The organism is Oliverpabstia intestinalis, from assembly GCF_009696065.1.
Taxonomy (GTDB): Bacteria; Bacillota; Clostridia; order Lachnospirales; family Lachnospiraceae; genus Oliverpabstia; species Oliverpabstia intestinalis.
The window spans coordinates 1-57671 of the sequence record NZ_VUMS01000014.1; the positions used below are offsets into that span (position 1 = coordinate 1).

A 57671-nucleotide genomic window follows, 5' to 3' on the forward strand; every position below is an offset into this window, starting at 1 on the left:
TGTTATCTACAGCATTGCTGAAACGGCAAAAGCAAACGGGCTGAAGCCATTCGAATACTTTGAACATCTGTTACACGAGATACCGGAGCATATGGATGACCACAACCTTTCATTTTTAGATGATCTGCTGCCATGGTCACCAGCACTCCCGGAACGTATCCGAAAAAACAAGTAACATTTATCCGGGCTGCAAGAGCAGCCCGTTACATGTAAAGGTACACGCTATGGAGCGTTTACGCTTTAACTAAGCATCCTTAACACATACAGATTCGTAATTTCTTTATGTTATACTTTCTTTAGAAAACTTTTAGAACATATTTACTCATTTTATTAGTATTTCAAAGGGTCTGACCCCAATGTCTGTTATCCTTCTCTTTATGTCCATTATAATTGGTTTTTCTTTGTACACCCAATCTGCTGCAATTGCAACAGCTTACTCTTTATATGATATATCATAGGTATCAATCACCCTCGCTCCCCCCCATTTTATTTTACTAAATTTCCACTTTAGGCGACGTATATAGTACATTTTAGGATGACATCTTGCAATTGCTTTGGCAAATCCTCTATTAATATTCGCAAAAAAGATTTTTCTTTCCTCGGGCATCTTTGACGGATATTGCAGTTGGTGATTAGCTTCGATTGCTTTCTCTAGGTCTACACTTTTCAACTCAAAGTCTGTTGCATTTATAAGGTTTACCCCTTTTTCAGACTGACATAGTATAAGCGAAATGCCTTTTTTTTGTTCTTCATCGCTTAATTCGCTTCCCCATGAATCTCCCAACGTAATATCAGAAACTCGCTCTATCGTTGCATAGCTACATGAATAACAGTTTTCAGTATAGTCAAGAGAAGTAAGAAATGCAAATGTATACAGATCTGAACCATTATCAAAAGATATTCTTTTATATCCCGACCTTAGCCCAAACCCATCTTTATTCCTAAAATTCAAATCTTTAATTTTTCTTATGTCAACATAATTCTCAGCTAGATATTTTTCCAAAATAATTGGAGATGGGGAGCCATGACAGATAAGATCAACAGTATACAGATTTTTCTTATCTTTTATGTAGTTATTCAGTGCTGCCACTTGACAAGGCAGACCAATAAACAACACCCTATCTCCCTGTTTTAATCTCTCCTGGATTTTTGAATAAATATTTTTGGGGTTGCTTTTAACATATTTTGATCCTGCAAACTTCCTTGCATAATCCAAATCATTCGTTATATCAAATACAAATTCACCATCTTTGAAAAGACAGGCCGCAACATAACCACCGTTTTGTATGAAGTTCTGCGTCAAACCAGCCGCCGCCCCACCAGAAGAAGATTGTTCTCTTGTTTTACATACCCAACCCTGATACCATTTTTGAGGCTGCACCTTATCAACAGGATTATTATTTGGACATACTTTCTCACACATTTTGCAGTTAACACATTTAACTTCATCAATCACTGCATTCATTGCAGAAAGTGAATCCTTGATAAAAATCGCGTCTTTTTTACATACATTAACGCAGACCCTGCATCCAGTACATCGCCCTCTATCACATACCGTTCTCATTTATAGCATTCCTCCCTGTAAGCACGTATCTGAATTCATCATTAAAAATCATTCAGTTCATTTTTTTAGTAATTTTTCAAGATGGAACATCCTTGCAATAAGATATAACGCATCAGAAAACTCTTTCATCCTGCAAAGCAGAATAACCATAACGAAAACAGATGAAGCAACACACACAATTGCCTTGATTATTAAACCGATCCACCCATTAATAGAAATCAGGCTTGTCAAAACATATGCGACTGTTGATGCTAAGACTGTTGAAAAAACGTAATAAACTATTTTCACAACATAGATAATTGGATTCTTTTTAAATATTAATTTGAAAATATTTGAGGTTATCCATGGTGCGCTAACGATTGCCATACTAACTATAGTTGATAGGACAATGCCATATAATCCAATAAATCTTACTGTCGCCAAATTCAAGGCGAGATTTACAACACCTGATATCAATGGTCTAAATCGGTCTTGATGCCAAATTCCTCCAGCATCCTTATAAACACTGGCCATCATAATGTATTCATATATCCAGAAATACACACACAATAAAACCACAAGTGAAAAAGGCAGAAGCAGATTTTCTCCCATCCACAATGTCATAAAGGGCTGATAGAGACATAAAAAACAAGCACCGCAAATTCCACTCACAACGGAAACGAGTAAAGAAAAAACACAATACTCTCTGTAGTTCTGGTCAACTGACTTCGTAATCATACTGTTTCCAACTCCGGCAGTAATGGAAGCATATATGATTGACATAAACCCGATGATAGAACTCATAATGTAATAATAATTCTGGTACTGTGCCAGTACTGTCAATCCTAAAAATGCTGAGATAACAATGGTATCTGCCGAACTGACAATCGTATATCCCAATTTAGAAGTAAACAAATCCCGGATTTTTCCATTGATCTGTTTAATTTCATTCTGAGCCAGTTTGCCTTCTGGATTATACTGAGGAAATACTCTTTTTGCTATTATCGCTGTTAATACATTGTTTAATGCCTGTGTCAGCAGGAGTACTATTACATAGCAATAATAATCATGAAGTACTACAAGTGCAGCAATCTGCAGAAGATATTTTACTGTGTCCGTGACAAGTGTGACCTTACTAATCAGATCGTTTCTTTGATGAGCCTGCAGAACACTGTTTCTGTAAGCAAAAAGCCAATAAGTTAATACCGTTGCCAATAAATTGAGCAGATACAGGAAATATATATTCATGTCCTCGGGTATTGTCCCCGATATCAATTTAGGCATAAATGGGGTTAATAGAAGACCCACTACAAGAATGATACCTCCAATCACTCTGTAGTATGTTCTATATAGCTTCATCAACGCACAAATAGTAATAGAATTATCTTCCGCAATTGGCTTGTACATACTAAATACCATTGCACTTCCAACACCTAATTCGGCCAGATTTAACACCTGAAGTACGGAAGTGAACAAGCTATTTAACCCAAGATATTCTACCCCTATTGTGTACATCATAACTGTACGCATAATAAACGGGAGAAGAATCTGGTACACTTTCAAGCTGACGCCAAAGACAATATTTCTTGAAGCATTTTGGGTCTTTTCCATTTTCATGATTTAGCTTCACCCCCAATTGCTTTATAGAGGAGTTTTATGCATTCCCCTGCTCTTTTCTCCTTCTTTTCAGTAACGATCTCGTAATCGATCTCTTGTTTCAGGTCAAAAGTCTGCAATTCACCCAACTTCATATAGCGATCTTTAAGCCCAACAAGCGTTAGAATACTATTCAATCGTTCATCATTTGTGCGGTTGCTGACACAAACAAAAGGCTTCTCAAATATTAAGGAGAAGGCGGTTCCATGAAATGATTCCGTTACAATATAAGATGCATATTTAAAGAAATTTAGGAAATCAGATGGCGATGTTCTGACTGTATCTACCAATATTCCACTTTTCTTCAGTAGGTTTATCTCCTTTACATTTGATGCTGTCATAATAGTATAAACAGGCATATTCAACTTTTCGGATAGAAACTTTGCAGCCTGAATACCCGCTTCACTCGTCCAGACGTTGTATAAGAAAATATATTTTCCATCTACAATTCGGTCATTTAACAAACTGTCATACTCTGAGCTATTACACAGGAGCGTCGGATCTAATAATGTGTAAACTTTTTTCTGTTTTGCAATGAATTGTTCAAGTTTATTTTTTCCTGATTCCTCTCTTATGGAAATAAAATCAAAATCACAAATTTCACTTGCCAGGTTTGATGGAAGATTCTTTTCGGTATAGTCTGTATCATTTATGCTACAGGCATAAGAAACTTTGTTTCCCGAATAATTGAATGGGAGAAAAAAGATAGGATCGCAATCTTTGGCACGAATATTCCATACCTGATCACTTCCTACAACGATTCCCTTATATTCTTCTTTTATATCACAACCGTTGTTATAATTATACTTCTTTCTGCTTAACGGTAGTTGCTTGTATCTGAATTTTTTGAACAGTTGCTGTTGATTATTTAATGCTGAAGATAATGGCATTCTTTTTAGATTGTATTTTATGTTATTCCAGCTTTTCCATTGCCGGTAATTTGCATAGAGAAATTCGTAATTCTGAGGTTCATAATCAATAATTTCTACAACAAATCTCTTCGAAATAACTCTTGAAAGAGCCCACGATTGCAAGACGGAGCCATAATTAATTGATTTATGAAATGTTAATATGCCAATCTTTTCGTTCATCTTATTATTCCTACCATTCTAATTCTCAACTCTTATGCTTTCTGTAAGCAATTTTATACATCTTCGGTGTTTTTAATATCAAATACATTTCTATCTTAGCCTTCTGTGACGAATTTAGCTTCAGATAGGAATCTTTATTCTTCAATATCATATTTCGGAAAAAGATCAAGATGTCCTCGTTTGGCACATCTTGTCTTAAAACTTCCTTATATCTTTCGATTGCATGACGAACCATCCTCGCCTTAGAAGATTCATCAAGAGTCTCACTTATCGGGGCGACAAGTGTGTTGATCTTTTGCCATGCCGTAAACTCAGACAGTCTCTTTTCATTATAAATGCCGTGTGAAACTGATTGATCATATATAAAGTAGTAATACAATTTATTTGAGATATACGAAACACTGTCACACTGAGCTAAAGCGTTTGCAAAGAACAGCGAATCCTCTCCCACTGAAATTTCTGTGTCAAACATCAAATCCGTTAAAAGATTTTTCTTAAACAATGCTCCCCAAACTGTAGCATGCGACCATGCTTCCATAAAATTATAATCCGGAACCTTTATAACTCTTGGTCTGAGGGTTTCAATCGGATACTGTTTATATTCTTTTTCCCTGCAATAAAAAGCCTCACACGTTGAAATCCTCGTTTTTGTTGACAAGGCACAATACAAAAGGATTTCTATATACTGCTTTGAAACCATGTCATCTGCATCGATAAATGCAACATAATCGCCCTGTACCCATTTTAATCCAGTATTTCGAGCCGCGGATGCTCCCGCATTTTCTTGATGAACTACGTTTACACGTGAATCCTGTGATTCATATTCATCACATATGTTTGGCGAGTTATCTATTGATCCGTCATCTATGAGAATCAATTGGATATTAGAATAAGACTGGCTAAGTACACAGTCAATTGTTCGTCTTAGTAAATTCTCGCAATTATATACTGGGATTACAATACTGACCTTTATGGTCTGATCATCCAAATAATTCATCAACTTTCAGTCACCTCTCTAACACCCAAAACTTGCCTTGTCCTTATGTTATTTATATCCTTTGATTTTTTCTTTCGCTCTCAAATATGGATCATAAAGATGTAAGAGAATCAAAGAAGCAATCATCTTTTCTTTTTTAGGCGTTTGCTCATCTCTGAAGAAATCCCTCCTACATTTCCGAAATTCTGCCATTAAATGTTCATACTCTTGTGCTTTTCCTGTTCCTTTACACTTAATATACTTGTTCAATAGTGCGTAGATGTTCACAGCCTTATATCGGTTAAATGCCTTTCCGCACCCTTGGTATTTCTCTGCGATAAAGGCTTCAATAGAATTCAAATTCTTTTCTATTACCTTTCTTGCATCGATACTATACTTAAGTTTTGTAATACTTCCGGGTCTGCTTCGATAATAGTATTCATTTGTTCCACAATGAGCAACTTTTCCAGCAGCATCCACTATTTTATAGAACACTGCTATATCCTCATTGTTTTCTCCTACCGGGTAACGAATATCATCAAATAAATCCCGGACATAAATCTTATCCCACGCTGCAACATCAAGTGACTTTCCAGAGAGAATCTCATTCAGAGCTTCTTCCGATGAGTAAACGCCCTCTGCTCCCTCATAAGCTGTTCTAACGATAACTGTTCCATCGGCGACATATCTGCCACAGGCCGCCATTTTGACATTGTACTTCTTACAGGCATCCAGTAAATGCTCTACCATCGTAGTTTCTACCCAGTCATCACTATCAATGAAAACAAAGTATTCTCCCTTTGCAATATCGATTCCAGCATTTCTAGCATCAGACAATCCACCATTCTTTTTGTGAATCACCTTTATCCTACTATCTTTTCCTGCATATTCATCGCATATTTCTGGGCATCTATCTTTTCCTCCATCATCAACCAGTATAATCTCTAAATTCTTATATGTCTGATTGATAATAGAGTCAACGCATTTACTGAGATAATTCTCTACGCCATATATAGGAACTATAACGCTTACGAGTTCATTCATTTAGGTTTCCTCCTTAACTTTTCTCTCCCACCCACATACACAATAAAGCGCTAACAGTATCAAGAAAGAACCGCCCAGCGTGTTTTCAACAGTTGCCGAAAGAATGAAAGCATACACACCAAATAGGAAGGGAGCTGTTCTTCCTCCTGAGTCCTTCCCCATTTTACCGCAATGATATGTTATAAGCAGCATCAGCACAACTCCAATGATGCCAGCCTGAATTGCCACCTGTGCTAATCCATTTTGTGCATTAGGACCAAAATATCGTGAAACTACTGCTGTACCATATCCATATCCAATCCAAGGCTTTTTAGATAGAATCGTACCCAGATTCTTGTATATCAAAGTTCGAGATAGAATATTTCCTGTTTTACCTATCGTTCCCAAATAAGTGGCAATAGTGGGAATACTCTTAATAGCATCAAGTGCAATCGTCACAATTCCCGAAAAAATAACTGAGGCTACAGGAACAATCGGACTGCTGATAAAGTTTAAGAATCCTGCCCACCGTTTGTTTATTTTAAATTTGAATGTCCCTGAAATAAAAGACAAGAGCAAGACAAAAATAATCATAAACAATCTAGTATATTCCTTCATGTATAGATCTAAATAGATGATTAGGAAATAGAATAAAACGATCAACACACTACTACAGCGTATTTTTAGTGAAAGCACAAACCGTTGTCGTTCGTTGTTATCACGCCTCATCAGATATAAATTGAAACAAAGCAATATCACATTTAGGTAAGCCACATTAAATTTGTTTCCAATAAAGTATATATTGTTTGCATTATCTACAACATTCCTTCCTTGAATCAGTACTGTTATCACAGACGGAACCCAATATAACAGCAAACAGTCCCTTGATACTTTTGCAATCTTCCTACTTCCCCATTTCACTACTGAAATCCAAGGAACGGCAATATACAGTATTATTTTCCACGAATAAATCACACCTGAAAATGTAACATGTAGTCCATTATACGGTCTATTTACTGCTGATGAAATCAAATAGGAGAGTGCTAATCCCCCCAGATGAGTGTTGATCTATTGATACATTTTATATTTTTAATAACATACCCAGTACAAAACAGACAGCCAATTAGCTCAATCAGAAGCCAAGTGATTTCATTAACTGCTGTAATTCGCAAAAATAAGGTAAGCTACATTATTTGAACAGCAAAATATTTTATATCTAGTTCCACCTTCTACACCGTTTAAACCTTTCCTTACTCATTAGCATCTGTAGTTTCAATCTTCTACCAAATCAGATTACTCCTTCCACCCTCATATCACATGACTCTAAAATCCAAAAGTATACAAACGTGCCGGTGAACTTGCATAACTTAAGAACGACCATGTCATTATCAAAAGTATGCCCCCAACATATATTAGTCTACTATTTGTGCTAAAATATTTTTTCATTGTTGGGAAAAAGAGAGGCAATCCTATACGGAAATACATTGCAACACGAGAGATCACCGTATATCTCATTCCGATCAATTCAACGCCAATATAAATGGTTGCCATATAAATCAGCCACCATGTTCTCTCATCACTATCTTTACGTCTTATCATAATCAGAATCGCAATTATTATAATTCCCCATAGTACAAGTGTACCTTTCGCCTGTGCACTCCAAAAACTTGTTTGGAGGTAAGATACATATTTCGGCAAAATCTTGGAAACTATAGTTGTCAATAGGGGAAGTGCGACTGGTAAAATACATACTCCCAACACTATCCATTTGTAATACTTTCTTTTTTCCTTCAGCTTATATATCAATAACACAGCCACAAACAATAGTGCAGACAGATGAAAACACGCCGCAATAGCAACCCACACGATTGCTTTTTTATACTTTTCTTGTTTAACTTCCTCAATAGCCTGCGCTGCAATTGACAAAGCCAAAACCTGTCGCATAATATTAAAGGAACTCATATATATGGAATCACACATATATACATACGTTGCAAGATATAAATCACTATACTGCTCTACATTGTTACAAAAAAATCGCATCATGAAATAGCATGTAATAGCAGCAGTTATAATTAGAACCCCTTGTGGATTATGGAATACAGACATAATCAGCTTATTATATGCCATGTATATGGTTTCTATCTGTTCACTATATCCACCATAGATTCCATAAGAAATAAAGTTCCATTCAGTTGTTGGAAAAGATGAAAAAATCTCTTTCCATGACATTCTTGATGCGGCATTTGCAACAGATAGATACATTTTTGTATCTTCTCCGACAGTAGATCCACGCAATCCAAGAACAAGGGTCATCGCCATGAAAGAAATCCATAAAAAGTATTTAGGCGATAAATTGGTTTTCTTATTGATGAATGCTACTATAGCAATAAATAACAAAAGTCCTATATAAACTGTCACTCACTTACTCTCCTCTTTCCTACAAAAATACGGAATACTCAATATGATTTTACTATATATTTATTTTTCGCATCACACGATTGAGATAGTGTCTTACCGCATTACTTTTTAGTTTATTCTCTTTAGATTTAATCTTTCGCACTATAACTGCCTTTTCGAATTGTTTTCTCTGTTCCTTCGATGTCAAGTCATCACGAACAGCTTCAATAGTAGATCTAAACCAAATCGGTGAGATATAGAACTTATTGTTATCTTTGACATCAACACTCATTATCCTCTTTTGTAAATGTACATACGCATACTCCTTTTCCGAACCTTCAGTTACTCCAACAATCTTACCTGCTTCATAAGCAAAGTAGTCTGCTTTCTCACCTTCTGTATATACTAACTCAAAGTTAAATCTTTCTGGATCAATATCAGCAAAGTCTAGACTAATATAGTTCTTAATTTTAATTCGCTCACATATTGTGCTCAACCCACATCCATACTTTGTGCCAATTTCATCGTATGAAGTTGAGAAATCTGTTGTATAGGCATATTTATAAGAGAAACAGTCATCGAAATCGTGACAAATTCTATATAAATTATTCATTGTTTCACAATTTCTATACAAAGTACAATGTCCTAAGTTGTAAATTCTATCATTCTTATCCAACACTTCATCTGTAATATACTTTTTCAAATCTCCAAAGATTAAATCAACATCACAATGTCCCCAAAAATCGTATCCTTGAAGTTCCTTCTCAAAAGCAGCACCATACACCGGTCTATAATCGCACAGTTTATATGGTCTACTCAAAGAAATCTTAAAATCGAACAGTGCTTGAATTCTATCTTTAAAATTTGAAAAAGATGTATTTATTACTTTGATGTTGCGCATCGGTTCAATATTAATTATATTATCTGTAAAAATCATAAAATCAAAATCTGTATTCCACGATGCTGAATTCAACCACAAATAAAAATAATTGGGCAATGTTCCAAAGTATGGAACAATAAAAGCCACCTTATTTTTCATGCCTTAGCCTCCTCTAACCTCCGAATTATATTCAAAATCAAAACAAATCTATTCCTTATCATTTTATGTTGGATTAAATGTCAGACCTTCTTGTTGCCAGCTTTTTCTTCACACTTCTTAGTGGCATCTATCAGCCAACTTAAAGTATATGCCAGATGAAAAATTGAAGAGTACAGCCTTCATTTTTCCACTAAGACCAAGTCCATATTTAAAAGCGAATAAAAAATTTACGCCAGGAATATTCCAACCTTGAATCTTAAAGGTCCTACATGTATGTAAATAATGTCGTACAAGCATTCCATACATAACGCTCTGCAACCGTTTATTATCAATCTTATCTATTTCTTCTTTCCAACTCTCTAAATTTTTCAATGAATCTTTTATCTTTTTATCGTTGTTGTTTGTAGTCATTATTGAGTTTTCTCTAATGACATAATGATAAAAAGTTCCTTGCATACATGAAATTTTTTTTGCATTTAAAAAAAGCCTTGGTTGAACTTCTGTGTCTTCAAAGTATATGCCTTTTTTGAAATACAAATTATTTTCTCTAACAAAAGATGTCTTATACATGTTGAGCCACACAGGTGAGTACCATTCATTAGCCGCAATAGCCTTTTCTATGAAATCACTTGACTCATATACTACTCCGCTTCTAAATGCAGTATGTTTCAATTCATCCGTTTTCTCTTTGCAATGTACAACAGCTCCACCAACTACTATATCTGCTGTTGCACTCATTGAAGAATTCAGCATCTTTTCACAAGCGTTAGCATCTATATAATCGTCCGAATCCACATATAATAAATACTCCCCAGTTGCAATATTTATTCCGGCATTTCTAGCATCTGACAAGCCACCATTTTCCTTATGAATCACTTTTATTCGAGCATCAACCTCGGCATAGTTATCACACATTTCTGGACACTGATCAGGACTTCCATCATCTACTAATATAATTTCAATATTCTGATACGTTTGCTTCCGGATGCTTTCAACACATCTTTCCAAATCATTCTCAACCTTATATACCGGAACTATGATGCTTATTTTTTCACTTCCCGTCATAAATACAATATACCTCTTCCATTTCTCTACTATGTTCTATCATCGTCTTCACAGGAAATTCATTCACTATATATATGTTCATCTCTTTGACACTCTGAGGATTTTCAATTAACCCTAGTATACGATTTTTCAAAGGCTGAACATTTCCTTCAACTACAAACCCGTTCTTACCCTCTACAATAAGATCTTTTGCCCCAACTTTTTCGCTCAAAATTACTGGAATTCCATAGCTCAACGCCTCTAGTACAGTGAATCCAAACGTTTCTTCCCATTCACTAGGAGTGACTAAAACATCAAATTGATCCATAACATTCGGAAGTTCTTGGTAAGAATATGGCTTGTGACATATCATATATGGCGGTGGATTATTAATTTCAACAAAAATGTGGGCTTCAAAATTATGTTCTCCACTTTGCCACAATGCATCGCATGCATTCTTAAACAAGTTATATCCCTTGTGGGTAGTAAGCGGTCCTAAATAGCCAAATCTTACCGGTGAACCTGCTTTTCGTATTCTTTTATGATCTACAATTGCTCCATTGGATATTGATATTACTTTCGCATTATCTGCGGCGTATCCTCGCTTCTTATAAATACAAAGCGTATTTGTGCTATTGAAATGAACAACGTCCATTTTTTCAAGCAAAACTATATTACGGTCGCGTAAATTCTGATATTCCTTTTGCTTCTTCGCATCAATAATTTCTGATTCAATCACCTGCTCTGTTGCATCGTACATTTTCCTATTGTGTCTAGCACGAAGCATCTTGATAACAGAGCTTTCCTTAACACTTTTATACAGTTCTGACTGAAAAAGTCTCATTTTATTAAATGACAAGCCATATTGATTGCAGCTTACACAATCGGAACATTTTTTGTCATCCTTACAATCTTTTCCAGAATGGAATAAATTGCAACGTGGGCATATCGGAAAATAATCATGAGTAGTAAATACAGTCTTAACTCCCACTTCATGCGCCGCTTCTACTAGTTCAGAAGGAAGTCCCATAAACGTATGAATATGAAACACCTGAAATGTGTGTTTTTGAAAGAATTCGGTATATACCTTTTTTTCTTTCTTAACCAGGTACATCGCAGGATTTTGAATTCCATCCATTAAGGGTATCGGCAATGGATTTAACAATTCATAACTTGTACAATACAAATCATTCTGTAGCTTATATTTTTGTTTTTGATTTACTTTCGACTTTGGAGTAAGATCATATAGTCTACCCGGCCATAAAAGCCCAACCTGATGCCCGACTTTAGCCTGTTCAATCATCAAATCCAAGCAATACTGTGTCATTCCTCCTCGACGGAACGGAGGGAAGCCAAGTGAATAATGTAATATGTTCATCGTCTTTTCTCAATTCAGCATTTCAAAATAGATGTCTTGCATCGCTTTTTTAGAATGTTCAACATCAAATGGTTCTGCTGCTTTCTCACAATTTTCAATCATAGATTTACGCAGGTTTTCGTCAGCCAGCTTACTAATAGCTTTTGCAAATGCATTTTCATCAAATGGGTCGCACAAATAGCCATCAACGTCATCCGTAATATAGTCCACAATACCATGCACATTAGATGCTATCACGGGAAGACCTGCAGCCAGCATTTCAATACCAGAAAGACCAAGTCCTTCTCTCGTTGATGGCATAACACCGATATCTGCACATTTACAAATCTGCGGAATATCATCGCGAAGTCCCATAAGCCTCAAATCAATACCAACTTCTTTGGCAAGTTGTTCTAATTCTTCTTTTGTATTTGCACTTGTCATAGCATTGCCACAAACCATAAAAACTGCACCCGGTATATGAGCCTTAGCAAGTGCCTTAACAACAATCTGATGATTTTTTCTGTGGGAGAGTTCGCCCACAGCCAGTACTAACAGCTGATTGTCTCTAATACCCAACATCTTTCTATACGCCGAACGATCTATATCTATATCACGAAAACGCTTTGTATCCACACCAACTCCTGGAATATAAAAAACTTTTCCACAATGTAATTTCTTTGCATTCTCGTAATCTTCTCTGTTAATGGTAATGATGGCATCACAATATCTTGACATCATATCTTCAATGGTATGAAAAACGATCCATGTTTTCTTGCTAGAGTGCTTGTGAAAATAGAATCCATGTGTGGTGTATATCACAATACTTCCTGCTTTTCGCTGCCTTCTTCCTGCGAATCGAGCAATTGCACCCGCAATCGGAGTATGGCAATGAATTAAATCAAAGTGTTCTTTTTTGAACAATTCTGCCATCTGTTTATACGACTTCAAGGTTTCAAAGGATACCGGTTTGCTAGACGAAAAATCGATTTGATGAAAAACAACATTCATGTCTTCAAAATATGCTGGCATACATTCGGCCCCAGCGTGATAGATATTTGCAGCACAGTGTACTTCATATCCCATTTTCTGAAGCGTAATAATATCGTTCGTTAAAAAGCTTTTTGTAAAGCGAGCCAGCGCAGTCACAATTAATGCTCTTTTCATTTTTTTACAATCATTCGTCACCGTTTTTTCTCCTCACATCATTTCATATTTAAAAATCCTACATAATCATAATCATCAATCCATCGTCTACCTGTGAATTTGCCCTTATATTTACACGAGTCCATTACATCGCCATTCGGTTGCTCTGACCCAGAAATATAATATGAGCATTTGATTTCAGGCATCGGACGTGCCGTAAGTGCTAACTTATGTTTATAAGAAAGTTCATCAAACTTCTTTAGAAGTTCTTCTGTACAGCCATTTTGTTGAACTAAAATAACATAGAGATTATCTCTATTAATTCTCTCGGTCCTTTTTTCCCAGATTCTTTTGGCTTCATCAAAAGATGGATAATGCATGAAATAAATAGTTATATCATCCAGCTTAGCGACCGGATAATCCTTGTCACTTTGAGCTTCTACTAGAGCCTGGCCCAAATAGTAATCTAGTTTTTCCAAAAACTTGATGTAGTCCTCTGCGCCAAAAAACAAGTTAACTGTTGGAGAATTAAAGCGTTCCCCCAACTCGTGAAGGATCACCCCCACACAGTTATTGCATAGTATCGTGAAATTCCTATTGAAAAGCCGCTTTTTATTTTCAGAATTCAATGCCGTTCTCAAAAAAGCTCTATAATATTTTGAGATTTTCATATATATTTCCTACCTCGTTTATTTTGTAAACACATCTGCGTACTGCCCACAAATTTTATCCCACGTGTACTCTTCCGCCACACGCTTCTTAGCTCTCCGTCCCATCTCAGCGATTTGATCTGCACTCATCTGATCTGCTTTATCGATCAGCTTTGCAAAGCTGCTAGACTTCCGGCTCCAGTACAAAGCACAATCTTCTGCGACTTCTTTATTAAAACCAACATCAACCAGCAGATTCAGATCCGTGCTGCCAAGAGCCTCAATCAGCGACGGATTCGTACCACCAACCGTATGACCGTGGAAATAAGCATAGGCATTCTCACGAATCTTCTTCAGCAGTTCCTGATCGTAAACAGTGCCGACAAATTTGATTCTCTTATCACTCTTGAAATGAAGTTTTTCCTCAAGCTCATTTAAGAACTTTTCATTCACATTCGTAATAATCGCAAAGTTCTTTTTGCTCTTGCTTTTCATGAACTCCCGAATCATAACTTCAAAAGAGTTCTCCGGTACAAAACGACCGACGACAAGGTAGTAGTCCTTTTTCGTCAGTCCTTTTTCTCTATACCAGTTCATCAGCTTCTCATCGTCATCAGCCAACTTACTAAGGGTCAGATCTGCACCATACGCAATAAATGTAGTCTTCGGATTTCTGCCTTTGATGCCTTTTCCGTCATAACACTCGTGGATATACTTCTCGATATTCACTGAGTCACAGATAACAAGGTCACAGTATTTAACCATCATCTGCTCAGAAATCTTCCAGTATTTCCGGATCGGCGCAGACCATTTTGCTCTCATCCATTCGTGTCCATCTGGGTTCAGATACACAGTGCCGCCCAGTTTATGGATTTTTCTGTAAAAGTAACCAGCAAAAGGCCCAATACGGCAAGCCATGATGTAAACGATAGGGTGCGGAATATGGTTTTCCTTGATATGTTCGCAACAAGCTTTTAGTGCAGCAACATCATAATAAATTGCCTGCGCAGGGCCAATCTGAGGAACATCAATTTTGAAACAGTGGGCATTGTGGAGTTCAAACTCGTGGTCATTGATCTTTGTCACGCCCTCAAACTTGCTCTCATCCATGCAGCCGTCACCATTGGCTTTGCAGGCAACGTGATATTTGATGTTTTCTTTATTCTGGTGATACTCTGTGAGCTTGTAGACAAAGGTCTCATAACCTCCGTAAGCCCCCAATGACTTCGCGCCGACAAGGTATACGTGCTGCACTTCTTTTTTTGAATTCATTCCTCTATTCCATCCTCACATTTTTATCGCTAATGTTGCATCTATTCCCTTATGGATAAAAACAAACCTACGGCGGGTCGCACAAAGGCAATCCACCGTAGGCTTGAACTCTCCTTCAATCTTTATTTGCTGCTCCTTTTTGTGGGTCAAAACAGAGCTTCCAAAAGCCTCCTACATATAACCCCCAGGATTTCCCGCATCTTGCAGTCTTTTCAACAAATAAACTTTTGAAGGACAACTCAAGCCGTCAAAACCCTTTTGTTATCGTAGGTTTTCTTGGTTGACCCTATTATATCTCTAGCCCCTTTTTTCTCAATGGTTGGAACGTATTTTTGCGTTATTCCTTTATATTCTGTTTCATCTACACTATCGTATTCAGCTCCGCTTACGTGATGACCCGACCTGTTATAACATGTTACTTCACAGCCTTTCTGTGCCATTCGTGTACACAGTTCTTTTACGACAATCTCCACACCGCCTTCTCGGCTCCATCTTTTGTGGCCGAACATCGCTATTTTTGATCGTTCATTCATTTTTTTCTCCGCCATTGCTCTTCACGTTTTTCCTTTATCCCAAGGCAATAACCCCGGCCTTACGCCATTTCAAACAACTTTATACCTCTGTTTCCTCATGCCTGTTATCCGTACGATACTCACAGAAAATACATATTGCCTCTAATGAATCAGTTTCATTTCTATTTTATATTTATAACTTATCTACTAATATTCCAGTGCAGTTTATTCTCTTCTACAAGAACAAACTGCATCTTCTTCTCTTCTCTTTTCATTTTCTCTTACATCGACCCATCCCGCTTAATCACCGAAACCACCGTCTTCCAGAGTAATTTAATGTCCATTCCTACATTCCACTCACTGATATACTCTGTATCCAGTTTTACAACTTCTTCGAAATCGGTGATCTCACTTCTTCCGCTAACCTGCCACATACCCGTAATGCCCGGTTTGATCGCAAGTCTCGCTCTGTGATGGAGTTCATATTTATTCCACTCGTCCAGTGTCGGTGGACGGGTTCCTACGATGCTCATATCACCTTTCAGTACATTAAAGAACTGTGGGAATTCATCCAGGCTGGTTACGCGGATGAAGTTACCGATACCGGTTTTCTTCGTTCCGTCCGGCAGGATTTCATTACCGATGACACGGGGATCAAAGTCCAGCTTGAACATCATGCCGTCGCTGACACGGTTCTGTTTCATCAGCTCGGCTTTCCGTTCTTCTGCATCCATATACATGCTGCGGAATTTGTACATTTTGAATTTCTTACCGTTTTTACCGACACGCTCCTGGGAAAAGAAGATCGGACCCGGGGACTTCAGGTAAATAGCAGAACCCACGAACAAAGTGATCAGCAAAGTCAGCAGACAGCCAAACAGACCACCGGCGATATCGATCGCGCGTTTCATAAACAACTGTTTTGCGGATGCATAGTTGATACTGGTTGTCAGTACGGTATAGGGTCCGACTTTTTCCACCAGCTGTTTTTTACCACCCATCGCCTCGGAAACTTTCGCCAGGTTCAGATGTACCGTCACACCCGCTTCCGTAAACTGTTCCATCAGAGCATACGGATAGGGAACATTGGTTGCCGGAATGACAAATACCTCGTCAATCCACTCCCGGCAGACATAAGCAGCTGCATTTTCTTCGTTGGCTACTACCGGAACGCCTGCGATTTTCGTACCGCAGAGATCATCATCGATAATTACCAGACCGGATAAAACAAAGCGTTCATAGTTATTCTCCCGGATATTATGAACGACCTGCTCTGCCATATCTTTTGTCGTCACGACCAACAGAGAACGGTTTCCTTCACTCATTCTGCTTCGAAGAATTTTTTTCCAGATGATCCGGACGATGTAAGTGAGAATCGCATAGATCACACCGGTCAGATATAGTACGGTTCTGGAGTACGCCTGACCTTCCTGCATCGTAAACAAATACAGCACCGAGAACAGTTCCACAAGGAGCACATGCTTTACCGTCGCTGCAAACTCCCTGAAATATCCCCGTTTCAAAACATTGGATAATGTCTCATAGAAAAACATCACGACGATATCCAGCAGTTCCATAAAAATCGCCATGTTCCGATATAGTGGAACTATGTAGGGACTGCCGTTGTCATGACGGATCACATAGGCAAGCAAGAATGCGATCTGAAGACAGATCATATCCAGAAAAATGAAATCAAAGTGTTTTAACCAGCCCTTCGAGCCTTTTTTGTACATCTTTCTGTTTCCCCCTCAGAAAACGAGAACTTTACTTTTGTTCTCTCATTATTTTTTCTTCACTTGTTTATCATACTATCCAAAAGTATAACACTGGGTTTGTGCATTTTCAATATAAATGTAATTTTTTTAACATGAATTACCATTTTTCGTCGTTTTACAAATATTCAGTTCTGTATCTGTTATTTTTTTGTACAAACTATAGAGAACCAAAAATGTGCCTTGCGTATCCTCGCGGAATGTTTTACTTACATGAAAGTAATTTCCTGTAAGTAAAACAAGCAATGACCTTTTCCGGTCATTGCCTGTTTTTCTGTTACAATACTTTTGATAAGAACTCCTGCAGTCTCGGATTCTTCGGGTGTGCAAAGAATTCATCCGGTGTATTCTCTTCCTGGATCTTTCCTTCATCGATGAAAATTACTCTGGTGGCCACTTCTCTGGCGAATCCCATCTCATGGGTAACAACTACCATGGTCATTCCTGTCTGTGCCAGTTCTTTCATGATCTCCAGTACTTCTCCGACCATCTCCGGATCCAGCGCGGAAGTCGGCTCATCAAAGAGCATCACATCCGGATTCATCGCCATGGCACGTGCGATAGCGATACGCTGTTTCTGTCCACCGGAAAGGCTGTCCGGGTAAGCATCTGCTTTGTCCGGAAGACCCACACGGGCAAGGAGTTCTTCTGCTTTCTCAGAAGCTTCCTCTTCTTTCATCAGTCCCAGTGTCACAGGAGCCAGCATGATATTCTCTTTTACTGTCTTATGTGGAAACAGATTGAACTGCTGAAATACCATACCGATTTTCTGACGGTGGCGGTTGATATCAACCTTCGGATCTGTAATATCCACACCTTCAAAAAGAATCTTGCCACCGGTTGGAACTTCCAGAAGGTTCAGAGAACGAAGAAAGGTAGATTTTCCGGAACCGGATGGGCCGATGACTGCTACCACTTCACCCTGACAGATATCTGTGGTGATACCGTCCAGAACCTGATTATCATCAAACTTTTTCTCCAGTCCCTGTACCTGCAATAAAACTTTTCCTTTATTTGCGGTCACTTTTTCTCAACCTCCTCTCCAGTTTACCCATAAAGTATGTCAGAATCGTTACCAGCACCCAGTAAAATACTGCAGCTGCGATCAACGGTACAAAGGCTTCGTATGTACGGCTCTGTACCAGTGTCGCTGCTTTCGTGATATCCGTCATACCGATGTAACCGATGATAGATGTCTCTTTCAGCAGCACGATCATCTCATTGATCAGTGCCGGCAACACATTTTTAAATGCCTGGGGCATAATGATCAGCTTCATCGTCTGTCCGGAACTAAGGCCCAGACTCCGTCCGGCCTCCATCTGTCCTTTATCAATGGACATGATACCCGACCGCACGATCTCCGCCACATACGCACCGGAGTTAATACCAAATGCTACACCACCAACGATAACTTCATTCACCGAGATGGAAGCAAATATAACAAAGTTAAATATCAACACCTGAACCATCGTAGGCGTACCACGGATAACACTCAGATACACCTTACAAATCGCATTCAGCACCTTCAGCTTCCCTGTCTGCTCATAAGTCGACCGGATAATCGCCACCGTAAACCCAAGTACCACACCAATACAAAGTGCCAGCACCGTAATCAGCAACGTATTCCGCAAACCCGTCAACCACCAACTGGAAGCCCCATTATCCACAAAATACCTGTGAACCCAATGACTTAAAGATCCCATATCGTTTCCCTTACACTCCTTTTACAAGGTCTTTTCGTATATTTTTCACTTCATCTCTCATATCCCGGGGATTATCTTTCACCTTACTAAACCTCACTAATATAAAAGCCATCCCCAATTGTCAGAAACTATATTTTCTTACCTCCCGCCTGCGAAGGTTCGCTTGATATTTCAATACGCAGACCATCTGACACGGCCGGTCCTTAGGCAGCGTATTTTGCTGCCTTAGTACCGCTGCCAGTGTCAGCTGAGCGGGAGCGGGTCGGAGTATTGAAATATCAAGCGAACCCCACCCGGGTATCCACTCATTTATTTTCTAACAATCACAACCTGAGACGCATTCGCATAAGTATCCGTAAAATCAACACTCTCTTTTCTCTCATCTGTCACAGTCATACCAGCCGCACCAAATTCAGCCTTACCACTGGAAACTGCTGCCAGGATAGATTCGAATGCCATATCGTCAATCTTCAGATCATAACCCATCTTGTCGCAGATTGCTTTCGCCATATCTGCATCGATTCCTACGATATTATCTCCTTCTTTATACTCCCATGGCTCGAATTCTGCGTTGGTAGCCATGGTCAGAGTACCGTTGGTATACTCGGTTCCTTCCGGAGTCTCGTACTGATAGCTTCCCTGGTCATCACCGATGTAGTTTGCCATGATCTTATCCAGAGTGCCATCCTCTTTCAGTTCCTTGATGGCCGCATTCATTTTCTCTGTCAGTTCTGTATTTCCTTTTTTCAGACAGATCGCATATTCTTCCGGTTCCCAGATATTTTCTACGATCTTCAGATCATCGTTGGCATCTACAAACTTCTGAGCCGGCAGAGAGTCGATCACAACCGCATCGATCTTACCGGTCTTCAGAGCCTGGATGGCATCCGCACCTTTGTTATAACGTTTCATCTGAGAATCACTTGCTACTGCATCGCTGGCATAGCTGTCTCCGGTAGTACCGGTCTGCACACCGATGGTCAGATCTTTCAGATCATCAACACTGGATACCTCTACCTGTTTTTTGCTGCCGCATCCGAACATGGATACTGCCATAATACCTGTCAGTGCAAATACAACTGCCTTTTTCATACTCTTATCCTCCTGTTATTCTTGTGTACTCACGAATCTGCATATAGTTTTCCGGCTGATTCATCCTTCTGCATATCTATACAGTGTGAGTGCATTTTTATACTAATTAAAATCTTCTTTATTATAACAGCTTTTTATTTTTTTGCAACCGGGAATTCCTGCCTGTAGGGTTCTTTTTCAGACACGCTCTAAGAAAATCTTTCTTTTATCAGCCGGTCACCGTTCCGGATCCGCTTTTCCCAGTCCGGGAAGTCTTCTTCCAGAATCTCCCGAAAAGCCTGGTATTCATCAAGAAGTCCCTGACCGTGGAGGACACGATAGGCTCCGGCATCACTTCCGAGAGCAAGTTTTGCTCCGAGCTGATACCCGCGGAATAATGCTTTTTTCTGTCCTTCCCAGATGTTTTTCACTACTTGTTCCGGAAACCGTCCGTCTCCGAGAAGATTTTTTACTGTTACTATCGTAGGTACCCAGACAGCATCGGAAGCTGCAAGTGCCTGAAGCGCATCTTCGCCGCAGAAGTTTCCATGTTCGATACTGTCCACACCTGCGAGAGCTGCTGCCCGGACTGCCTGACTGCCGTTTGTATGTGCCATGACGGGGAAACCTTCTTCATGGGCAATATGGATCAGTTCGCGGATCTCACTGTCGGCAAGTGAAGGTTCCGTCAGGCCTCCATGAGTAAAGTCCATGATGCCGGAGATCATAATTTTCACGAAGTGTCCGCCCTGCCGGCGCAGATCCCCGATCAATTTCCTGTACTCCTGCATGGTTTCGTAACCTCTTCCCACGATCGCTCCGTAGTGCCCCTTTTTGTGAATGGCAAAGATCGGTGTCCGGTAGGTGATCCCATAGGCAGGTGCCAGTTCCATCGTCCGTTTTGATGTTCCGTAGATATCCCCGCCTTCCCGCAGCCAGGTGATTCCGTGCTTCCGGTATTCCGCAAGATGCGCGTGGATCACCTGGTCGCAGACACCATTATTCTGGTCGGCTACGGCTTTTTTATAGTCTGTGCCATTCATGAAAATGTGCATGTGGGCTTCGCCGTATGGGAATTGGTTTATTGTTTTTCTTTGTAGCTGTTGTTTCATATTCTTTATCGCCTGTCCTCGCTATCGTTACTGTTCACTCTGTGCCCAGTAACCTCATCATATTCTATTTCAATCTTTCACGTATAAAACACTTGAATTCTTTGATACAAAGTGATAATATTTAGTTAAATCAAAACTGAATCATTGGATCAATTATTGATTTGTTATGTAACAGAAAGCACCCACTCCAATGGTGGATGCTCCGAGTTTAGGCTTTAAATTATGTCCTTAAGGACGCGGCCTATCCTGTGGCTCAGACAGGATAGGCTTTTTTATTTTCGGTAGCATAACCTCGGGAGGCTACCTCACCCTGTCATGGGTGCTTTCCTTGCATAATTTTTTTCACACATATGGTATTTTATACAAGCACATTTCTGTATTTTTCTGTTATTGTCTAATCTCTCCGATCATCGATCATATACAGCAACGCATTGCAAATGCACGCTGCGATATTGCTTCCGCCTTTTCTTCCCCGTGCCACGATATATGGGACATCCGCTTTCATGATCAGTTCTTTGGACTGTACCACGTTGACGAATCCTACCGGGACACCGATGATGAGTGCCGGATTCAGTTTTCCCTCTTCGATCAGTTCGTAGAGACGTACCAGAGCAGTCGGAGCGTTACCGATTGCAAAGATCAGTGGTTTGTCCAGCTGTGCTGCCTTATCCATGCTTGCGGTGGCTCTTGTGGTTCCATTTGCCTTCGCTGTGGCTGCCACATCCTCGTCGGACATGAAGCAGTAAACCTCTCCGCCGTAACGGGCGAGGGCACGTTTGTTGACGCCGGATCTGCCCATCTGGGTATCCGTAACGATACAGGCACCCTGGCGGATCGCATCCATGGCTTTTGCCACAACATTGTCAGAAAAACACAGACTGTCCGCATATTCAAAGTCTGCACTTGTATGGATACAGCGTTTGATGATCAGTTCTTTGTCCGGGTCCAGTTTCCGGTCGCCCAGTTCTTCCGTGATGATCTCAAAGCTTCTGCGTTCAATATCTCTTGGTTTTACATTTTCCAGTTCTATTTTCATAACTTATACCCCTGCTTCCAGAATCTCATATATTGCCTTCATATCCAGATGTTCCCGCAGCGCTGCTGCCAGAATATCGTACTGTGTCTCCTTGAATGTCTGAAAATCCACACCTTTCATCTCTGAGGTATCAATTCCCTTCTTTTTTCCCAGTGCCCGGATCACAGCCTCCGCCACACCTTCTTTGTCAAATACACCGTGAACATAGGTGCCATAGACACGGGAAGTATACGCACCATCCTGTTTTTCCTCTGTGGTCTTTGCATGATCCCGGATCGTTGTCAGCGGGGATGCCCCTTCATGTAAAGTCGTCACACCCATATGAATCTCATACCCTTCCAGCTCCACGCCGGAAAGCTGGGAAAGTTCGCCCTCTACCTGTCCGAATATACCACTGACTCTGGTTCTGGTCTTTCCGTCTGCAAATACGGTATCCATCGGAAGCAGTCCCATCCCTTTCATGGTTCCGCCCGCTTCCACACCGTCCGGATCGGAAAGTGTTTCCCCTAACATCTGGTAGCCGCCGCAGACACCGAAGATCACTGTTCCTGCTGCTGCCAGTTTGAGGACTGCCGCCTCCATGCCGCTCTCCCGCATCCACTGCAGGTCTCCCATAGTATTCTTTGTTCCCGGGAGAATCACCATATCCGGATGCTTCAGTTCATGGATATGCTTTACATATCGAAGAGACACACCCGGAATATTTTCAAATGGATTAAAATCTGTAAAGTTAGAAATCCGCGGAACCCGGATCACTGCGATATCGATCTGTCCCACCTCCTGCTGACTGTCAAACCGCTCCGTCAGACTGTCTTCGTCTTCCACCTCGATCTGCAGGTACGGTGCCACGCCAACTACCGGGATGCCGCTTCGTTCTTCCAGCATCTCCACACCGGGATCAAGAATGGTTTTGTCCCCTCGGAATTTGTTGATGATCAGACCCTTTACCATCTCTTTTTCCTCATCTTCCAGAAGCATCACCGTACCGATCAGCTGGGCAAATACACCGCCGCGGTCGATATCTCCGACCAGAAGCACCGGTGCTTTTGCAAGCTTTGCCATACCCATATTGACGATATCATCCTGCTTTAAGTTAATCTCCGCCGGACTTCCCGCGCCTTCAATGACAATGATATCGTTTTCTGCTGCCAGCGTATCATAGGCCTTCATAATATCCGGAATCAATTTCTTTTTGTATGCGAAATAATCCCGTGCACTCATATTTCCAAGGACTTCACCATTTACGATCACCTGGCTGCCCACATCATTGGTTGGCTTTAACAGGATCGGATTCATCAGAACAGACGGTCTGATGCCTGCCGCTTCCGCCTGCATCACCTGTGCCCGTCCCATCTCCAGTCCTTCTTCTGTGATAAAGGAATTCAGTGCCATATTCTGTGATTTAAACGGTGCCACCCGATAGCCATCCTGTTTAAAGATCCGGCACAGTCCGGCTGCCAGCAGGCTCTTTCCTGCGTTGGACATGGTTCCCTGTATCATAATTGCTTTTGCCATGATTTATCTCCTCACTTTCCGAATCTTTTCTAATAATTGTTCGTTTTCTGTATGCAGCTTCACTGCGATCCGGTAACATCCTTTCCAGAGTCCTGGATAATTGCTGCAGTCCCGGATCATCACACCTTCCTGCAGAAGTTTTTCATACAGATCAGGCTCTCCCTCAAAAAACAGATAATTTGCCTGGGAGTCCAGCACCGGATATCCCATTTTCATCAGTCCCTCCCGCAGGAATTGCCGTTCCTGAAAGATCAGTGTTCTCGCCTTCTCCACATAAGCTGTCTCTCTCAGCGCCGCAGTTCCGGCTTCCTGCGCCGGTGTGGATACATTCCACGGCTGCAGCTGAGCTTCGATCTGCGTCATCAGTGTTTCGCCGGACGTAATTCCATAGCCCAGTCGTAATCCTGCCATCGCATATCGTTTGGTAAATGCTTTCAGAAGAAACAGATACTTCTTTCCTTTCAGTTCACCTTTTAAGGTATGTACTTCCGGTTCCGGAACAAAATCAAGAAAACATTCATCCACCACCAGATAGATCTGTCGTTTTTCGCAGAGGGTTACAATCTTTCGAAGAAGTTTCGGATCCATCAGAATACCGGTCGGGTTGTTTGGGTTACACAGAAAAACCATTTGCAGATCTTCTTTTTGCAGTCTGTCCAGAATCCTGTCCTGCAAAGTAAATCCATCTTCTTTTTTCAGGATCTCTCTGTTCACCTCACATCCCACAGCTTCCAGTGCCTGGGCATATTCTGCAAAGGTAGGTGCCAGTACCAGCGCTCTTTTCGGCTTTACCGCCTGCACCAGTGCAAAGATCAGTTCTGCCGCCCCGTTTCCACAGATCAGCCATTCCACCGGAACCTGTTCATATTCCGCCAGCGCCTGCTTCAGCTTTTCCTGACAGGCATCCGGATAATGGCAAACCCGTTCCATGCTGTCTTTTGCCGCCCGGATGACCCCGGGCGGTGTTCCAAGCGGATTGATATTCGCTGAATAATCCAGCACATCCGGGTGGCGGTAGATATCTCCGCCATGTATGTATTCTTTCATGAGTCCGTTGTTTCTCCTTTTTGTATCTGTTTTTTCTTTTATTGGTACAATTGTAACTATTCAGTAGGTAGCATTCTGCGAATCGTTTTGGCATGTTTATGTCAAAATGCCATCACCGCAGTTACGGTATATTTATATAAATACGCAGACCAGAACACGCACCAGTCCAAATATCACAAGTGACAGTACCGTTCCTGCATACATCAGTTTGTGAGATCTTATGATATCCTCAATCTCTACTTTCCGGATCGGATCACCGATATATGGTTTTTTATGCAGTTCTCCAAAATACCAGGCATCTCCTGCCAACTGGATATCCAGTGCACCGGCCATCACAGCTTCTGTCTGCGCAGAGTTCGGGCTGGCGTGTTTTCTTCGGTCGCGAAGATAGATTTTCTTTGCATTTTTTCCATCCATACCGATCAGCCAGGCTCCTGCGATCATCAGCCAGGCGGAAAGTCTTGCCGGAATATAATTCAACACATCATCCAGTTTTGCCGCCGCTGTTCCAAAATACCGGTACCTGTCGTTCACATAACCCACCATGGAGTCCATGGTATTCACACTTTTATAGGCAAAGCCCAGCACTGCGCCGCCGATCATCATGTAAAACAGCGGGGCAATGATACCGTCGGAAGTATTCTCTGCAACGGTTTCAACTGCTGCTTTGGTTACACCTTCTTCGGTCAGATTCTGCGTGTCACGTCCCACGATCATCGATACAGCATAACGGCTTTTTTCAATATCTCCGGTCTGCAGCGCATCGTAGACTTTTTTACTCTCGTCACGAAGGGATCTTGCCGCCAGCAGCTGGTAGCACATAAAGCTCTCCAGCGCCACCCCAAGCCAGGTGCGCAATCCATACGCCAGATGCAGGATCAGCCATGGGACAAAAGACGAAGCCGCCACGATTCCCACCACCAGCAATCCTCCGGCGATCCGTTCTCCTGTTTTTGTTTTCGGAAATATCTTCCGCAGGATCCTCTCTAAAAATGTAATCCCATGCCCGATGATACGCACCGGATGATACAGCCATCTGGGATCCCCAAAACACAGATCCATAAGGAATCCCAGTACTACTGCAAGTAATGTCCACTTCATCTTTTCTTCCTCTTTCTGTAGCCATCTGCTTTTTTGCAGTAACGCCTTTTCTATTTCTGTTCTTATTATCTACACTACTGTTGTTTTGTCATTTGTATCGGATTTACCACACGCAGCACCGGCTGCTGTCCTGACGCATCGCTCCACGCGGCCGGATCTGTTTCTGCTTCATATCCTTCTCCGTTGCCCACATGCCATTCATAAAAGGCTTTTTTTCTATCTGCGAATCGTTCCAGCACTGCCATGATAATGCCACCATGGACGACAAAAGCAGCGGATTCTGTTCCATCTTCCGCGCAGAGCTTCAATCCTTCCAGGAATCCCTGACAGGCCCTGTCCCGAAATTCCTGTGGATCTTCCCCTCCCGGGAAGGGCAGGGTTGCATTGCTGTCCACCCACGCCTGATACTCGGCATCACCGGTCATTTCCTTCCAGTTTTTGTTTTCGAATCTTCCGAAATCACACTCTCTCAGGTTCTGAATCACCTGCTGCTCCTGGCCCGGATAGATACAGGCCGCTGTCTGACGGCAGCGAAGCAGGGGACTTACAAAAAGTCTTTCTGCTTTCGGATAGTTCTGTTTTTTCAGCTGTTCCTGATCCTCTTCCAGAACCGGTTCATCGGTGATCCCGATATAGCGATTCAGCTGATTCCCGGGTGTTTTCCCATGCCGGATCAGATATATTCTCATCTGTTTTCTCCTTTTCTCACTTGAGCTGTGTTCCGATCCCACAGCAGACACGCACTACCTGAGCTGCATGTGCCGCAAGTTTTGTACATACCCGACCGCATGCTTCTCTCCATTCCCGGTCTTTCGCGTCCATCGGGACGATTCCGTAGCCTACTTCATCCGTTACAATGATCAGATCAGGATTTTCTTTCCATATTATTTCTGCAAGATCCCGGACTGATCCTCCTTCGTCCAGTTCTCTGCGGATAAAGGAGTGGAAATGATGGACTGCTTTTGCTGTTTTCAGATCTTCTATCGTGCAGGTCTGACCGTCTTTCCAGTCGGGATCGGTCAGGTTGTATGTTTTTGATGCGTAAGATTGTTTGCCCTGGTAAGCACCGCCGATTATTAATATCATTGTTGGTTCTCCTTTTTAATGATAAGTTTGTTGGGTAGGTTGTGGTGGATTCGGTCGATTGCTCATCGTTTAAAGCCAAAGCGCACCAAGCACTGCCCCGCAAGCCATAAACACCTCACACAGCGACAAAAAGCACCCCGCCAGGTCCCCGGTCGTTCCTCCGAAATACTTCATCGCATTCCGATAATAAAGGGTATAAACCAGAATCGCTATTCCATAAACCAGAAGACCCAGTTTCCAGTCCACCAGCAGCATCCCGGCCAGCAGTATCAGCAGATACACACACATCGTGGCTTTTACCTGCCTATCCTTCGCCCCGCGTGCCATAGCAGAAACCGATCCGGTCTTTTTTGCCTTCGGAAATGTCACGATCGCCAGCCCGCTTAATGTCCGGGACAGACAAAATGTAAAGGGGATCATCGCCAGGGCGCGGGCACTGATCTGGCTGTATACACCATAATAAAACATAAAGTAAACCACACAGGTAATCACCGCAAATGCTCCGGAATTAGAATCCTTCAGGATCTCCAGCCGGCGCTCACGTTCCTGCCATGAACTCATCGCATCTGCCGTATCCAACAATCCGTCCAGGTGGATCCCTCCGGTAAGAAACCATGGGATCAATGTCAGGATCACAGTATAAAAGGCTGAGGAAAGCCCAAGATACGTTCCGAACATCCCCCACAGCCAGGTTACTCCGCCGATGGCAACACCGATCCATGGGAAAAAGCACATGGCATATGCCATATTTTCTTCATTCCATTCACACTGGGGCATCGGGATTTTCGAATACATGGAAAATGCAATCAGAAAACTATGATAAAATTTCTTCATTTTTTCTCTCCTCGCCTGTCTTTTTATGAAAAACCGGAATTCCATAGACAACCTCTGTGACTGTATCTGCGATCTGCGCCATCTGACAGTTGATCGCACCAAGTTTTTCCAGATATTTTTCTGTCTCCGGATCGTAGGTGATGCCGTCGGAAAAGACCTCGTTCGTCACTACCACCAGATTTCCTGCCTGCTCCAGCAGATGGTGGATTCCATTCAGGATCGCCTTCACAGTATTGTCCCCGGCTCCGCCTTCCTGATAGATCTCATTTGCCGTCAGATTCGACATGCACTCCAGCAGTACATCTGCCCCCTGCGGTATCGTAAGATGCTCCAGATCCGTATAACGCTCAATCGTCGTAAACTTTTTCTCTGCCCGCATGGCGCGATGTCTCGCGATCCTCCGGTGGCTTTCTTCATCAAACGGGTACATCGTCGCAATATAGATTCTTTTGTTTCCCTGACAATCCAGGATACACTGTTCCGCAAATGCAGATTTTCCGCTGCCGCTTCCTCCTGTTACTACATGAAACATCTCTGATTTCCTTCTCTTTCTCTTCTTACACCAGTGGCACATAATTTTCCATCTGATTATCGGAAAACGTGCACATGCCTCCATATACCGCCAGCGCCATATCAAGGATCGGATAAATCGTTACCGCTCCGGTTCCCTCACCCAGACACATATCACAGTCTAAAAATACCGGAATATCCAGCGCCTCCAGGATCATCATCGTTGCCGGTTCTTTTGATTTGTGTGATGTAATTACATAATCTTTCACTGCCGGACAGATCCGGATCGCACACAATGCGGCCACACAGGAGATGAATCCATCAGCAACCACCGGGATCCGACAGGCTGCTCCGCCTAAGAATACCCCTGCCATACCGGCGATATCGAGTCCGCCTACTTTCGCGAGCACATCGATCGGATCTTCTTTCTTCGGTTTATGCAAGGCAATCGCATCTCTGATCACAGAAATCTTCTTTTTCAGTCCTGTACCGGAAAGTCCTGCACCGCGTCCGGTTACCTTTGCCGGATCTTGTTCCAGTAAAACGGCAGTCACTGCACTGCTGGTCGTTGTATTGCCGATTCCCATCTCACCGGTTGCTATGATTCCATACCCTTTTTCTTTGAGTTCTTCCACCATATGGATGCCGACTTCGAGTGCCTGAACAGCCTGTTCTCTTGTCATGGCAGGCTCTTTCGCCATATTTTTTGTTCCGTACATCACTTTATGCTGAAGAATCGTGCTGTCCGTGGCAATCCCGATGTCCACCGGGAAGATATCTGCACCTGCTTTTTTACAGAGGATACTTGCTGTAGCCTTTTCTTTCAGAAAATTTTCGGCTACGATTTTGGTCACTTCCTGCCCGCTCTGTGTCACACCTTCTTCCACTACACCGTTATCGGCGCACATGACCACCAGAGCTTTTTTCTTCAGGTCCACTCTGGCATTCCCTGTCATACCGGCGATACGAACGACCGTATCCTGCAGCCGTCCCAGACTGTGAAGCGGCATGGCAATATTGTTCCAGTGTGCCAGAGCCGCTTCCATGGCTGTCTTATCTGCCGGATGTATCTTCTCCAGTGTTTCCTCTAACGTCATACTTCTGCCTTCCTTTCCTCACAGGTGCGTAAGAACTGTTCCGGCACCTGCAGATTGCTGTAATAATACATATGCGGAAATCCGCTCATTCCCTGTCTGTCACTGTGTATACAGTTCCATGACCGACTGCTCAGTGGTTTCCTGGCCGTATAGCTTTCCCCACAGTTATCCGAATCAAAATAATGAAATTCATGGGCCCGGATTCCTCCCACATTCTTCCCGAAACACGTTCCGTCTTCCAGGGTAATATAACCGAATCTGGTAAGCCGGGGCGTACGCCAGGATTTGCCGGGAATAACCCCGGCCATTGGCCAGCTGTGTCCTTCCATGTCCTCCATCTCCTGATGCAGATACATAAAACCACCGCATTCTGCCATATAGGGAATACCTGCCTGTACCGCTTCACGGACAGAAGTAAGCATTTTTTTATTCTCACTCAGTGCTTTTGCATACAGCTCCGGATATCCGCCATGAAAAAGCATTCCGTCTATATTTTCCGGGAGTTTTTCATCATGAATGGGAGAAAAGGGAATCAGCTGCGCACCCATTTCCTCCAGAAGCTCCAGATTGTCCTGATAGAAAAAGCAGAACGCTTCATCCTTCGCCAGAGCGATCCTTACGCTTCTTTTTGTATGATAGCCGGTCAGTGGTTCCTGAACAGGAAGTTCCTCTGCACCATCTGCCAGTTCCAGAAGTCCGTCAATATCCACGGATCTTTCCAGGATCTCTGCCAGTTTCATCAGTTTATCATGCAAATCTGCGATTTCTTCCGGCATCACCAGACCCAGATGACGGCTTTCCAGCACGCAGTCCTTCACCACCGGAACATACCCGTACACTTTCACCGGCAGGGTTTCTTCGATGATCTGCTTTAACCGCGGATACATCATTGGGGATATCTGATTCAGAATCACACCACGGATCTGACTGTCTTCTCTGTATTCCATAAAGCCCTTGACAAAAGCTGCCGCAGACAGACTCATTCCCTTTGCATTTACGATTAGCACCGCGGGTGTGTTTGTGATTCTTGCCACATCATAGGCACTGGCTTTCGGAGAGATCCCCGCAAGTCCGTCATAGTAACCCATCACGCCTTCAATCACAGAAATCTCACAGTCTCTTGCATTTTTCTCCAGAAGATACCGCAGGGTATCTTCCTTCGCAAAAAAGCTGTCCAGGTTCCTGCTTTTTGTTCCGATCACACGGCTGTGAAACATCGGGTCAATATAATCCGGTCCACACTTGAAAGAAGCAATCTGCAGGTTTCTGTTTTTTAATGCCTGCAGCAGTCCGCAGGTGAGCAGTGTCTTTCCGCTTCCGCTCGCGGCTGCCCCCGAGAAGGATTCGCGGCACTTTGCGTTTGTTATTCATCTGTTTCTTCCTTTCCCCGGCAGGAGATCACATAGACCGGATTCTGTCCCATCATCAGATGATAAGATCCCGCTTTTTTGCCTTTTGCTACCTGCACCTGTGCGATATCCACCTGCTCAAATGGCAAAACATTCAGACAGTTCATGGCCTCTCCCACGGATTCGAGAGCGATGCAGTTGATCACCACACGGATCCCGGGATTCTTTGAAAGCAGCAGTTTAAGGATGTCTTTCATGTTACCGGAGGAGCCTCCGATAAAAGCATGGGTCGGTACTGGCAGATCCACGCAGGCTTCCGGTGCCAGTCCTTCGACAATCTCAAGATTATCTGCTGCAAACTTTTCTTTGTTTTTATATAACAGTTCCACAGCCTCCGGTTTTTTCTCGATCGCATATACCCGGCCTTCTACCGCCTGCATAGCCATCTCTACGGATACAGAACCGGTTCCGGCTCCCACATCGTAAACAATCGAATTCCGTGTCAGCTGTAATTTTGACAGGGAGATGCCTCGCACTTCCTCTTTCGTCATCGGCACTTTTCCCCGGATAAATGCTTCATCCGGGATCCCGTGTGTCACGATGGCTTCTTTTCCCTCTCTGGTAAATAACACGACACTGAGACTGTCCGTCTCAAGTTCTGTCAGCTGCCAGGCATATCCCCGGGTGATCTTTTCTTCCGGGTAGGAAAGCCGTTCGCCTACCTCTACCCGCACATCACCCATGCCGTAGCGCTGCAGCTTCTGACACAATTTTGCGATGCCGTCTGTCGTTCCCACAATAGCAAAAATCTTTCCGTATATACGCAGAAGTCCGGGCAGATTGCACTCTCTTCCATGAAGACTGACCGGATGAACATCTTCCCACGGTGTTTCCAGTTTTGCGCAGAAATAAATCATAGAAGATATGCCACAGTACACTTTTTTCTGTACCATCGGCAGTTCCCGGTGCAGTGTCTCCAGGAGTTTTTTGGCTCCGCTGTAGAATCCGACGTCCCCTGAGAGGGCAATCGCCACGTTTCTGTGCTCCGGATGAGCCGCAATATAGGCACAGATTTCTTCCGGTTTGTATCCGGTCCAGACTTCCTGGCCCGGTTTCCGGATATGTTCCACCATCCGTGCTGCTCCGATCAGAAGATCCGCACACTCCAGTGCCTGTTTTCCTTCCTGTGTCAGAGTATCTGCAGTTCCCATACCGATTCCCACAAGAGAAACCTTTTGCCCCCGAAGGATATCCTCAGTTTCTTCTCCTTCGGTTACCGCTTCTGTATTTTTAGTTGCTGCTTCCTGCATGACAGGTTCCTGCGCAACCTTTTCCTGCCCGCTGCCGGGATTCTCTATATTTTCTACATTTTCTGTATCAGTATTGACAATTTCGATTTTTGCATCATTTGCAACATTTTCTTTCGGGAGAAACCGGCGGTCCAGATACTCGATACATCTCTCCAGTTCCATGCCCTGTTCTTCCTTCGGTCGTCCGATGACAATCATCCGGCAGCCGGTTTCTTTTGCCGCCTGATATTTTTCCAGGAATCCTCCGGCTCTTCCCGATTCTTTACTTACCATCCATGCGATATCAAACTGATGGATCAGTGCGATATTCATTTCCCGGGAAAAAGGTCCCTGCATGCACAGCAGATGTTTCCCTTCGATACCAAGTTTTGCGCAGGAAGAGACAACTTCCACCAGAGAAAGCACTCTGGCATAGATTCTTTCCTGATAATCGGTCAGTGCCGTATAGGCAGACAGTTCTTTGCTCCCGGTGGTAACCAGAATATTTCCACTGGTTTTTTCCAGATATTCCACCGCTTCCCGGATGCTTTTTACATATGTAATGGTTTCTTCTTCTTCAAGACGCCGGCTTTCCTGACGCACCACCCGCAGGTAGGCAGTTCCGGTACGTTCGCAGGCGGTCTCAATATTTTCCGTCACTACCTGGGCATACGGATGAGTCGCATCGATGACCAGCCCGTTCTCCATCTGTAACATCCGCTCTTCCATCTGCTTTTCATCCAGACGTTCGTGGGATAATTCCAGATATTCACCCTGCGGCAACAGACTTTCTCCGTATTCCGTAGCGACACATACCATGGAAGGTATTTTATTTTCATTCAAATATTCGGCCACGGTGCGTCCTTCCACCGTACCGCCGAACAGCAGAACTTTATACATTTCGATATCCCCTCGGTGTTACCATCTTACCGTTAATCTCTTTGGTCTGTGAATTGCCCACCCATACGGTCGTAAACATGTCTACCTTCGTATCCCGCAGGGTTTTCAGATCCATCACTTCATAATGTTCCCCGTCTCTTCCGATGTAGCTTACGATACCGCATACGGTTTCCGGGCTCTTGTACTGCATCATCAGATCGCAGGCTTTCTGCAGATAATCGCTTCGCTTCCTGCTGGACGGGTTATACAGACACACAACGAAATCAGCCTCTGCAGCTGCCAGCAGACGTGCTTCAATCTTCTCCCATGGTGTCAGCAGATCACTCAGACTGATCAGACAGAAATCGTGGATCAGCGGAGCACCCAGTACTGCCGCACCGCCGGTCGCTGCTGTTACACCGGGAATAATCTCCAGTTCTACTTCCGGATAGTTGACACCGACCTCATACATCAGTCCGGACATACCGTACACACCGGCATCTCCGCTGCAGATCATGGAAACTACTTTTCCCTTTTTTGCTTCTTCAAAAGCCATCACACAACGATCCACCTCTTTTTTCATGGGAGTGGTCAGGAATTCTTTCCCCGGAAAATGTTCTTTTACCAGATCTACATATACTGTATAGCCGATAATTACCTCACTTTTTTCCATTGCATGAATTGCCTTCAGTGTCATCTGTTCGTATTCTCCCGGTCCGATACCGATTACATATAATTTATTCAAAGCTCACACTCCATTTCTTTATTGTACACGCAGCGGTCACTCCCTCTGCGGCCTGTTTTCTCATGATAAATGTTCCGCCATCGCAGGCAAGGCTGGCACTTCGTTCGCATACATTGTCCACACCGGTGATCTTGCTGACAAATGCAGATGGCGTAAAGGTACCTTTTGCTTTTTCAAGTTCTTCTCCACGATAAGTCACAAAAGGAAGGTGATATTTTTCACAGAACGCCAGCAGTCCCGGCTCTTCTTTTTTCAGATCGATGCTGGCTGCCAGGATAATCTGTTCTGCAGCTATTCCATGTTCTGACAGATACTTCTGAATCTGTGTTTCGATCTTTTCTTCCGGTGTGTTTTTCCTGCAGCCCACCCCGAGATATACATTTTTCGGATACAGATGAAGCATCCGAGTCTGCTCTGTTCCCAGGGCTTCTTCCTGTTCTCTGTCACTTTGCGGGATTGCAAACCATAAAGTTCCATGTTTCCCATCCGGGCTTTCCGTCTTCCGGAATCGCAGCTGTTCCGGAATGGTCTGTTCTTTCGGAAAGACGAATCCTTCTCCGGCTCCCCAGACAATAGTTTTCCCCCGGATCAGCAACGCCGCCATCTCTTTTGCCAGCTCCATATCAGAAATCACCAGATTGTTTTTCCGGGCAAAGACATCCACCGCAAAAGTGTGGTTTACGTCTGTCCCTGTGGTGATCACGGGTTGCGCTCCGATGCTTTCTGCAGCGAATTCCGTCAGTTCGTTTGCTCCGCCGAGATGACCGGAGAGAAGAGAGATCGCATAGCTGCCCTGTTCATCGATCACCACAACCGCCGGGTCTGTTTTCTTACTTACCACGAAAGGAGCGATGGTTCTCACAGCGATCCCGGTGGCACTGAAAAAGATGATTCCGTCCAGTCGGGGAATCCATTCTTCTGCCCATTCTCTCAGGGTCCCTTTCAGTTTCCGAAAAGGATGTTTTTCAGGAAGCTCTACATATTTACTTTTCACAAAGCCATACACCTCCTGATTCTGCTTTTGCAGATCTCTCAGAAGTTTTTCTCCAAGGACACAGCCATGTTCTGTGAATGCGATGATTCCTGTCTTTTTCATCTTATTTTGTTGCTTCCCGAAACTCTGTGGTGAATGCCGGATTATACAGTTCTGACCGGTCATAGTGGCTGTGAGCCACCACATCACCGATGATCATCAGTGCGGTCTTTGTAATATTGTTTTCTTTTGCTGTCTGTGCCAGCGTTCCTACTGTACAGACGAATGTTTTCTGATCTTCCCAGGTCGCTTTGTATACAATCGCTGCCGGCGTATCGGCGGTGTAACCACCCTCGATCAGTCTTCTGCTCAGTTCTTCTAACATGCCTGTACTTAAAAAGACAACCATCGTTGCCTGATGGGCCGCAAAGGACTGGATGCTCTCTTTTTCCGGTACCGGAGTTCTTCCTTCCATTCGGGTTATGATCACGCTCTGTGATACATCCGGCAGTGTGTATTCCAGGTTCAGCGCGGATGCCGCACCACAGAAGCTGCTGACACCCGGGCAATAATCAAATGCAATATTTTTTTCTTCCAGAACATCCATCTGCTCCCGGATCGCACCATACAAAGAAGGATCTCCGGTATGGAGACGTACCGTTGTCAGCCCCTTTTCTTCCGCTGCAAAGATCACATCCAGAACTTCTTCCAGTGTCATCTTCGCACTATTATAGATCTCACAGTTTTCTTTCGTGTATTCAAGAAGCTGTGGATTGACCAGTGAGCCTGCATAGATCACTACGTCTGCTTCTTCCAGAAATCTTTTTCCTCTCAGTGTGATCAGATCCGGTGCACCGGAACCTGCTCCTACGAAATGTACCATATGTTTTCTCCTCTCTTGTCCCTGGCGTCAGGCACTCTTATTTTTTATCTTTTACGACCAGAAGGGTATAATATCCTGCTTCTTCCGGTATCTCTTTGGCCGATGCATAGATTTTTTCCTCCGGCATGCCGCAGTTTTCAATCATTACGGCATTCTGTCCGCTTCTTAAAATGCTGTCTCTTACTTTTTTCAGGCGTTTGCCGCTTTTCATCAGCACTTTGGTTCCAGGCAGTTTTAAAAGCTCATCCATTTCTTCTGCTTTATAGGTCGCCGGAATCACATGGAGCGGTTCTGCCATCTCCGCCAGACCCATATTAAGACGGGCCGCCACTGCACAGAAAGAAGTGATCCCGCTCACGATTTCAGCCTGATAACCTCGTTCCAGGATACGTTTATGTACATACAGATAAGTGGAATATATAGTAGGATCTCCCAGTGTCAGAAACACCACATTTTTTCCCTGTTTCAGATAGGATTCCACTGCATCTGCAGCCTTATTATGATTGTCTTCCAGTACTGCCCTGTCTTTTGTCATCGGCATAGCCACCGGAATCAGTTCTTTTTCATCCAGTTTTGGATATGCTCCTTTTACGATCTGATAAGCGACACTGGCTTTTATATCGTTGCCCGGTACTGCGATCACAGGATTCTCGCGGATCAGACGAAGGGCTTTCAGTGTCAGCAGTTCCGGATCTCCCGGTCCCACTCCAAGTCCATATAATATTCCACTCATAGTTTTTTCTCCTCGTTTTTCTGTTGATTTGGTTTCTGTTCTTTATCTGCACATTGATCGTGTGCTTTTTTTTCTGCCTGCTTCATGATTTTTCGGGCGAGTTCCGGAACCTTCGAGGTTTCTGCCAGCTTTCCATATACATTGGAAAATAAGATAGTTCCCACTTCCAGCTGTTCGCCTGCCCTTTTATTCAGATAGAATTCTACCCGGTCACTGATTTCTTTCATCGTAGCTTCCAGATAACCCTTTCGTTTTAAAATCTCCACACTCTGCTCCGTGGTGATCGTATCAAGAATCTCTTTTGCTGTCTCTAGATCTGCGCCGGCGCGGATCGCATTCGCTGCCATCAGTTCGCTTCGACTGTCTGCCTGGCGGGAATGGGTATTCATGATTCCGCCGGCTACTTTCACAAATTTGCCGATATGGGAGATAAACAAGATACCCTTTACTCCCAGCTCTCTTGCCATATCCAGGGTCTCCCCCACATAATTGCTACATTTCATCGAATAGGTAAGATCCAGTCTTGTCTGTTCTTTTGAAAAAGCCTGACCGTAATTTCCCGGTGTAATCACCAGATAAGACCCGCCGCCTTCCACCAGCATCTTCATCTCCAGCCGCAAACTGGCCACCAGTGCTGTCTCACTCATCGGAATCACGATGCCACTTGTTCCAAGAACAGAGATTCCGCCTTCGATACCCAGACGTGGATTAAACGTCTTTTTTGCAAGCTCCACTCCTGCCGGAATCTCAATCTGCACATCCAGGCCTCCGGTGTAGTGATATTCTTTACAGACCTGCTCTACATTTTCAAGGATCATCTGCCTTGGAACTTTGTTGATCGCCGCCTCGCCAACTGCCTGCCACAGACCCGGTCTGGTCACTCTTCCTACGCCGATCCCTCCGTCCAGAGTAATCTGTGGTGCATCCCTGCGGGAAACATTTGCATATACATAGATTCCCGTCGTTACATCCGGATCATCACCGCCATCCTTCTGCACGGCACAGCGCACCCTTCCCTCATCCATGGAAATCTCCTCGATCAGCAGATGCAGTAAAATTCCTTTTGGTGTCTGTAAAGCCACCTCTTCCACTTTTTCTCCGGTCAGCAGCATCCGCGTTGCCGCCTGCGCCGCAGCTGCCGCACAGGAACCAGTTGTATAACCGTAACGAAGTTTTCTGTTTTTTTCATCTACCGCATAATATCCTTCCAGACCGGTGCGGTGTGTTTTTTTATCCATATTATTTTTTCCAATCACAGTTTACTTATTGCTTTATCTTGTTGCCTGCATACATGAACAAAGAATGTGTCTTGGCACATTCTCGCGCCTGCGCGGTCGCTTGCGACATCTACCTTATACACCGCAGTGCGCATCCTCGCGGAGCGTTTTTTACTTTGCAGGAAAGCAGTTTCCTGTAAAGTAAAAAACCGTTGTCAAAAAGACAACGGTTTTCCTGCTCATTTCTATTCTGTAATCCTTCGGTTGCCGCAAATGTTTACAGTCCTCACCATACAGAGAGTACTCCGACTTTAACGGTAACGGACTTGTACAGGAATTTCACCTGTTTTCCTGCAACTGTATGTGATAAATTTTTCACGACAATATTATAAACTCTTTCCTGTAGGCTGTCAATGATGGATAGTATCAGGATTTTTTGATCCAGGTGCTGTAGAATGTCGTATTCTTATAGGTAAATGCATATGTTTTTTCCGGATCCAGATTCGCATTCTCAAATGCTTTTGGTGTCATAAATCCCAGATATTCCAGCATAGTATGACCTTCCGGAACCTTCAGTTCTTCCAGTATACCTTTCACTTCATCGCTCAGCTCATCGGTCTTGTTATTATCGTAAGCATCACAGATTGCTCTGGCGTTCGCAACAGCTTTTTTTGCATTTTCCATCGCTGTACCGCCTTTGCCGCTCACGATGAGATTCAGACTTTTTGTCAGTGCTCCGTCTCTTGCCACTTCAAACTGTGTTGCCTGATAAATCATATTTTTCGCTTCTGATGGATATGGAGCCGAGCTGGTCTTATTGGTCCGCATACGGTTTAACATAACCATCGCGACACCTGTCATACCGGTAAGTCCCTGGTTTGCCGACTCTGCATAGACAGCTGCCGCAAGGAACTCGTCCTCTGTTACATCCACACCCACCTGAGGATCGGAAAGATATGTTTTCTTTTCCACATTGTATTTTCTTCCATTCGCATCAGTCACCTGAAGATAACGGTTTTCCCGGTTCGTGCATAGTCCGTTGACATCGAATGTATAGACATAACTTCCGAGGCTGTAATCTTTACCGGCTACCATTCTGCCGTATTTATCAATGTAATAACCACCGATCCCGGCTGTTCCCACCCAGTAATTATAGGCTTTCTCACCTACTTTTTCTGCACTGTTCTTTGCGGTCGGTTTCAGATAATACCAGGTGCTTCCCTGCTTCAGCCAACCGGTTACCATATAACCATTCTCGTCTAAGTAGTATTCTTTTCCGCCTACAGTCTTCCAGCATTTCTTTGCATAGGTGCCATCTTCCTGTACCAGCATCCAGCGGTCTCCGTTCAGTACCCAGTAAGCCTGCGCCTTTGTTTTTGACTGATCCCATACACCATTGGCATCCACATAGCTGTTTCCGATCCAGGTGTCTGTCTCCATGGCTCCGCTTCCATTCATGTAATACCAGGTGCTTCCCAGCTGTAACCAGCCGGTTACCATAGCTCCATTACCCGGATTCAGATAGTACCAGTTGTTTCCAAGCTTCAGCCAGCCGGTTACCATCCAGCCGGCTCCGTCAAAATAATACCAGCTTCCGTTGATCATTTCCCAGTTATTTCTGGTATAGCTTCCGTCTGCATGACGATACCACCAGCGGCTTCCGCTCTGTATCCAGCCGGCCTGTGCTTTTACTTTCCCCGGGATCCAGGCTCCGCTTCCGTCTACATAATTGTTTCCGATCCAGGTATCGGTTACCATCGCTCCACTGGTGTTCATGTAATACCAGGTTCCACCGGTCTGGATCCAGCCCGTTGCCATCGCTCCGCTTCCCGTCAGATAATACCAGGTTCCGGACAGTTTTACCCAGCCGGTTACCATCCAGCCGGCTCCGTCAAAGTAATACCAGGCTCCGTTGATCACTTCCCATCCATTGGTGGTATAGCTTCCGTCTGCATGACGGTACCACCAGCGGTTTCCGCTCTGTATCCAGCCGGCCTGTGCTTTTACTTTCCCCGGGATCCAGGCTCCGCTTCCGTCTACATAATTGTTTCCGATCCAGGTATCTGCCAGCATCGTTCCACTTTCATTCAGATAATACCAGGTACTTCCCAGCTGGATCCAGCCCGTTGCCATCGCTCCGCTTCCTGTCAGATAATACCAGCCGCTCGGGCGTTTTAACCAGCCGGTTACCATCCAGCCGGCTCCGTCAAAGTAATACCAGGCTCCGTTGATCACTTCCCATCCATTGGTGGTATAGCTTCCGTCTGCATGACGGTACCACCAGCGGTTTCCATTCCGGATCCACTGATTGACATCCACTACAGCCCGTGGCTGTACCTGTGCCTGAGGTTCTGCCTCTGAAGCCGCCTGTTCACCGGTCTGTGTCGTCTGCGGTTCTGCCTGTTCGCCGGTCTGTGCCGTCTGCGGTTCTGTCTGTTCTCTGCTCTTATCTGCAGCTGTTCTGTTTTCTGCTGCTTCGGTTTCGTCTGTCTGTACCTCTGCCGCACCCTCTGCTGCATATTCCTCTGTCTGTTCTTTGTTTTCTGTTTCGTTCTCCTGCCCGGCCTCCTGGGATGCTTCCTGTGTCACTACCGGCTGCGGAACACTTGCCAGTGCCCCGGTCGGTGTCAGCATGGTAACTGTAAGGCATCCTGCCAGTAATCTGCTTACGTATTTTTTCTTCATATGTATTTCCTTCTATTGTACTTTCTTCTATTGTATTTTCTTCTATGTCTGAAGCATTGCACTCTTCTCGATTATACAAGAAACAATGTACTGGTTTCTTTGCCACAGCTTTTATTATAACTTTGTTACAAATCTTTGTCAATTTCTTTGCATTTTCCTCAGCACTTTTTTCAGATAATTATACAGATCAACCCGCCCTTGCTGTCATTGACAATCTTTTGCATCGTATCCTGCAGCTTCACCTGACTTTCTTCGCTGATCTGAGCAATCTTGGTACGGATGCCGTCTTCTACCAGCTGTTCGATGGATTTTCCGAAAATATTGGTCTCCCACATACCATCATCGGTATTTTTTTCATTTTCTTTGATGAATGTGATCAGATCGTGCGCCTGTTCCTCGCTTCCTACAATCGGTGCAATCTCCGTCTCAATATTCGCTTTGATCATATGGATGGACGGACTGACCGACTTGATCTTAACACCGTATTTGTTTCCCTGACGGATCACAACCGGTTCTTCCAGTGTGATCTCATTTTTCTCGGGGATCACCACACCATAACCTGTTCCACGTACGGATTCGATGGCCTGCTGGACTTTTGTATATTCCTGTTTCATCTGCGCCAGCTCTTTCAGCGTATGGATCAGCTGATACTCGCTCTCTATCGTCACACCGGTCATCTCACTCATCACCTGATAATAATAGGGGTCTTCGATCTGAATACGGACTTTTACCACGCCGTTGGAAAGGTTGATTTCTTCCAGTGTGACTGATTTGACATAGTTACTGTCCATCTCCAGATTTTCCTGCCGGATATCACGGATATATTCCATGGTTCCCATCTTCTCTTTCATCTGTTTCAACAGATCTTCTTTCAGATAATGGGTGACCGGAAGCAGTTCCACCCATTTTGGTATGTAATATTCGATCTGACGCACCGGAAATTCATAAAGAATCTTTTCCAGGATCCGGAGCACATCTTCTTTTCGAAGTTGTTCACAGTTTACCCCGAGTACCGCTGCCTGATATTTTTCTTCCAGTTCTCTTACCAGCTTCTGTGCCTCTTCCCCGTACGGCTTTTTCGAATTCACAAGAATCAAAAATGGTTTCCCCTGTTTTTTGAGTTCCTGTACTGTCTTTTCTTCTCCATCCACAAAATTTTTACGCGGAATATCACCGAAGGAACCGTCGCAGGTTACTACGAGACCGATGGTAGAATGTTCCTGGATCACTTTTCTGGTTCCAATCTCTGCCGCCTGATGAAACGGAATCTCCTGTTCATACCAGGGGGTTTTTACCATTCGTTCTTTTTCCTGCTCCATATCCCCTGTAGCTTCAGGCACCATAAATCCCACGCAGTCGATCAGTCGGATCTTCACCGGAATCTCTTCTCCCAGATTTACATTCACCGCTTCCCTGGGAATAAATTTGGGTTCCACTGTTGTAATTGTTTTTCCTGAACCGGAAACCGGCAGCTGATCCCGCACCTCTGCAGCATCCTGTTCTTCCATTCCCGGAAGTGCCAGAAGTTCCATGAACCGCCGGATAAATGTGGATTTGCCCGTCCGGACCGGTCCTACCACCCCCAGAAGGAATTGGCCCTTCGTACGGGCTTGTATATCTTTGTAGACAGCAAATGGCTCCATATAGAAAAATCCTCCTCACCTATACTACTACTCAGTATATGTGAGAAGAATTTTCTCTAATACCAGATTTTTTATTTTTCACAGGGGGATGGATCCTCTTGTGCCATATTTCTCCGCAGCTGTTCCAGATACTGTTTTTCTTTTTTACTCAGTACTGCATCTTCCAGAAGTTCCGGACGGTTCTGAAGAGTTCGCAGGATAGACTGCTCTCTCCTCCACTTTTCAATATTCGCATGATGACCGGAAAGCAGCACCTCCGGTACTTTTTTCCCCATCCATTCTGCCGGACGGCTGTACTGCGGATATTCCAGAAGATTGTCATGGAAGGAATCGAATTCCGCGGATTCTTCATTGTTCAACACTCCCGGCACAAAACGGGAAATTGCATCCATCATTACCAGTGCCGGAAGTTCCCCGCCTGTCAGTACATAATCACCGATGGACACATAATCTGTTACCACTTCTTCCAGCACACGCTCATCTATACCTTCATAGTGTCCACACAAGAATACAAGATCCTGTTCTCTGGCAAAATCTTCCACCATCGACTGCTGAAATACTTTTCCCTGCGGTGTCAGATAGATCACACGTGGTTTGTATCCGATGGATTCGGTCACCTGTTTCCATGCTCTGTAGACAGGTTCCGCCTGCATCACCATGCCGGCTCCTCCTCCATATGGATAGTCGTCCACTTTCATATGTTTATTGGTTGAAAAATCCCGGATGTTCGTTGCAGTCAGCCGGATCAGTCCCTGCTCCATAGCCCGTCCCATAATACTGGTTCCCATACCCTGTTCGATCATCTCGGGAAACAATGTAAGTACATGATAATGCATACTCTTTCCTTCCTGTAATCATACAGCCGTTTGCACAGCTGCTTTTTATCAACATGGATACCTGTCTGAATCTGTCCCGTCAAAAAACGGTCAGATCAGACCATCCAACAGATGAATTTTCATTTTTCCTGCTTCCACATCCACATCAAGGATGCAGTCTTTGATTGCCGGGATCAGAACCTCTCCATGTTCTTCTGTCCGGATACAATACACATCATTTGCCCCTGTCTGCATCACATCTGTCAGAACACCAAATGCTGTACCATCCTCAAGTTCTACCTGCATACCAATCAGATCCGCAATAAAATACTCATCTTTTTTTAATTTCACTGCATGTTCTCTGGTCACATACAGGCTCTTTCCTTTATACTTTTCAATGTCATTGATATTATCAATGCCTTTAAATTTCAGAATCACAAACTGTTTGAAAAATTTTACCCCTTCGATTTCCAGACCTTTCTGTTCTCTTCCGGTATCCAGAATCACCTGTTTTAATTTTCTGAACCGATCTGGATCGTCTGTAGTAGGAAATACTTTTACTTCTCCCCGGATCCCGTGAGTGCTGGAGATTACCCCAACCTGCAGCAATTGTTCCATATCTCTACTCCTCTTTGTTTCCTGTTTCCAACGATATATTACCCGCGGAAATGAATGAAAAAGGATATAGCCATTGGCTATATCCTCATATTTTCAGCTATTGCAGAATTTCAACTACAACCTTCTTATCACATTTAGAGGAAGCAGCTTTTACCACAGTTCGGATTGCCTTTGCGATGCGTCCCTGACGGCCAATCACCTTGCCCATATCGGAAGGTGCCACCTTCAATTCTACTAAAATCGCATTGCTCTCTTCAGTCTGGTTTACTACCACTTCTTCCGGATGGTCTACGAGGGATTTTGCAATTACTTCTACTAAATCTTTCATCACGCACCTCCACGTATTTGTCAGAGCATTTCCATCTCAGAGAAATGCATCAGGCAAAAACGATATTACTGTTCAGAGCAAATCATGAACAGCAACAACATAATTCAGCAGCCCCTGGCGGTCCTGCATTATTTTTCGATACCGGCTAATTTGAAGATTTTGCTTACAACTTCTGTAGGCTGAGCACCGTTTGCCAGCCATTTTTTAGCTGCTTCTTCGTCTACTTTGTATACGCTCGGATCACAGGTAGGATCGTATGTTCCGATCTCTTCGATGAATCTTCCGTCTCTTGGGGATCTGGAATCTGCAACGATGATTCTATAGAAAGGTGCTTTTTTCTGACCCATTCTTCTCAGTCTGATTTTTACTGCCATTTTAATTTCCTCCTTAAGGTTATCCTTGTTTATTATAGTTTTATTTGTTTATTTAAAAGGGAAGCTTAAAGCCGCCTCTTTTACCGCTTTTACCACCCAGCATGCCAGGCATCTGTTTCATCATCTTTCTGGTCTGATCAAACTGTTTGACCATCCGGTTGACTTCCGCAATATCTACACCTGCGCCCTGAGCGATTCGTTTCTTTCTGGACGGGTTCAAAAGATCCGGGTTGGCTCTTTCTTTCGGAGTCATGGAAAGGATGATGGCTTCTTTTCTCGCCATGTCTTTCTCATCGATCATACCCTCGATGTCTTTTGCTTTGTTTCCCAGTCCGGGAAGCATGTTCAATACACTGGAAATACCGCCCATGTTCTTCATCTGGTTCATGCTCTCCAGATAATCGTCAAAGCCAAAGGTTGCTTTCTTGATCTTCTGTTCCATCTCGCGGGCTTTGTCCTCGTCGATGTTCTGCTGAGCTTTTTCAATCAGGCTCATCACATCGCCCATTCCCAGGATACGGGAAGCCATACGATCCGGGTAGAACTGTTCGAGATCGGAAAGTTTCTCTCCCATACCTACATACAGAATCGGTTTTCCACTGATTGCTTTGATAGAAAGTGCCGCACCGCCTCGGGTATCACCATCCATCTTTGTTAAGATCACGCCGTCAATGCCCACCTTCTGATTGAAGGACTCTGCCACATTGACTGCATCCTGACCGGTCATCGCGTCAACTACCAGAATGGTCTGATCCACGTTGACTTCTTCTTTGATCCGGATCAGTTCCTGCATCATATCTTCATCCACATGAAGACGACCGGCGGTATCGAGGATCACAACGTTAAAGTTCTGATTCTTTGCATGTTCAATTGCTGCTTTGGCGATGTTTACCGGGTTCTGTTTATCTCCCATCGAGAAGACTTCCACACCCTGTTTTTCACCGTTGATCTGCAGCTGTGCGATTGCTGCCGGACGATAAACATCACAGGCTACAAGCAATGGCTTTCTGCCTTTTGCTTTCAGCTTTCCGGCGATCTTTGCTGTGGTTGTTGTCTTACCTGCACCCTGAAGACCTGCCATCATGATAACAGTAATCTCTCCTGCCGGGCGCAACGCGATCTCCGTGGTCTCACTTCCCATCAGAGATACCAGTTCATCGTTTACGATCTTGATCACCATCTGCCCCGGATTCAGTCCGTTCATCACATCCTGACCGATCGCACGTTCCTGCACCGCTTTGATAAACTGTTTTACCACTTTAAAACTGACATCTGCTTCCAGAAGTGCCATCTTAACTTCTTTTAATGCTACCTTTACATCTGCCTCGTTCAGACGGCCTTTGCTTCTCAGGTTTTTGAATACATTCTGCAGTTTTTCAGTTAAACTTTCAAATGCCATGTATTATAACTCCTCTAATATGCTGTGGGATAAAGTCTCGATCCGGTTCATCACCTGATTCAGATCTTTTTCCTCATAGTGTTGTGTCAGTCCGTGAATCTCATGTACCTTCTCGCGGACCGCTACGAACTTTTCTACCAGATGCAGTTTTTCTTCATATTCTTCCAGTACTCTGGTACTGCGCTTCACCAGATCATGAACCCCCTGCCGGCTGATTCCCTGATCCTGCGCCACCTCGCTGAGCGAATAATCATTCAACACAACATCTTCGTAAACATTCTGCTGATGCTCCGTCAGCAGTTCGCCATAAAAATCATATAACAATGCCTGTCTCGCAAGCTTATCCATGTGCATCACCTTGGACATCATACAACAATCTTTTATGGGTGTCAAGTACTTTTTCTTGACATCGTCATTTTATGATGTTGGAGGCAAAAGGTATTTTATTTTTCTTCCACAAACACATATTTTTTCAGCCGTTCAAAAGCTTCCTGCACTCTGCTGAGTGGCAGTGCCAGGTTTACGCGGATGCCGTACGGGGCAAAGAACGGGCGACCGTCCTGCCATGCCACACCTACATCCCAACCGGCTTTGAGAACCTCGTCGATGGTTTTTCCATGTGTCTTACACCATTCTTCACAGTCCAGGAACAGCATATAGGTTCCCTGCGGGCGGCTTAATGTGACACCGGGAAAGTGTTCTTTGATGAAATCGCAGGCATAGGAAACATTTCCGCTCAGTACCCGGCACAGTTCATCCACCCACTCATAGCCTTCCGGTTTATATGCACCGATCAGTGCATACATGGAAAGTACATTCATCGCATTATAGTGTGATTTACTGCTGGCTGCCATCACCCGGTCACGAAGATAGGAATTGTAAATGATATGATAACTTCCCACCAGGCCTGCCAGGTTAAAGGTTTTGCTCGGCGCATACATCGCCACGGTGCGGTTTCTCGCATCCTCGCTGACAGACTGTGCCGGCGTATGATGATATCCTTCCAGGATCAGATCCGACCAGATCTCATCGGAGATAACCACGCAGTCATTGGCCTTGTATACTTCCATCGCTTTTTCAATCTCCCAGCGTTCCCATACCCGTCCACACGGGTTATGGGGATTACAGAAGACTGCCACATGGATATGATGCTCTTTGATCTTCGCATCCATATCTTCATAATCCATCCTCCAGATTCCTTCCGCATCTTTTTTCAGCGGACTGTGAACCATCTTATATCCATAATTTCCGATGCATCCGGTAAATCCGATATAAGTCGGGCTATGCAGAAGCACTGCATCCCCCGGACTTGCAAATGCCTGTAATGTAGACAGAACACCGCCGAGTACACCATTTTCATACCCGATTGCCTCCGCAGTCAGTCCCTCTACACCGTTTCGTTTCGTCTGCCAGTCGATAATCTCCTGAAAATACTCTTCCCGCGGATCAAAATATCCAAATGCCGGGTGCTTTACTCTCTCCGCAATTGCCTCCTGTACAGTCGGTACTGTCGCAAAATTCATATCCGCCACCCACATCGGAATAATATCAAATCCCTCTTTTGGTTTCGCCGGACTTCCCTGTCCGTCTTCACTGAGACCATCTACCGCAATCGCATCCATACCGTGACGATCCATGATTGTTGTAAAATCGTATTTCATTTGTAAAAACCTCCATGTGTATATAATTACTCTTATCAATAACTGCTCCACACCTTCACAGTTATCTCTGTTATATATGTTTTCTGTATAAAGCACAAATGTAAAAGCAGGCAGGAATACTATCTGAAACTAGTTTCCTGCCCGTTTTCCCATTACTTTATTGTCTGTACATTCGTTTGTATCTTTGTCCGGAAGAGTCATGTCTGTTCTGTCGTCTGTTTTTATTTTTCCGGAAATCTTTTATCTGTATTATTCTGTATCTAGAGCATGTCTGAAAAATCATTTCCGCAATCTGCAAGCCCCCAACTCACGAAAAGCCTTTTTCAGACACGCTCTAGGAAAGCTTCGGGAATAACGCTTTCACCGTCGGATAGATCTGCACAAATTTCCGATACTGTGTCTCGTATTTTTCTGCGATCTCCGGATCCGGTTCTACGGTTTCCACCACTTTCACGATCCTTGCAGCCGCCTCTTCCACCGATGCAAAGGTTCCATCCGCAACTGCAGCAAGCATCGCACCGCCAAGGGCAGGCCCTTCCTCGGAAGCGATCCGGTCCACTTTGATATTCAGTACATTGGCAATGATCTTCCTCCACAGTGGACTCTTCGCTCCACCGCCACAGATCCTGGTTCTCTCTATATGAATCCCCAGAGATTTTGCTATCTCAAAAGAATCACGGATCGCAAACGCCACGCCTTCCAGAACCGCCTGTGTCATATCCGCACGTGTGGTATCCATGGACATGCCGATAAAGGTTCCTCTCGCCTGCGGATCATTATGCGGAGAGCGTTCTCCCATCAGATACGGTAAGAAGAATACATGATTTTCTCCCAGCTTTTCTATCACTTTCTGCTCTTTTTCGTAATCTTTCGTTCCGATAATGGTATCCATCCACCATTTATTGCAGGATGCCGCACTCAGCATGCATCCCATCAGATGATAATGTCCGTCAGCATGGGCAAATGCATGCAGGGCATTGTGCGGATCCACACCGAAATTCTCACTGGAAATAAAAATTGTTCCGCTGGTTCCCAGAGACACATTACACTGACCATCTCCCACTGTACCGGTTCCCACTGCTGCCGCAGCATTATCCCCGGCACCAGCTGCCACCAGACAGGTTTCCGGCAGTCCCAGCTCTTTTGCTACCTCCGGTTTTAATGTGCCCACTTTTTCATAACTTTCAAAAAGTTCCGGCATCTGTTCCCTGCTGACGCCACAGATTTCCATCATCTGTTCTGACCAGCATTTATTTTTCACATCCAGCAGAAGCATACCGGATGCATCGGAGTAATCACAACAATGTACACCGGTCAGACAGTATGCCAGATAGTCTTTCGGAAGCATAATTTTACAAATCTTCGCAAAATTTTCCGGCTCATTTTCCTTTACCCACAGAAGCTTCGGTGCGGTAAATCCGGCAAATGCGATATTCGCCGTATATTCAGACAGTTTTTCTTTTCCGATCACCTGATTCAGATAATCGGTTTCTTTTGTGGTTCGCCCGTCGTTCCACAGAATCGCCGGGCGGATCACCTGATCCTTCTCATCCAGAATAACCAGTCCATGCATCTGTCCGCCAAAACTGATACCTGCCACCTCTGCCGCGTCGATCTTGCTGATCAGTTCACGGATTCCTTCTTTCGACTGTTCCCACCAGTCTTCCGGATTCTGTTCTGACCAGCCCGGATGCGGGAACGACAGTGGATATTCTCTGGATACGATATTGACAACCTGTCCTTCCTGATCCATCAGCAGAAGTTTTACTGCAGATGTTCCAAGGTCTACGCCAATATAATATTTCATTTTTTCCTCCTGTATCTGATCTATTTTTATTTTATGCAAAAGGATTTTCTGTCGGATATCGGTCTCCCTTCGGATGGTTGTATCCGATCTCATCCGGTGTTACGCCGATGTATTTGAATACTTCAAACAGTGCTTTTCCATAGTGCCCGAATGCAACGGCTCCGTGATGTGGATAGCCTTTTTCGATCAGCTCATGACGATAGAATCTTCCCATCTCCGGAATCGCGAAGATACCGATGCCACCGAAGGAACGGGTAGCAACCGGAAGTACTTCACCGTTTGCCACATAAGCGCGCAGTTTTCCGTCAGCCGTACTCTGCAGACGGAAGAATGTAATATCTCCAGGTACGATATCTCCTTCCAGTGTTCCCTGTGTCACTTCTTCCGGAAGGGATCTTGCCATGATCAGCTGATATTTCATGGAGCAGGAAGTCAGTTTTCCGGTTGTGGTATTACCACAGTGAAATCCCATAAATGTATCTTTGTGTGTATAATTATATTTTCCTTTGATTTCACTTTCATACATATCTGCAGGTACGGTATTGTTGATATCCAGCAGGGTTACAGCATCGTTACTTACCATTGTTCCGATAAATTCACTCAGTGCGCCATAGATATCCACCTCACAGGATACCGGGATGCCTCTTCCGGTCAGACGGCTGTTCACATAGCACGGAACAAAACCGAACTGCGTCTGGAACGCCGGCCAGCATTTTCCTGCGATGGCAACGTATTTTCTCGATCCTTTGTGTGCTTCGATCCAGTCAAGGAGAGTCAGTTCATACTGTGCCAATTTTGGAAGAATGGTTGGTTTGTTGTTTCCATCCCCCAGTTCTTTTTCCATATCTGCAACCACTGCCGGGATTCTTTCGTCTCCGTCATGTTTGTGAAATGCTTCGAACAGATCCAGTTCGGAGTTTTCTTCGATCTCCACACCCAGGTTGAACAGCTGTTTGATCGGTGCATTACAAGCCATAAAGTCCTGCGGACGCGGACCGAAAGTGATAATTTTCAGATCTTTCAGACCAACAACGGCTCTTGCAATCGGAACAAACTCTTCCATCATCTCAGCGACTTCTTCCGGTGTTCCTACCGGATATTCCGGGATATATGCTTTCAGATTGCGAAGCTGCAGGTTGTAGCTTGCGTTCAGCATACCGCAATATGCATCTCCACGTCCCTGTACCAGATTGTCTCCATGCTCTTCTGCTGCCGCAACCACCATACACGGTCCGTCAAAATATTTTACCAGCAGAGTCTCTGCGGTCTCCGGACCGAAGTTCCCAAGATAGACAACCAGGGCATTACATCCTGCTTCCTGCACCTCTTTCAGGGCTTTCTGCATATCCAGCTCACTCTCTACTACGGTTGGACATTCGTACAGTTCTCCCTTATAAGCTGCTGCCACTGCTTTTCTTCTTGACTCGGACAGGGTGATCGGGAAGCAGTCTCTGCTTACGGCTACGATACCTAATTTTACTTCCGGCATGTTCATCATGATCTTATTCCTCCTTGATTTTCTTTCACTGTTTATTCTGACGGATCTTCCGTGCAGTTTCTTTTTCGTTTCATTTGTTTATTTACTAAACTAATCACACTGTATCACTTGTTGTATCTTTCGTCAAGATATTTTTTAGTTTACTGAAAATTGAGAAAAATGTGTCCTGGAACATTCTTTATTTTAATTTGTTTACTTATCAAACAAATTGTGGTATGGTAAATATTAGTTTAAGAAAAAGAAGATTTTACAGGAAGGAGGTGCCTGCATGGTCACAGGAAGCAGAGAACTGATCCGGGAGATGAATCGACGGCTTGTTTTAGAAACGGTCATCAATGACGGTCCTCTTTCCCGGGCGGCTATATCAAAAAAACTGGGACTCACCAAAGCAACGATCTCTGCTATCGTGCAGGATCTGCTGGACGAACAATATATCGAAGAAATCGGAAGCGACCAGACTCAGTATGGTCGAAAACCGATCCTGTTACAGTTCTGTCGACAGAATGGTTATATTATCACCCTCGATCTCGGCGTGGAATGCACCGTGCTGATGGTCTGTGATCTGCTTGGACAAAACTGCCGACTTCATCAGTATAACTGTACGCTGGAACGGGACACCGCAATCAATTTCCTGTTGCAGATCATTCAGAATCAGATTCGTCTTCTTCCCGCTACTCCTTTTGGTGTCGTGGGAATTGGTATCGGCATCCATGGAACCGTCTGCCGGAATGAGATCACTTTTACTCCGAATTATCATCTGGCAGATCTTCCCATTGTAGATGTTCTGACAGACGCTCTCGATATTCCGGTATGGCTGGAAAATGAGGCAAATCTTTCTGCCCTCGCCGAGAAGACTTTTGTGGAAAATCATAAAAACCTGATTCATGTCAGCATTCATGCAGGTGTCGGTGCGGGAATTATTCTGGATCACCATTTATATACCGGCTTCGCCGGAACAGCAGGAGAAGCCGGTCACATGATCGTCCAGCCCGGCGGCCGTTCCTGCCCATGTGGCAATCATGGCTGTCTCGAACAATATATTTCCGAACCGGCGGTTCTCTCCCGCTACCAGGAATTATCCGGTCGCACCACTGTCTCGATCGACGATCTGGTCTGGAGCTATAATCAGAAGGAAGCTGATGCTCTGGCTGTAGTGGATGAATTCACTACCTATCTCGCCTGTGGAATCAACAATCTCTGGAACCTGTTCTCCCCGGAATGTATTATCCTGAACAGTCAGCTGACCGCTTACCTCCCTCAACTGCTCCCGGAGATTTTGCAGAAACTTTCCGCACGTTTCCGCGCTACCTGTCAGCTGAAACTTTCCACGCTTCAGGATACAGGGGTGCTTCTTGGGGCGGCAAGGGTTTGCATCAGTAAATATCTGGGGATTGAGAAGCTGTATTTTTCCGGCTTTCAGCCATGATACGCTGTTTGACTCGTTGCTCTCGTAAAATCAAGAACCGATAGTTTTCTGTATCTTTCAAAAACTATCGGTTCTTTTCATAAAATCGATTTACAGGATTCCCTTTTATCCCTGCCAGTTTCCGGTATATTTGATATACGCATCCGAACAAACTCTCTGCACATCCTGGAGTACCGCAGAGGCAGCTTCCTTTGTTCCATAGATACCAGCCGTGATAACATACCATTTCTCAGTATTCAGATTGCTCCAGTCCGTAGTCACAAACACCTGCGCATCAAATCCATTTTCCCGGATTTTCTTTGCCTGTTTCTGAGCCTCTGCCTCCGTCTTTGCCGCACCACACCAGATGCCGTAAAAAGGAGAGATGGAACTCTGAGAACTGTCAGACTGCTGAACCTCCTTTTCCTGTTCCTGTTGTATGTTTTCTTCTTCCTGATATTCCTCTTTCTTTTCTTTCATTGTTTCGCTTGTTCCAATAAGTTCACTGGCTTCTTCTATTCAAATATATTTATCTGCATTTTCTTCTTTAACATAGAAACAATCTCTCCCATAATTGCAATACTTATTCCACCCATATACACACTTGTCATATTATCTTTTTTATCATTTTCATGGTTTTATCTGGTTCTAATCATATTTTTATAGTTGCTTTCTCTCAATACAATTAGAAAAGTATTCTACATATCTTTGTACTCTTTTATTATTTCTTCATATTCTGAAATTCTTAACCGAACATACTCCCGAGCTGAAATATATCCATTTTTATCCAAATCTGCTTTTTTATATCTTTCTTCCATTCCCTCTCGTATATTCGTATTTATAATCGGATATTCATTAATAGTTCAGTTTATTAAACTAACATTTTTTCATATGATTAAAAGAAAAGTCAAGGAGAACATATGTCACTGGATTATAAAGAAATCGGCAGACGCATCGCAGCCCGACGTGAACAGCTTGGGTTGAAGCAATCTGAAGTCGAAGAACGAGCGGATTTAAGTTATAAATATCTTTCTAATATTGAGCGTGGAATCTCCATTCCATCTACGGAAGTTATTATGCGACTCGCTTCAGCACTTGAAACTACACCGAATGAATTTTTAATTGGTACAAACAGTTCGGACAATGCAGAATGGGAAGATATTGCTGATATGCTACGTTATTTCGATAAGAAAAAAACTTTCTCTTACTAAAAATTTTCTGATATGGCTTTCTGAACAGGAATTATAATCATCCTATTTATTTTTCACATTGCAAACCCGAATTCTTAACTATTTTGAGCATTCGGGTTTTTATTTTTTTACAATACACTGGTTTTCTAAAATTTCTATAAAAATACGACACATCCCCCAAAACGTATCTTGACTTTCCTCACCATTTTTCCTATACTGCTATTTGCAACCCTTTACCCTGATTTTCTGATAAGGATATTTATATTATGTTTGAAATTTTTGTTGATTCTGCTGCGAATATTCCGGCGGAGCTTGTGAAGGCATTTAAGATTAAAGTGCTTTCTTTTGTAAATCTTGTAAATGGTAAAGAAATGACCTGTTTTGATCCGGATCTTACGCCAGAGGAGGAGCGTCAGAAAGGAAAAGATTATTATGATATGGTTCGTGCCGGTGCGGATATCAAGACCGGACTGATCAGCAGCGGTGTCTTTGAAGATGCGTTCCGGGAGGCTCTGGAGGCGGATAAAGATGTGCTTTATTTTTCTCTCAGTAAAAATATCAGTGGAAACTATAATTCCGCAAGAATCGCTGCCGAAGATCTGATGGAATCCGGTAATTATACCAGAAAGATCCGTATGATCGACTCCCTCAACGCTTCCCTGGCACAGGGAATCCTCGCGATCTATGCCAGTGAGATGCGTGAAAAAGGCATGGCTTTTGATGAAGTGGCTGACATCCTGGAAACCTGCCCGGCAAAAATGAACGGTGTCTTCACTGTCGGTGATCTCAAATACCTGGCAAGAACCGGACGCCTGAGTGGAACTGCTGCAGTCATCGGTAATGTATTGAGCATCAAACCGATCCTGCGCGGAAACAAAGACGGCTACATCGTCCAGTATAAAAAATGCCGTGGTCGCAAATCCGCCCTGAACGAGCTGATCTCCCTCGTCTGCAATAACATCGTGGAACCGGAAAAACAGATCATCGGAATCGCCCACGCAGACGCTTACGAAGACTCCCTGTACGTCATGGAAGAAATCCAGAAACACATCAAAGTCCGTGGCTTCATCAACACCTCCTACGACTTCTGCACCGGCAGCCACGTAGGCCCCGACACCATCGCCATGTTCTTTATGGGCAACGACCGCGAATTACAGGGCATGAAATAATTTCTTAAATTAATCATCATAAATCCAAAATGACAGATAGTATTCCAGAACATCCGTTTTAAAATACTACCTGTCATTTTTTAATCCAGTCAATAACTTCCAATTGCATCCACCCCTTCTCCCTCAGCCAATACCCATCCCAAAAGCAGACTGCACCGTTCACGGCAACACTTTGTGGGCGACTAGCTCAAAGTTGCCCTGCCCACGTTGCCGAGAACGGTGCAGTCTGCCTTCGGGCGTCCGTACATTGGCTCACCCTTCTATATTTTACAGATTCGTCCGAATCAATTTCGGCCGATATCCATCTTTTTCCAGTTCCTGCATAATCTGCTGCTTATGCTCCGTACCAAACGCTTCCATAGTAATCTTAAGCTCCACAGCTGCATTTCTGTTTGTACTATAGAACTGGTTATGATCCAGTTTAATAATATTACCCTGCTGCTCCGCAATCTTCTGAGAAACCTTTGTAAGTTCACCCGGACGATCCGGCAACAGAACAGAAATCGTAAAGATACGGTCTCTCTGGATCAGACCCAGCTGAACAACAGATGCCATCGTGATCACATCCATATTACCGCCACTCAGAACAGAAACCACTTTTTTACCCTTGACATTCAGGTGTTTCAGTGCTGCCACAGTAAGCAGACCGGAGTTTTCTACGATCATCTTGTGATTTTCTACCATATCCAGGAAACTTACGATCAGTTCATCATCTTCTACCGTGATCACATCATCCAGATTCTTCTGCAGATACGGGAATACGTGCTCACCAGGAGTTTTTACCGCAGTACCGTCTGCAATCGTATTGACCGTAGAAAGTGTGGTAACTTCTCCCTTATCCAGAGAAACCTGCAGACAATTTGCTCCTGCCGGTTCCACACCGATCACTTTGATGTTCGGATTCAGCAGTTTTGCCAGTGTGGAAACACCGGTAGCCAGCCCGCCACCGCCGATTGGAACCAGAATATAATCAACCAGAGGAAGCTCTTTGATGATCTCCATAGCGATGGTTCCCTGTCCGGTTGCTACTGCCGGATCATCGAAGGGATGGATAAATGTATATCCATGTTCTTCTGCCAGCTCATAAGCATGTGCACATGCATCATCGTAGACATCTCCATACAGGACAACTTCCGCACCGTAGCTTTTTGTTCTCTCGACTTTGATCAGTGGTGTTGTGGTCGGCATAACGATGACAGCCTTTGCACCGTATGCTTTTGCCGCATAAGCCACACCCTGCGCATGATTACCTGCGGAAGCGGTGATCAGACCTTTTGCTCTCTCTTCTTCTGTCAGTGTACTGATCTTATAGTACGCACCTCTTAACTTGTACGCACCGGTTCTCTGCATATTTTCCGGTTTAAAATATACTTTATTTCCTGTCATCTGACTGAAATAATCACTGAAAATCAATTTTGTATCCTGGGTTACTCTTTTTACAACCTCTGAAGCCTCTTCAAATTTGTCAATGGTAAGCATTATGATTCTTCCTCCTCTGTTTTCACATCAAACAGTGCATTTACAAACTGTTCTGCATTGAATTTCTGCAGATCATCGATGGATTCTCCCACACCGATATATTTTACCGGAATATCCAGCTCGGACTGGATGGCTACGGCGATGCCGCCTTTTGCAGTTCCGTCCAGTTTTGTAAGAATGATACCGGTGACGTTTGCCACCTCTTTGAACTGTCTCGCCTGTGCCAGTGCATTCTGTCCGGTCGTACCATCCAGAACAACCAGTGTCTCCAGATAAGCATCCGGATATTCTCTCTCCAGCACACGGTAAATCTTTCGAAGTTCTTCCATCAGATTCTTTTTATTATGCAGACGTCCTGCAGTATCACAGAGCAGTACATCTGCATTTCTCGCTTTAGCTGCTGCTACGGCATCGTACACGATTGCTGCCGGATCTGCACCGGCCTGTCCCCCGATCAGATCCACACCGGCACGATGCGCCCACTCTGACAGCTGCTCTCCTGCGGCTGCGCGGTATGTATCCGCTGCTGCCACGATGACTTTCTTGCCCTGATCCTTCAGTTTTCCTGCCAGTTTTCCGACAGAAGTAGTTTTTCCCACACCGTTGACACCTATCACCAGCACAACGGATTTTCTGTTTTCAAATTCATAGGCAGTATCACCCACATCCATCTGACGTTTGATCTCATCGATCAGAAGCTGTTTACATTCCGAAGGTTCTTTGATCTTCTTTTTTTCCACTTCTTCCTTCAGATGCTCAATAATAGATGTTGTGGTATTGATACCAATATCCCCCATCACAAGGATCTCTTCTATTTCTTCATAGAAATCATCATCGATACTGGAAAAGCCGCTGAAAATAGAGTCAATTCCGGCCACAATATTATTTCTCGTTTTTGTCAGACCCTCCCGGAGACGTCTGAAAAAACCTTTCTTTTCCTCTGACATATGGTTTCCTCTCTTACTCTCAACTTTTTCATCATTTTGTCTCTGTCACTTTACTGTACGACTTCATTATAAAATGATGTATATACTACTGCAAGTCTTTTTTTGATTTACAGATAATTCCTACTCATCCAGCTGATTCTCGATCAGGTTGACCGATACCAGCGTGGAAACACCTTTTTCCTGCATGGTGATACCGTAGAGGCGGTCTGCCGCGTTCATTGTACCCCGGCGATGGGTGATCACAATAAACTGTGTGTTTTTTGTAAGTTTGTGCAGATACTGTGCAAAACGGGTAACGTTGGAATCATCCAGTGCCGCCTCGATCTCATCCAGCAGACAGAAGGGTGACGGTTTCAGGTTCTGTATGGCAAAAAGCAGTGCAATGGCTGTCAGTGCCTTTTCCCCACCGGACAACTGCATCATGTTCTGCAGCTTCTTTCCCGGTGGCTGAGAGATGATCCTGATACCGGCTTCCAGTACATCCTCATCTTCCATCAGCTCCAGAGTACCCTTTCCGCCCCCGAAAAGCTGTTTGAATACTTTATCGAATTCCACGCGGATCTCCTGGAACTTTTCTGTAAACTGTTTACGCATTCCCTCATCCAGTTCTGCAATGATTCCTTTCAGTGTCTCTGCTGCCTCCACCAGATCGGTATGCTGCGCGCTTAAGAACGTGTGACGTTCCAGAATCTCTTTATATTCCTCAATCGCATTGACATTGACATTACCCAGTTTTCGGATCGCATCTTTTAATTCTGCGATCTGCTGCCGGATCACACTGCGCTCCGGCATGTCTTCCATCCGATAGGTGTTCGCCTGTCCCGGTGTGACCTCATACTCTTCCCAGAGATAATTAATCTGGTTATCCTGCCGTTCTTCCAGTTTTTCTTTCTGGCTGTTCAGTCGGAAACATTCCTTGTCCATCCGGCTGATATGTGCAGACAGTTCATCCCGGCGGCTGAAGAATGTCTTATGCTGGCTGTTCAGTTCTT

The 57671-nt window shown here is 43.9% G+C and carries 54 protein-coding genes and 1 riboswitch (1 of these 55 running past the window's edge); of the genes, 4 read left to right on the forward strand and 50 right to left on the reverse strand.

Annotation, left to right across the window (positions count from 1 at the left end; translation table 11 throughout):
• A partial coding sequence (locus FYJ57_RS08650; RefSeq protein ID WP_205839889.1) for a transposase domain-containing protein occupies positions 1–175 on the forward strand: 175 nt, incomplete at its 5' end.
• 258 nt (positions 176–433) lie between these two features.
• Here the strand turns inward: FYJ57_RS08650 and FYJ57_RS08655 are convergent.
• From FYJ57_RS08655 to FYJ57_RS08880, 46 genes are all read right to left on the reverse strand, one after another.
• Complete coding sequence (locus FYJ57_RS08655) at positions 434–1564, reverse strand: Coenzyme F420 hydrogenase/dehydrogenase, beta subunit C-terminal domain (RefSeq protein WP_154432351.1); 1131 nt, start codon at positions 1562–1564, stop codon at positions 434–436.
• 57 nt (positions 1565–1621) lie between these two features.
• On the reverse strand, positions 1622–3160 hold the full coding sequence (locus FYJ57_RS08660; protein WP_154432352.1) for a lipopolysaccharide biosynthesis protein: 1539 nt from the start codon (positions 3158–3160) through the stop codon (positions 1622–1624).
• On the reverse strand, positions 3157–4290 hold the full coding sequence (locus FYJ57_RS08665) for a polysaccharide pyruvyl transferase family protein (protein WP_154432353.1): 1134 nt from the start codon (positions 4288–4290) through the stop codon (positions 3157–3159). The genes FYJ57_RS08660 and FYJ57_RS08665 overlap by 4 nt, the downstream gene beginning before the upstream one ends.
• Before the next feature lie 25 nt (positions 4291–4315).
• Positions 4316–5287 carry a glycosyltransferase gene (locus FYJ57_RS08670; RefSeq protein WP_154432354.1) on the reverse strand — a complete coding sequence of 324 codons (972 nt, stop codon included), beginning with the start codon at positions 5285–5287 and terminating at the stop codon, positions 4316–4318.
• A 48-nt stretch (positions 5288–5335) separates the two neighbouring features.
• Entirely contained in the window at positions 5336–6310 is a 975-nt protein-coding gene (locus FYJ57_RS08675) for a glycosyltransferase family 2 protein (RefSeq protein WP_154432355.1), read from the reverse strand.
• Positions 6311–6889, reverse strand: coding sequence for an O-antigen ligase family protein (locus FYJ57_RS08680; RefSeq protein ID WP_154432356.1), 579 nt, complete (start codon positions 6887–6889; stop codon positions 6311–6313).
• Between the two features lie 723 nt (positions 6890–7612).
• Entirely contained in the window at positions 7613–8710 is a 1098-nt protein-coding gene (locus FYJ57_RS08685) for an EpsG family protein (RefSeq protein ID WP_154432357.1), read from the reverse strand.
• Between the two features lie 52 nt (positions 8711–8762).
• Entirely contained in the window at positions 8763–9728 is a 966-nt protein-coding gene (locus FYJ57_RS08690; protein ID WP_154432358.1) for a DUF6625 family protein, read from the reverse strand.
• A gap of 117 nt (positions 9729–9845) precedes the next feature.
• Positions 9846–10793: a glycosyltransferase gene (locus FYJ57_RS08695; protein WP_154432359.1), complete on the reverse strand. Its 948-nt coding sequence runs from the start codon at positions 10791–10793 to the stop codon at positions 9846–9848.
• Positions 10780–12099 carry a glycosyltransferase gene (locus FYJ57_RS08700; RefSeq protein WP_205839940.1) on the reverse strand — a complete coding sequence of 440 codons (1320 nt, stop codon included), beginning with the start codon at positions 12097–12099 and terminating at the stop codon, positions 10780–10782. The genes FYJ57_RS08695 and FYJ57_RS08700 overlap by 14 nt, the downstream gene beginning before the upstream one ends.
• A 60-nt stretch (positions 12100–12159) precedes the next feature.
• Positions 12160–13317 carry a glycosyltransferase gene (locus FYJ57_RS08705; RefSeq protein ID WP_154432361.1) on the reverse strand — a complete coding sequence of 386 codons (1158 nt, stop codon included), beginning with the start codon at positions 13315–13317 and terminating at the stop codon, positions 12160–12162.
• Between the two features lie 17 nt (positions 13318–13334).
• Positions 13335–13946 carry a DUF1919 domain-containing protein gene (locus tag FYJ57_RS08710; protein ID WP_154432362.1) on the reverse strand — a complete coding sequence of 204 codons (612 nt, stop codon included), beginning with the start codon at positions 13944–13946 and terminating at the stop codon, positions 13335–13337.
• Positions 13947–13964: 18 nt separating this feature from the next.
• Positions 13965–15197: a beta 1-4 rhamnosyltransferase Cps2T gene (gene cps2T, locus FYJ57_RS08715; protein WP_154432363.1), complete on the reverse strand. Its 1233-nt coding sequence runs from the start codon at positions 15195–15197 to the stop codon at positions 13965–13967.
• Between the two features lie 239 nt (positions 15198–15436).
• Complete coding sequence (locus tag FYJ57_RS08720) at positions 15437–15730, reverse strand: hypothetical protein (RefSeq protein ID WP_331466642.1); 294 nt, start codon at positions 15728–15730, stop codon at positions 15437–15439.
• Positions 15731–15990: 260 nt separating this feature from the next.
• Positions 15991–17442, reverse strand: coding sequence for a sugar transferase (locus tag FYJ57_RS08725; protein ID WP_154432364.1), 1452 nt, complete (start codon positions 17440–17442; stop codon positions 15991–15993).
• Positions 17443–17758: 316 nt separating this feature from the next.
• On the reverse strand, positions 17759–18505 hold the full coding sequence (locus FYJ57_RS08730) for an amino acid ABC transporter ATP-binding protein (RefSeq protein ID WP_022172879.1): 747 nt from the start codon (positions 18503–18505) through the stop codon (positions 17759–17761).
• Positions 18492–19184, reverse strand: a complete 693-nt coding sequence (locus tag FYJ57_RS08735) for an amino acid ABC transporter permease (RefSeq protein ID WP_154432365.1) — start codon at positions 19182–19184, stop codon at positions 18492–18494. The genes FYJ57_RS08730 and FYJ57_RS08735 overlap by 14 nt, the downstream gene beginning before the upstream one ends.
• 309 nt (positions 19185–19493) lie before the next feature.
• A complete protein-coding gene (locus FYJ57_RS08740; RefSeq protein WP_022172881.1) occupies positions 19494–20276 on the reverse strand; it encodes a transporter substrate-binding domain-containing protein in 783 nt (260 codons plus the stop codon).
• Positions 20277–20464: 188 nt separating this feature from the next.
• Positions 20465–21367, reverse strand: a complete 903-nt coding sequence (locus tag FYJ57_RS08745; RefSeq protein ID WP_154432366.1) for an amidohydrolase family protein — start codon at positions 21365–21367, stop codon at positions 20465–20467.
• Positions 21368–21761: 394 nt separating this feature from the next.
• Positions 21762–22403 carry a precorrin-8X methylmutase gene (locus FYJ57_RS08750; RefSeq protein WP_154432367.1) on the reverse strand — a complete coding sequence of 214 codons (642 nt, stop codon included), beginning with the start codon at positions 22401–22403 and terminating at the stop codon, positions 21762–21764.
• A 3-nt stretch (positions 22404–22406) separates the two neighbouring features.
• Positions 22407–23918: a cobyric acid synthase gene (locus FYJ57_RS08755; protein WP_106492210.1), complete on the reverse strand. Its 1512-nt coding sequence runs from the start codon at positions 23916–23918 to the stop codon at positions 22407–22409.
• A 3-nt stretch (positions 23919–23921) separates the two neighbouring features.
• Positions 23922–24965 (reverse strand): threonine-phosphate decarboxylase CobD, encoded by a 1044-nt coding sequence (gene cobD, locus FYJ57_RS08760; protein WP_154432368.1) that lies wholly within the window; start codon positions 24963–24965, stop codon positions 23922–23924.
• A gap of 132 nt (positions 24966–25097) precedes the next feature.
• A complete protein-coding gene (gene cbiB, locus FYJ57_RS08765; RefSeq protein ID WP_154432369.1) occupies positions 25098–26066 on the reverse strand; it encodes an adenosylcobinamide-phosphate synthase CbiB in 969 nt (322 codons plus the stop codon).
• Positions 26067–26140: 74 nt separating this feature from the next.
• Positions 26141–26755 (reverse strand): histidine phosphatase family protein, encoded by a 615-nt coding sequence (locus tag FYJ57_RS08770; RefSeq protein ID WP_154432370.1) that lies wholly within the window; start codon positions 26753–26755, stop codon positions 26141–26143.
• 16 nt (positions 26756–26771) lie between these two features.
• Entirely contained in the window at positions 26772–27152 is a 381-nt protein-coding gene (locus FYJ57_RS08775; protein WP_022172888.1) for a bifunctional adenosylcobinamide kinase/adenosylcobinamide-phosphate guanylyltransferase, read from the reverse strand.
• Between the two features lie 69 nt (positions 27153–27221).
• Positions 27222–27986, reverse strand: a complete 765-nt coding sequence (locus FYJ57_RS08780) for an adenosylcobinamide-GDP ribazoletransferase (RefSeq protein WP_154432371.1) — start codon at positions 27984–27986, stop codon at positions 27222–27224.
• Positions 27967–28518, reverse strand: coding sequence for a bifunctional adenosylcobinamide kinase/adenosylcobinamide-phosphate guanylyltransferase (locus tag FYJ57_RS08785; protein WP_154432372.1), 552 nt, complete (start codon positions 28516–28518; stop codon positions 27967–27969). The genes FYJ57_RS08780 and FYJ57_RS08785 overlap by 20 nt, the downstream gene beginning before the upstream one ends.
• Before the next feature lie 25 nt (positions 28519–28543).
• On the reverse strand, positions 28544–29593 hold the full coding sequence (cobT, locus tag FYJ57_RS08790; protein WP_154432373.1) for a nicotinate-nucleotide--dimethylbenzimidazole phosphoribosyltransferase: 1050 nt from the start codon (positions 29591–29593) through the stop codon (positions 28544–28546).
• Positions 29590–30960: a cobyrinic acid a,c-diamide synthase CobB gene (locus FYJ57_RS08795; RefSeq protein WP_328597455.1), complete on the reverse strand. Its 1371-nt coding sequence runs from the start codon at positions 30958–30960 to the stop codon at positions 29590–29592. Before FYJ57_RS08795 ends, cobT begins: the two co-directional genes overlap by 4 nt.
• Positions 30957–33131 (reverse strand): precorrin-6A reductase, encoded by a 2175-nt coding sequence (gene cobK / locus FYJ57_RS08800; protein WP_154432375.1) that lies wholly within the window; start codon positions 33129–33131, stop codon positions 30957–30959. The genes FYJ57_RS08795 and cobK overlap by 4 nt, the downstream gene beginning before the upstream one ends.
• The gene (gene cobJ / locus FYJ57_RS08805; RefSeq protein ID WP_022170886.1) at positions 33124–33855 is read right to left on the reverse strand and encodes a precorrin-3B C(17)-methyltransferase; all 732 of its coding nucleotides are present in this window, start codon (positions 33853–33855) and stop codon (positions 33124–33126) included. The genes cobK and cobJ overlap by 8 nt, the downstream gene beginning before the upstream one ends.
• Positions 33848–34951 (reverse strand): cobalt-precorrin 5A hydrolase, encoded by a 1104-nt coding sequence (locus FYJ57_RS08810; RefSeq protein WP_205839941.1) that lies wholly within the window; start codon positions 34949–34951, stop codon positions 33848–33850. The genes cobJ and FYJ57_RS08810 overlap by 8 nt, the downstream gene beginning before the upstream one ends.
• A 1-nt stretch (position 34952) precedes the next feature.
• On the reverse strand, positions 34953–35711 hold the full coding sequence (cobM, locus tag FYJ57_RS08815) for a precorrin-4 C(11)-methyltransferase (protein WP_106492220.1): 759 nt from the start codon (positions 35709–35711) through the stop codon (positions 34953–34955).
• 37 nt (positions 35712–35748) lie between these two features.
• Positions 35749–36444 carry a precorrin-2 C(20)-methyltransferase gene (cobI, locus tag FYJ57_RS08820; protein ID WP_118567653.1) on the reverse strand — a complete coding sequence of 232 codons (696 nt, stop codon included), beginning with the start codon at positions 36442–36444 and terminating at the stop codon, positions 35749–35751.
• Positions 36441–37682 carry a cobalt-precorrin-5B (C(1))-methyltransferase CbiD gene (cbiD, locus tag FYJ57_RS08825; RefSeq protein WP_118634058.1) on the reverse strand — a complete coding sequence of 414 codons (1242 nt, stop codon included), beginning with the start codon at positions 37680–37682 and terminating at the stop codon, positions 36441–36443. Before cbiD ends, cobI begins: the two co-directional genes overlap by 4 nt.
• Before the next feature lie 270 nt (positions 37683–37952).
• A riboswitch (adenosylcobalamin-variant (AdoCbl-variant) riboswitch) is annotated at positions 37953–38024 on the reverse strand.
• 63 nt (positions 38025–38087) lie between these two features.
• Positions 38088–40346 carry a cell wall hydrolase gene (locus FYJ57_RS08830; protein WP_154432377.1) on the reverse strand — a complete coding sequence of 753 codons (2259 nt, stop codon included), beginning with the start codon at positions 40344–40346 and terminating at the stop codon, positions 38088–38090.
• Between the two features lie 170 nt (positions 40347–40516).
• Entirely contained in the window at positions 40517–41989 is a 1473-nt protein-coding gene (spoIVA, locus tag FYJ57_RS08835; protein WP_022170892.1) for a stage IV sporulation protein A, read from the reverse strand.
• 71 nt (positions 41990–42060) lie between these two features.
• Complete coding sequence (gene trmD, locus FYJ57_RS08840) at positions 42061–42825, reverse strand: tRNA (guanosine(37)-N1)-methyltransferase TrmD (protein ID WP_154432378.1); 765 nt, start codon at positions 42823–42825, stop codon at positions 42061–42063.
• 90 nt (positions 42826–42915) lie between these two features.
• Positions 42916–43422, reverse strand: a complete 507-nt coding sequence (gene rimM / locus FYJ57_RS08845; protein ID WP_154432379.1) for a ribosome maturation factor RimM — start codon at positions 43420–43422, stop codon at positions 42916–42918.
• Between the two features lie 97 nt (positions 43423–43519).
• On the reverse strand, positions 43520–43750 hold the full coding sequence (locus tag FYJ57_RS08850; protein WP_022170895.1) for a KH domain-containing protein: 231 nt from the start codon (positions 43748–43750) through the stop codon (positions 43520–43522).
• Between the two features lie 128 nt (positions 43751–43878).
• Complete coding sequence (rpsP, locus tag FYJ57_RS08855; protein ID WP_022170896.1) at positions 43879–44124, reverse strand: 30S ribosomal protein S16; 246 nt, start codon at positions 44122–44124, stop codon at positions 43879–43881.
• A gap of 52 nt (positions 44125–44176) precedes the next feature.
• Positions 44177–45523: a signal recognition particle protein gene (gene ffh / locus FYJ57_RS08860; RefSeq protein WP_154432380.1), complete on the reverse strand. Its 1347-nt coding sequence runs from the start codon at positions 45521–45523 to the stop codon at positions 44177–44179.
• Positions 45524–45526: 3 nt separating this feature from the next.
• On the reverse strand, positions 45527–45871 hold the full coding sequence (ylxM, locus tag FYJ57_RS08865) for a YlxM family DNA-binding protein (protein ID WP_154432381.1): 345 nt from the start codon (positions 45869–45871) through the stop codon (positions 45527–45529).
• A 95-nt stretch (positions 45872–45966) separates the two neighbouring features.
• The gene (locus tag FYJ57_RS08870) at positions 45967–47184 is read right to left on the reverse strand and encodes a MalY/PatB family protein (protein WP_154432382.1); all 1218 of its coding nucleotides are present in this window, start codon (positions 47182–47184) and stop codon (positions 45967–45969) included.
• A gap of 334 nt (positions 47185–47518) precedes the next feature.
• On the reverse strand, positions 47519–48991 hold the full coding sequence (gene xylB, locus FYJ57_RS08875; protein WP_154432383.1) for a xylulokinase: 1473 nt from the start codon (positions 48989–48991) through the stop codon (positions 47519–47521).
• Between the two features lie 31 nt (positions 48992–49022).
• Positions 49023–50489 (reverse strand): L-fucose/L-arabinose isomerase family protein, encoded by a 1467-nt coding sequence (locus FYJ57_RS08880; RefSeq protein WP_022170901.1) that lies wholly within the window; start codon positions 50487–50489, stop codon positions 49023–49025.
• 268 nt (positions 50490–50757) lie between these two features.
• Here FYJ57_RS08880 and FYJ57_RS08885 point away from each other — a divergent pair, with 268 nt between their 5' ends.
• The gene (locus tag FYJ57_RS08885; protein WP_154432384.1) at positions 50758–51915 is read left to right on the forward strand and encodes an ROK family transcriptional regulator; all 1158 of its coding nucleotides are present in this window, start codon (positions 50758–50760) and stop codon (positions 51913–51915) included.
• Positions 51916–52020: 105 nt separating this feature from the next.
• Here FYJ57_RS08885 and FYJ57_RS08890 read toward each other — a convergent pair whose 3' ends face one another.
• Positions 52021–52374 carry an SPOR domain-containing protein gene (locus FYJ57_RS08890; protein ID WP_154432385.1) on the reverse strand — a complete coding sequence of 118 codons (354 nt, stop codon included), beginning with the start codon at positions 52372–52374 and terminating at the stop codon, positions 52021–52023.
• Between the two features lie 440 nt (positions 52375–52814).
• On the opposite strand from FYJ57_RS08890, the gene FYJ57_RS08895 reads away from it, so the two are divergent.
• Both FYJ57_RS08895 and FYJ57_RS08900 read left to right on the forward strand, forming a co-directional pair.
• On the forward strand, positions 52815–53105 hold the full coding sequence (locus tag FYJ57_RS08895; RefSeq protein WP_235904512.1) for a helix-turn-helix domain-containing protein: 291 nt from the start codon (positions 52815–52817) through the stop codon (positions 53103–53105).
• Positions 53106–53350: 245 nt separating this feature from the next.
• Entirely contained in the window at positions 53351–54253 is a 903-nt protein-coding gene (locus FYJ57_RS08900; RefSeq protein ID WP_154432386.1) for a DegV family protein, read from the forward strand.
• 267 nt (positions 54254–54520) lie between these two features.
• Here FYJ57_RS08900 and ilvA read toward each other — a convergent pair whose 3' ends face one another.
• The 3 genes from ilvA to smc all read right to left on the reverse strand — a co-directional run.
• Positions 54521–55732, reverse strand: coding sequence for a threonine ammonia-lyase (gene ilvA / locus FYJ57_RS08905; RefSeq protein ID WP_154432387.1), 1212 nt, complete (start codon positions 55730–55732; stop codon positions 54521–54523).
• The gene (gene ftsY, locus FYJ57_RS08910; protein WP_154432388.1) at positions 55732–56679 is read right to left on the reverse strand and encodes a signal recognition particle-docking protein FtsY; all 948 of its coding nucleotides are present in this window, start codon (positions 56677–56679) and stop codon (positions 55732–55734) included. Before ftsY ends, ilvA begins: the two co-directional genes overlap by 1 nt.
• A 120-nt stretch (positions 56680–56799) precedes the next feature.
• On the reverse strand, positions 56800–57671 hold the end of the coding sequence (gene smc / locus FYJ57_RS08915; protein ID WP_154432389.1) for a chromosome segregation protein SMC. It continues 2686 nt past the right edge of the window; only the last 872 of its 3558 coding nucleotides appear in the window; its start codon lies off the right edge, out of view; its stop codon occupies positions 56800–56802.

Bases quoted from the DNA above. Each gene is read 5' to 3' on its own strand.
- rpsP (WP_022170896.1), bottom strand. From the start codon at position 44,124: ATGGCAGTAAAAATCAGACTGAGAAGAATGGGTCAGAAAAAAGCACCT.
- FYJ57_RS08695 (WP_154432359.1), bottom strand. From the start codon at position 10,793: ATGACGGGAAGTGAAAAAATAAGCATCATAGTTCCGGTATATAAGGTT.
- FYJ57_RS08830 (WP_154432377.1), bottom strand. From the start codon at position 40,346: ATGAAGAAAAAATACGTAAGCAGATTACTGGCAGGATGCCTTACAGTT.
- cps2T (WP_154432363.1), bottom strand. From the start codon at position 15,197: ATGAATTCAAAAAAAGAAGTGCAGCACGTATACCTTGTCGGCGCGAAG.
- FYJ57_RS08660 (WP_154432352.1), bottom strand. From the start codon at position 3,160: ATGAAAATGGAAAAGACCCAAAATGCTTCAAGAAATATTGTCTTTGGC.
- FYJ57_RS08880 (WP_022170901.1), bottom strand. From the start codon at position 50,489: ATGATGAACATGCCGGAAGTAAAATTAGGTATCGTAGCCGTAAGCAGA.
- rimM (WP_154432379.1), bottom strand. From the start codon at position 43,422: ATGGAACAATTGCTGCAGGTTGGGGTAATCTCCAGCACTCACGGGATC.
- FYJ57_RS08770 (WP_154432370.1), bottom strand. From the start codon at position 26,755: ATGAGAATATATCTGATCCGGCATGGGAAAACACCCGGGAATCAGCTG.
- FYJ57_RS08670 (WP_154432354.1), bottom strand. From the start codon at position 5,287: ATGAATTATTTGGATGATCAGACCATAAAGGTCAGTATTGTAATCCCA.
- cobT (WP_154432373.1), bottom strand. From the start codon at position 29,593: ATGACGTTAGAGGAAACACTGGAGAAGATACATCCGGCAGATAAGACA.
- FYJ57_RS08810 (WP_205839941.1), bottom strand. From the start codon at position 34,951: ATGAAAAAGACAGGAATCATCGCATTCACAGAACATGGCTGTGTCCTT.
- FYJ57_RS08895 (WP_235904512.1), top strand. From the start codon at position 52,815: ATGTCACTGGATTATAAAGAAATCGGCAGACGCATCGCAGCCCGACGT.
- cobI (WP_118567653.1), bottom strand. From the start codon at position 36,444: ATGAGTGGAATATTATATGGACTTGGAGTGGGACCGGGAGATCCGGAA.
- FYJ57_RS08655 (WP_154432351.1), bottom strand. From the start codon at position 1,564: ATGAGAACGGTATGTGATAGAGGGCGATGTACTGGATGCAGGGTCTGC.
- FYJ57_RS08675 (WP_154432355.1), bottom strand. From the start codon at position 6,310: ATGAATGAACTCGTAAGCGTTATAGTTCCTATATATGGCGTAGAGAAT.
- FYJ57_RS08720 (WP_331466642.1), bottom strand. From the start codon at position 15,730: ATGAATGAACGATCAAAAATAGCGATGTTCGGCCACAAAAGATGGAGC.
- ilvA (WP_154432387.1), bottom strand. From the start codon at position 55,732: ATGCTTACCATTGACAAATTTGAAGAGGCTTCAGAGGTTGTAAAAAGA.
- FYJ57_RS08690 (WP_154432358.1), bottom strand. From the start codon at position 9,728: ATGAAAAATAAGGTGGCTTTTATTGTTCCATACTTTGGAACATTGCCC.
- FYJ57_RS08870 (WP_154432382.1), bottom strand. From the start codon at position 47,184: ATGAAATACGATTTTACAACAATCATGGATCGTCACGGTATGGATGCG.
- FYJ57_RS08745 (WP_154432366.1), bottom strand. From the start codon at position 21,367: ATGAAACAACAGCTACAAAGAAAAACAATAAACCAATTCCCATACGGC.
- FYJ57_RS08740 (WP_022172881.1), bottom strand. From the start codon at position 20,276: ATGAAAAAGGCAGTTGTATTTGCACTGACAGGTATTATGGCAGTATCC.
- FYJ57_RS08850 (WP_022170895.1), bottom strand. From the start codon at position 43,750: ATGAAAGATTTAGTAGAAGTAATTGCAAAATCCCTCGTAGACCATCCG.
- ffh (WP_154432380.1), bottom strand. From the start codon at position 45,523: ATGGCATTTGAAAGTTTAACTGAAAAACTGCAGAATGTATTCAAAAAC.
- xylB (WP_154432383.1), bottom strand. From the start codon at position 48,991: ATGAAATATTATATTGGCGTAGACCTTGGAACATCTGCAGTAAAACTT.
- cbiD (WP_118634058.1), bottom strand. From the start codon at position 37,682: ATGGATAAAAAAACACACCGCACCGGTCTGGAAGGATATTATGCGGTA.
- cbiB (WP_154432369.1), bottom strand. From the start codon at position 26,066: ATGAAGTGGACATTACTTGCAGTAGTACTGGGATTCCTTATGGATCTG.
- FYJ57_RS08665 (WP_154432353.1), bottom strand. From the start codon at position 4,290: ATGAACGAAAAGATTGGCATATTAACATTTCATAAATCAATTAATTAT.
- FYJ57_RS08735 (WP_154432365.1), bottom strand. From the start codon at position 19,184: ATGGGATCTTTAAGTCATTGGGTTCACAGGTATTTTGTGGATAATGGG.
- FYJ57_RS08775 (WP_022172888.1), bottom strand. From the start codon at position 27,152: ATGATATTAATAATCGGCGGTGCTTACCAGGGCAAACAATCTTACGCA.
- FYJ57_RS08785 (WP_154432372.1), bottom strand. From the start codon at position 28,518: ATGTTTCATGTAGTAACAGGAGGAAGCGGCAGCGGAAAATCTGCATTT.
- FYJ57_RS08710 (WP_154432362.1), bottom strand. From the start codon at position 13,946: ATGAAAATCTCAAAATATTATAGAGCTTTTTTGAGAACGGCATTGAAT.
- FYJ57_RS08755 (WP_106492210.1), bottom strand. From the start codon at position 23,918: ATGGCAAAAGCAATTATGATACAGGGAACCATGTCCAACGCAGGAAAG.
- cobM (WP_106492220.1), bottom strand. From the start codon at position 35,711: ATGGTACATTTCGTAGGAGCAGGTTCCGGTGCACCGGATCTGATCACA.
- cobD (WP_154432368.1), bottom strand. From the start codon at position 24,965: ATGAAAGAATACATACATGGCGGAGATATCTACCGCCACCCGGATGTG.
- FYJ57_RS08900 (WP_154432386.1), top strand. From the start codon at position 53,351: ATGTTTGAAATTTTTGTTGATTCTGCTGCGAATATTCCGGCGGAGCTT.
- ftsY (WP_154432388.1), bottom strand. From the start codon at position 56,679: ATGTCAGAGGAAAAGAAAGGTTTTTTCAGACGTCTCCGGGAGGGTCTG.
- FYJ57_RS08780 (WP_154432371.1), bottom strand. From the start codon at position 27,986: ATGAAGAAATTTTATCATAGTTTTCTGATTGCATTTTCCATGTATTCG.
- FYJ57_RS08700 (WP_205839940.1), bottom strand. From the start codon at position 12,099: ATGACACAGTATTGCTTGGATTTGATGATTGAACAGGCTAAAGTCGGG.
- FYJ57_RS08890 (WP_154432385.1), bottom strand. From the start codon at position 52,374: ATGAAAGAAAAGAAAGAGGAATATCAGGAAGAAGAAAACATACAACAG.
- cobK (WP_154432375.1), bottom strand. From the start codon at position 33,131: ATGTATAAAGTTCTGCTGTTCGGCGGTACGGTGGAAGGACGCACCGTG.
- FYJ57_RS08750 (WP_154432367.1), bottom strand. From the start codon at position 22,403: ATGAAAATAGAACTGGAAAATGTAAAACCAAGAGATATTGAACGCAGA.
- FYJ57_RS08725 (WP_154432364.1), bottom strand. From the start codon at position 17,442: ATGTACAAAAAAGGCTCGAAGGGCTGGTTAAAACACTTTGATTTCATT.
- spoIVA (WP_022170892.1), bottom strand. From the start codon at position 41,989: ATGGAGCCATTTGCTGTCTACAAAGATATACAAGCCCGTACGAAGGGC.
- trmD (WP_154432378.1), bottom strand. From the start codon at position 42,825: ATGCATTATCATGTACTTACATTGTTTCCCGAGATGATCGAACAGGGT.
- FYJ57_RS08885 (WP_154432384.1), top strand. From the start codon at position 50,758: ATGGTCACAGGAAGCAGAGAACTGATCCGGGAGATGAATCGACGGCTT.
- ylxM (WP_154432381.1), bottom strand. From the start codon at position 45,871: ATGGATAAGCTTGCGAGACAGGCATTGTTATATGATTTTTATGGCGAA.